The following is a 57671-nucleotide window of genomic DNA, read 5'->3' as shown; positions in this document are numbered from 1 at the left end:
CTCATTTCGATTACCCCTTTCTTGGAAATAAAGCATTCGAGCGTGCATTGATCCGCTTGATGCGCTCTACTTGGGACAACTATCAATTATTTATGCCAGAAAAGTTTTATCTTTTATCGGAGGAACAACAACGATTATTGGCAGAGGTACTTCCTTTATTTCAACAATGGCAAGCACGATTACCTTATGATCTAAGAATCAATAATAATAGTTTGGATGCATTTATTATTGAACTAAGTGGCATTTTACGTCTCGACAAATCTCGTTTTCATATCTATATTGTCACTAACTCAGATGTTCGCTATTTGATTTATCGCGAGGCTTTAGAAAAAGTAACTACCTGTATCCTTCATGTAGAACCCACTATCTATAATCAACTTACCGAAGAGTTGAAAACACTCGCAACAAAAGAAAATACCAAGATCTTGTGTGAACGTACACTTTATACACCAGATGCTATCCCTTTTTCCGGTATCATTCCTGTTTCTGTTGATACCATTGAAAAAGCGATCGTCTTAGCTGTAAAGTGATATTTCAAGCCTTGATTTAAGATGTCCGCTATTGCCTATTTATTTCAATAACAAGTCTTGCCCAATATCTCAAGACATAAAAAAGAACTTCACAAAAATCAATCGATTTTTGTGAAGTTTGGTCTATTTTTCGAATTATTTACTTCAACTGCTCCATTGGATTTAGAGGAAATGAGAACAGTTTTTCCCTTACTTATTGTGTTTCTACTGAACCAATTTCTTTATTCAAGAAATACGAAATGACTGTTCGGATAACCACCAATGCCGCCAATTGAAATATATCCTGCAATGTCGGTTTGATGATGGACTCAATGATCCCAGCTGAAATCAGGATTTCCAGACTTAAGAGAATATAGCCACCCAACATCTTCTTGATCGCATTATTTTGAAAGATTCGGTCTTCTTTCGCCATTTTTTTATCCAATGAGAAAAAGATAAAATCTTTCAATGCCAACCACGCCCCCCATAAAAGAAGCCCGATCGCAAATAGATCGATCAGCAGTACTAACCACTCCAAATAAGGAGCCAATCCATCGATCATCTCAGCTTTCATCTTTCATCCCCGCCTTCGCTCGTTGTTGTTCCTCGATCTCTAAATTCAAGAAATACGAAATGATCGTACGGATCAAAATAATCAAAGCAAGTTTTAAAATATCTGTCCAAGTTGGTTTGATGACAGATTCAATGATATCTGCCACCACTAAAACTTCTAAACTTAATAAAATATAACTAGCCAACAATTTGCGAATCTCTGCATTTCGGCTATTTCGCTGTCCATAATCTTTCTTCAAAGTCCGCCAATCAAACAACGTTTTTAATACTAAAAAAACACCGACCACTAATATAATGATCGAAGCAAGATTTAAAATCATCATCAGCCAATCCAAGCAAACCATCAACGTTGAATCAAGCATATCCTCAACCACCCTTCTCCTTTATGTTACTAACAGAAAGCATCGCCGTCCAATTATATGAAAAAAAGAATAAACAACCCTTCGGTCATCTATTCTTCATCCTCTAAACATTCAAACAACATAGCTCTAAAACGCAGAAGATTTTTTCTACGTGATTTATCACCGAACTACTCGTCCATAGCAAAACTCTCGTCTTTGAATGCTGAATGACTGCTTCAAGTCATTCGTTCTTAAGTTCATTTTAGCATAGTTTTTATGTCAAAAAATAGTCTTTATCTAAAACTCTTTGAGGGACTCCCTCAATTTTACGTGGTTCAAGAAATAAAACATCCATGTTGTACAAAGAGATGTAATTTTGTATCTCCAATAACTCCTTTAAAGTAAAATAAGCGCATGTATTGACGAAAACTAGTAATTTCTTTTTAGAGAGATATTTGTATACTTGCAATATCTCCAACATTTTCTCAAAGATGGTATCACTGTGCGTTTCAATTTTTATACCAAGTGCTTTAAACAGTTCCAGTACCGTGATTTCATCACTTTCCAAGTCCAATTCATGATCTAATAACTCGTAGTCGATCAATTCGCTGATCGTAGTGGTCAATTTGTCGATCATGGATTTTACTTCACCTTTTTCATTCAACTGTTGCTCCAGATCTGCATAGATCAATTTTAAAACTGGTGCTGAATTTACATCGAATCCTAATATATCCGTCACGACCATTATTTCTGTTGCTTTCAATTTTTGATACTGGTCGTTGAATAATTTCAACTCTCCTTCTTCATATCTATAAAGACATTTAGTGAGATTGGCAAATACTGCTACATCTTCAATAACGAAGAATGTGCCTTTTTCAATTTTTACTGGTTGATCCAGTATTGGAAAATTAAGATTCATCATCTGCATCCTCCCCAAGAAACACCACACGCTGATCAGAATTAGCTGTACTAACATCCCTCACGCCATTCAAATAAACCATTCGTGCAAATTGTTTTTCCGTAACCGTCAATAACGTGATCAATCCCTTTTTAGGATTATTGGTTCTTAATCGTCCCAACATTGCTTTGTTAGCAGTATCATTCAGCAACAACTTACTGTATACGGAGAACTGGTGCATAATAAACCCTTCACTTAACAAAAATTTTCTAAATCTTCGATACGCTTTACGGTCGTCACTGGTATCAGTGGGCATGTCAAACATCAATATCATTCTCATATAGCGATAGCTCATATCCTGAATTGAGGAACTCCTTTCAGATCATTGTTTAACACCTTGACTACCTTGTTAGTATAATCAGCCACGATGTTGGTCAAAAACATTTCTTTCTTACCATACAGATACTTTTCCGAGAACAAATCAAACAATCTTCTTTTGATAATCGGAAATTCTTTTTCTCGATACGCAAATACGATTTGATCCACTAAAGGGCGAAACGGTTCCATCAAATCACTTGCGAGATTAAAATCATTGAACTGATTGGCATGCTTCAAGCCAAATTGTGTCATACAACCATTCTTAACGATTTCTCTTGCAAATAGGCTCATTAGTAGGGTATAGCCGTAGTTTAAGCTAGCATTTAATTCTGTAGTGGACTCCCGCGAAAACTTAGTACCAAACAATGTTTGAAAATAGATTCTCGCTGAATGTCCTTCCCGATTTGTGGGATCAAATATTTCTAATCCATTTTTTAAAGTTGATAAAGCTTCCGCTTTTTCATGAAAGCCATTTGCTTGCAAAAGGTTATACTGGTTTTGGATTTTTTGCGCAATGATGTCTGTCCAAACAATTCCTTTTAACTCTGGCGTCCATTGAATTTGCTTTGGCAGTTGCAAACTACTGTCATGTCTTCCATAAAATGGCAGCAGTTTCGCCGTTGGTAGTCGTTTATCATCACAGAAGATCACTAAGATTTTTTCATCCATCAGGCGTTTTACCAACATCGTCGTCAATGTGATATCGGTTGTTTCTAACACTAAAATATCGATTTCCGAAAGATGGATCTTCTCGATCTTTTGCGCAGTTTTAAAAATCAAATGATTATTCGTATAGGTCAACTTCGAATGCGTATTGATGATTACTGTTCGCCATCCCATAGAGTCGCCATCCTTGTCCTAGTTTCGCGTAGTCCAGTAATTGATTGATAGATAATCGTTGCCTTCCAAATGTCAGTTAAACTTCTGTATCCTATCTTTTTGAATTCTGTTCCAAAAAATTTAAAATCTGTAGGTGCTCCTATAGTATCTAACTGTAATAAATTAATAAAAGACTGAGCAATTGCTGACATATCCTTTTCTTGATTTTTTTCATATAACTCCATTAGTCCTTCGCCTTTATTTAAACTCCTAGGTGGATAGATGTTTTTTTGTGCAAAAGTGATTACTTCGTTCAATACACTTAAAAATTCCTTTTTGTGCGCATTTACGTAATCAAAACTTTCTTTATGGGCGATTTCATCATACCGTTGTGCGTGATAAAGTAGTGTCACTGAATGATTGGACAATACCAACGATTTTCAATTATGAGATTCTTGATTACTGGCAACCATTCTTCGCCGTCCATTTTCTAATTCATACAATGTATACTTGGGCAATTTGATAAATTTGGTAACATTTGAGTATCCTTTATTACTTAAAAATCCAATTGGATCTTGTTCAAATAAGGACTGCTCCATGATAGTGATTCCTTCGATCGCTTTTGCTTTTTTGCGTGCCTTTCCTTTTTCATAAATAAACGCAACTGAATAAGCCACCATTGGACTGCCAAATCCACCATATTTCGAAACATCCCAACCATTTTTCCTTTGGATCAGTTTATCTGGTTTTCCTTTCGGATTTACCGTTTCTTTGTAAAAACCACCTGTTTGTACTTCAACTTTTTTGACGATATTGACTTGATGTGAGTTGATGACCTTTTTGATCTGGGGAATATGTCTTGCTTTATCCCAGAAAATCTCGCCATTTTCATCACAAGAGTATTCTTCTTTTTCAAAAAATCTTAGAATATTCGAGTAAAATTCTTTTTTCGCCGTTGCTTTATTTTCTGTCGCCAAATTGAATTTAGTATAATTTCCATACACAAATTCAGGTTCAAGTTTTGGATATTTTTTGAGTAACGCAATTGCTACTACCCCATTCAAATATGCATCGTGTGCATGGTGATGGTTGTTGATTTCTCGCACTTTATGGATGCCAAAAGTTTTTCGAAACTGACTAACTAAGGATGATTTTAAGGTGATGATCCGAATACCTTTATCCTTGCTTTCTTCTGGTTGATTGAAGTATTGATCCAAAATAACAGCAACATGCTTAGTGATCTGTCTCGTTTCCACTAATTGCCGTTGAATAAATCGCGCCTTGTCTTCAGGTGTCAACTTCAGTTTAGTCAAATAAACGAATTTTCTTTCACTGATCAAGTTGGCTCTCAACAATTTTTCCCAGTATCTTCTCATGTCAATAACAACTTTTTCGCCTGGAACGTCATCCATTTTCAGACGATTTTCTTTAGACGATACCAATACTTTATTATCGATCGAGTTATCCACGATAAAACTTCTCGGAATGATGTGATCGATATCGTATTCCGAAAGTCGATCAATATCTAAGGCTTCTCCTGTATACATATCTTTACCGTTTTGCAAATAGTAAAGATATAAACGGTCTTTTTGAAGTGCCTGATTGTCTACGGGTTGCTCCTTTAATAGAGGGCTATCAAAGTTTTTTAATGCTTCTTCCAATGCTTTCAAGCGTGGTTTTGAACGATTAGTTCGTTGGTTCTCTCGAGCCATCTCAACTACGATATTTTTTGGATTGTAGCCAATGATTTCAATCAATTCTTCAACGATCTTAAGTGTTTGCCAGATACCTTTTTTGATTGATGGGCTGCCTGGGAGCGCCTCGACTACTTCTAGTAATGACTGATTACCTGCCAAAGCCAGTTCATTTGCTAATTCTTCTTTGAACGATAGACTGTCATCATTGATCAATTGCATAAAGTTGCGATTACGATTGTAAGGAAAATCATCATCATCGATCAGATAATCAAGGATCGTTTTATTCGTTTTCTTGTCTCTAATCCCATTGATCAATCGTTCAGACAAACGTCCCCAACCAGTGTAATGTTTCTTTACTAATTTTTTAAAGAATCCATCCCCCAAGACACTCTGATATTTTTTCAGTTGTGTTCGGATCATTTCACGATCTTCAAAAATAGTGAGTATCTTCACAACATCTTCGAACATTGCGTTCATTTCAGGCTGTTCTAGCAACTCTGCTACTCTTTCTGTATTGGGTTTTGCTAGATCCAAAAAATCATGGTATGTCGCATACGAAGAATTGAATGCTTTATAAACCCCTAAAATTTTTGCATCTTCGATATTGTAGTTAGCAGAAAGAAACTGCTGTAGTTTCTTCACCGTTACTTTTCGTTGTTTTTGAAAAAGTTCTTTAAAGATTTCTCGTTTTTCTTTACTTGAAAATTGGTGTTTTATCCCTCGTTCATCCTTATAGGCTACCTTGGTTAGCTCATTGAATATGGTGTATTTTTGGTAAAGCATACTATGTTTAGGCAACACTTTTTCTGTTGGAAGGTACGTATCATAATTGATCATTCGTTGGATGAATTTCATTGCTGAAGCACTGTAATCAATCACTTATGTTGCGTTCCATGGCGTTACTTTCTCAGGTGTTTTTCTTTCCAACCACACAAATGAACTGGTTTCTTCACATTGTGCCAAAGGACCTACATAGTAAGGAATGCGGAAAGTCAGCAAATGAATCATTTTATCACGTGCTTCTTCTAAAAACGGGTAGTATGGCTTTTGGCGTTCAATGATTGCCTTGAGTTCGGTTAAGTGTACTTGATGAGGAATGACACCATTCGCAGTCGTTCGTTGTTTCAATAAAAAATTTTCCTGATCGACTTTTTCCATGAAACACTCGCTACCTGCGACACCATTCAATTCTTTTTTGAGAAATTTATAAAAGTCCTCTTGCGTTGTTTTTCCATCAATATAACCAGCGTAACCGTTTTTTGAACTATCTTTGAAAAAAATTGCTGTTTTTTCAGGAAGGTTGGCCTTCACGAACTGTTTTAGTTCTTCTAAGTCTTTTTTATGGCTGTCATACCGCTCGATCATTCCCAATGATAATTTTGCTTTTGAGTTCTGTTTTTTCGTTGAGAGGATGTCTGAAAGTAAAATAGCGTCATACACCTTTTTTGCCTGAAGAAATACATCACGAAATTCTTCGCCACTTTTTTCTAAGAGACTTTCAAGCTCTTCTTCATAACTTTCTTTCGATAGTTGGATTTTAGCCTCTTCATCCAAGTCAAAAACTTGTTTGAAATTTCCTTGATTCCCCACGACCAATTTTAAGAATTGAGCAAAGCATCCATTCGTCTTTTCCGTAGGATAGTACTGAAGAATTTTCTCTACTTTTTTAGTTTTAGAAATTTTTTCCGTCAGAATCGCAGCAATGCCTTCGTAGAAAGCACTGGCTTGTTCAAATTGTTCATTATAGATCTCAAGAAAATCTTTAAATGTTTCTTCCACAGAAGTATTTTCTGTATCCAATTCTCCTTCAAATAAAAAATGGCCACGGTATTTGATGATATGTGCTAAAGCAAGATACACCAATCGGATGTCTGCTTTTTCCGTTGAATCAGCTAATTTCTGACGCAAGTGATAAATTGTTGGGTACGTTTGATAATACGATTTTTCTTCTGCCATTGTGGGGAAGATCGGAAAACGAGTATACTGTTTGTCCTCTGGCTTCAAAAAGCTTTCGTCCAATCGTACAAAAAAATTGGTATCTATTTTCAAGATTTCTTCTACAAAGATTTTTTGCAATTCCAATATACGGTATCTTCTGCGCAACAATCTTCGGCGTGTTGTCCGTTTACTTCTTCTAGCCTCAGCTGTTTGCCCTTCATCAAACAAACGTGCACCCCAAAAATTCTTTTTCACCTTTTTCTTCTCGGTATTTCCATGGATAGACATTTTTTTTTGCCATCAAGCGATACTCATCTGTGATGACCGCCCAACCTACTGAATTCGTTCCAATGTCTAATCCTATCGTATAATCTTTTGCCATTCACTCTTCACCCTCTCATTTCTGATCAAAACTGCAAAAATTCTGATTGTCCACTCTTGGAAGAATCCGCTCCTATATTTTTATTTCTATATAAATTTTTGTGTTCTACCACTTGTAACCGCTCTAAATTTTGGTATAATAAAATTGTTGGTAGCATTCAAATCAACATAGCAAGTTAAAATAAGGCATTGTCCGTATCCAGCTTTGAAAGCAAGCACTGTTCTCGGTGCTTTTTTATTTTGTTCACCAATCATGACTTTTCAGATAATTTTATATTTATACTATAACACAAACAAATTTTATAATATTTGTTTTTTTGCATTCAATAGACGAAATATCAAAGGCCACGTACCTTTACCGTAATTAAACAACTTATGTTTTTTAATCTCTTTCCCTCCTTCTTTTTATTTAAAAAACACCTGAGTTAAATAACGAATTGATGCTTTCGATATACCTCTTCTTTACTGATCCTCTCTCCTATCCTGATAGATTTTCTTCCCATAAAAAATGATTTTCCTTCTACACACTTTTTTTATTAAATTCAGACACAATGAACAATCTGTCAAAATCACCTAATTTCTCTTACCCTATCATTTGGCAATTTCTCCAAAAGAAACTATCCTTTTAGTTAGATAGACGTGACAAAAATTCAAAGGAGGATTTTCTTATGAGCAAAAAATTGATCAAAATCAGTGTTGGATTAGGTTTATTGGCGTTAGGTGCTGTATATCTAGGAAAGAAAACTGGATTGCTCGAAGACGACAGCCATCTATACGATGAATACGAATCAATCTAACAAATCGAAGAAAGTCGTTAGTCCGTTCACTTGTAAAATACTGGAGGAATCACAATGAGAAAAAGTAAAGCAATTATGATTGGCGCAGGTATCGCCAATATGGCAGCTGCGGTTTATTTGATTCAAGAAGGCAAATGGAATGGTGATCAGATTACATTTTATTCTTTAGATGATCATGGTTCAAATGATGGTGCTCCAACAGATACTGTCACAGATGAATACTGGAATAAAAATCATCCCTTAGAAAATCAAAAAGGTTATGTCGCTCGTGGTGGACGAATGTTGAATTATCGAACTTATGTGGATCTGATGGATTTATTAAATCGCATTCCTTCTGCAACGGAACCAGGCATGACTGCGGCAGAAGATACTAGAGATTTTGATGCAAAACATCGGACATTTGACAAAGCACGTTTGATGGAAGGTGGAAAAGGAATCATTGATGGCGGAAAACTTGGTTTCAATAACAAAGACCGTTTGTTATTAACAAAATTGATCGCTATGCCTGATTCAGAAGAAGAAAAATTGGACAATGTGACAATCGAAGAATATTTCAAAGATGACCCCCATTTCTTTGAAACAAACTTCTGGTTCATGTGGGAAACAACATTTGCTTTCCGTACTCGTAGCTCTGCTCAAGAACTCCGTCGCTACATGCACCAAATGATCTATGAATTTACTCAAATCGAGCATCTGGTCGGCGTAAACCGGACTCGTTATAACCAATATGAAAGCATCATGTTGCCACTCATCAATTATTTAAAAGCTCAAGGATGTCAAATCATTTTAAATCGTCGCGTAATCGATTGGAAATTCAAAGAAACACCTATGCAAGATGAAATTACCGTTACAGGATTGAAAATGATCAATACCCTTACTGATGAAGAGGAATATGTAGCAGTTGATAGTGATACAGCTGTTCTTTTCACAAACGGTTCAATCACTGACTCCGCAACACTAGGTGACTATGAAATCCCCGCTGTTGAAAATATGGATTACGGTGCAGCTTCTAGCTTATGGAAAAAAGCAAGCGAACGTTTTTATAATGTAGGAAATCCCGATAAATTTTTCGCAGATCGTGATGCAAGTGAATGGGTCAGCTTCACTTTGACAACAAAAGATCATTTATTATTGAACGAAATCACTCGAATCACTACGCAAGTTCCAGGAAATGCGTTGAATTCCTTTATCTCTACCACACCGATCACACCATTAGGTCAAAAAGACGTCAATATGTCAATCGTTGTGCATCATCAACCACATTTCACTTCACAAAAACCAAATGAAACTGTCATTTGGGGATACTTCTTATACCCAAGACGCCGTGGAGAATTTGTGGATAAACAATATATCAAGATGAATGGGAAAGAAATGTTGGAAGAATTGATCGGCCAACTATCCAAAGTCGATCCTGGTCCAGAAAATATTCGCACAAAAGAAAAAGAAATCTTTGCTAGTGTCGTCAACAATATCCCAGTATATATGCCATACGCATCTGCTTTATTCAACAATCGAGCAAAAAGCGACCGTCCAAAAGTCATTCCACAACATTCAACAAACTTAGCATTCACTGGTGAATTCGTTGAACAACCTTATCAAATGATCTTTACGGAACAAAGCGCTGTCCGTTCCGGAGAAATAGCAGCCTTCCACTTTGCCGGAATCCCAATGTCCCGTTTAGTCAAAACCCCACGTTACGACAAAGACATTCCAACGCTTATGCGTGCGGCAAAGAAAATGTTTGACTAAAGGTTGTGAAAAGAGCGTTTTGCCCCGAGCACTAGTAAAAAAAAATGAAAAATTGCTCCTCATATTTTGCATTTTTTTTGAGCTAGGGCTGAGGAGGTACTCTTTGAACACCGTCTATTCGGGTTATGAAAAACATGTTTTACTAAATCGTGAAAACCTAGTGATTCAACTCCCCTCTTTTTGAATCTTTTAACTAATAGCGTACTTCTAGCCCTGATTTTTATAGACTGTTATGCAAAGAAGCGAACCTATTCTCTCCAGAGTATGCTCGCTTCTTTCATTTTGTTGATTTGTTCTACTATCTATAATTGCTATATTATTGGAACAAAATACATTTATTCTCTCAGTTACTTTGGAACTCGCTCTTTTTTCTTATATCGCGCAAAACTGTATAGCCCAAGGATCACACCAAAGCTAGCAATGATTCCTCCTGAAATAACAAAATAGGAAAGAACGGTTTGAATATAGCTAGCCATCAATATCTGAACAGCTGGTGATCTAAATTCCAGATTTTGCGACAAATGACTCATGTAAAGAGCACCAGCAACTAGGAGTAGCACACCGCCTACTCCCCCCAGTTGCAAAGAAGTATATCGTATGAAGCGGCTTATATTTTTTCTTGATAAAAGAATGATAATGAGTTGGCAGACAAGAAAGATACTGAGCATGATCAGAAAAAGAAAATCACTTTTCTCCATCTTCTCGATCATATTATGAATAAAGTAAAAGAGATAATAACTTCCTGCTGTTCGCTGAAATTGATTCACCAAGGTCACTTTCATTGTTTCGATCTTATTTTTTTCTGTCTCATCCAACGTCAATTGATGCTCTTGTATGTATGATTGAAGCACACTGTCTATTTTTTCTGTTACCTCCGTTGTTTCACTTACCTTACGTTTGCTCCCTGTATATGTATCATGGATGAATACTTTGATCGACTGTTCGATAAACGTTTGTGGGATCGAAGTAGCGATGACTTTTGCATATTCACTTTCTTCCAAATTATCTTCTTGAAAATTTTGACTGATTTCATTTGCAACAAGTTGACTGTACTCTGTTTTTTTCGTTTGTTCGAGCAAAAAAGACTGATTAAAAAAAGTTCCTTTGACAATTCCTAAAGAAATCGTTCCTAATAAAGAAACCGTACAAATCAGTAATAAAACACCTAACCTGATACGGGATGTTTTCTCTTCTTCCATCGATTCCCTCCTTTTATGGATATGTATTTGATCATAAACGTTATTTTAATGAAATGAATACGTCTATTTTACTATTATACTAACATTAATTTGTTATCTCAATCATAACAAAGTTATTTTAATTGTCACTTTCTATTTTGAACAAGCATTTTATTATCAATATGATCAAGCCTCCTTTAGAATGAAAGTAGATTACATCTAGAAATAATGATTGGTTGCTACCTGTTCTTGATGAGAGGAGATTTTTTTATGAAAGCCGTTACTTGGCAAGGCAAACAAAAAATGGAGATTCGAAATGTTGAGGATCCCAAAATTTTAGAACCAACCGATGCGATTATCCGTATCACCGCTACAGCAATTTGCGGCTCCGATCTGCATCTTTATCATCATGGTGAAGCTGTTTTGGAAAAAGGTTATGTCGTAGGTCATGAACCGATGGGTATCGTCGAAGAAGTTGGTTCTGCTGTTACCAAGTTGAAAAAAGGGCAGCGTGTGGTCATACCCTTTAACATTAGTTGTGGGCATTGCCACTTTTGTCTGAACGAGATGGAAAGTCAGTGCGACCGCTCGAACTCTGATCAACTGTATGGTGGGTTATTTGGTTTTGGTAGTCTGAATGGCAACCATTGGGGTGGACAAGCAGAATATCTTAGAGTACCTTTTGCAGATACCACTTCTTTTATCGTACCAGACAACGACCTAGCAGATGAAAAAGTTCTTTTCTTATCTGATATTCTTCCTACAGCTTATTGGAGTGTCCAAAATGCGGGCGTGAAACAAGGCGATACAGTGATCGTCTTAGGATCAGGCCCTGTCGGATTATTTGCACAAAAATTCGCAACGATAGCAGGCACTTCTCGCGTGATCGCAGTGGACCCTGTGCAACATCGAATCGATAAAGCCGGAAGATACAACAATGTAGAAACATTTCTCTTAGAGGATGTTCAAAATGCAGGTACTGACCTCTATGAATTAACAAAAGGTGGTGCGGATGTCATTATAGACTGTGTGGGAATGGATGGATTAGAACCGGTCAACGAAAAGGCGAAAAATCTAGTTAGCTTACAAAGCGGAACGATTTCACCGATTCAGATTGCTGCAAAAGCAGCGAAAAAATTTGGAACTGTCCAAATCACAGGCGTTTACATGACTCCTGCTTCATCGTATCCTTTACAAGAATTTTTTATGCGAGATATCACTGTGAAACACGGTCAAGCACCAGTCGTTCACTTGATGCCAAAAATCTACGAGATGATTGCTGATAACCTGTTTGACCCAGCACAAATCATCACACATGCAATGCCATTGACAGATGCTGCATGCGCATATGAAATCTTTGACAAAAAAGAAGATAAAAATATCAAAGTTGTTTTGAAACCTTAGTTTTAATCAATAGTTAGGTGAGTTAAATGCCAGAAATCAAGCGAAATACGCACGAAATAGATATTGGAAAAGAAGAAGACATCGAGATACGCGGTCAACGATTCCGTCTTTATTTTCAAAATCGTTATACTTTGCTTTCACTCGCAGTCGATTTTTTGACAGGGATCTTCTATATTTTTGGAAGTGTTGCTCTTCTGACAAAGATACCCGATCGTTACAGCACCTACTGCTATCTTGCAGGAGCGGTCTTTTTGACAGCTCGCCCTGTCTTAAAAATCATCCGTAATGTCTTTATCTACGATGAAAAGAAGAAAGAAAAACTTCAGCAAAATAAAACCTAAGTTTTTATTAGAGAGAAAAGTTATGTGTCACACCTATCCAAAATGGATAGCTATCGTTCTCTTGTTTCAAAAAAGCACTTCTTCTTCTATAAACAAGCAGCCGTCTAATCTCGAAAGAGGCTAGGGCAGAAGTATTTAACTCCGAGAAATAATCCGAAATTCACGAAAATTTCTTTTCAAATCTTTGTGAATTTCGGATTATCTCCGAAGGATTTGTTTCTGCTCCTACCGTTTATTCGTTTTTAAAGAATGAAATAAAAGTGTTTCTTACTTTTGTTCCACGCTCTACGCGTTTTTTCAGGCTGAACATTTCGTCAGATCCATTTTTACAACTTCTCTAGTCTTCGGCAGTATTGATTTGATACATACGCACTGGTATTCCTTCGTTATCTTGGACCATCGATAAAAATTCCCAATCATATCTTTCATAAAAATCAGTGTGATCCGTCACGAGATACAACCGTTCGGTCCCCATATTTTTCATGTCTTTTTTCGCTAACATTAAAATTTCTTGTGCAATTCCTTGATTTCGATATTCTTTTTCTACAAATAAAGCACACAGATTAGGCATCAAATCAGGACGATCATGAAAATCATTGTCGATGATCCCTGCACCAGCGATGATTTCTTCATCTTCATTTAACACGATATACCACTGAGGAACTGGTTGTACTTGTGAGATAGTTTCATCAATACTTTCTTCATATACTGAATAAGGTAGATGCCATTTAGAAGCAAACCATTCCGCTGTCTGCTTCTTCCATTCGGGTCGTTCCCTTAACTTTAATAGTTGGTATCCTTTCATTTATCTCCCACTCCCATTCACATTTGCACTATTATAGCATGGTTATTCGTGAACACCCTCCTTTTTGCTTTTTTCTACTAAACAGCAAAGAAGATGAGATAAAAGTAAAGATTACTTTTATCTCATCTTCATATAAACTGAATTATCGTTATGCTCGATAATCAACTATTAAGCGCTTAATTCTTCTTTTCTTTTTTCTTGGATCGTCGCTACTTTAACGAACGGTAGATAGATCAAGACTGACAATAGCAAGTTGACTGCGGCTAAGATACCGCCAGAAATACTTTTCGTTGCTAAGACCCCGCCAATGATTGGTGGTGTTACCCATGGTGGCATAACTGTAGCTGCTGGAACTAGACCAGTAGAAGTAGCAAAGTAAGCTACAGATACTAAAACCATTGGTGTCAAGATGAACGGAATGAACATGATCGGGTTCAATACGATCGGCAAACCAAACATTGTTGGTTCATTGATGTTGAAGATACCTGGTGCGATCGACAAGTTCGTCACGACCATGTATGGTTTGTTTCTGCGGCCAACTAAGTAAATCGCTAATAGAAGACCTAAAGTAGCTCCTGTACCACCTAAGTTAACAAAGCTGTCAAAGAAAGGTTTGTTAACGATGAATGGTGCGCTGTGTCCTGCGGCAATTGCATTCACATTTGCTTCAATTGCTGGTGCGTTGATTGTTTGCATCAATGGATCGACCATATTTGCACCATGTAAACCAAAGAACCATAAGAATGGTGTAATGAAAGCTAAAAGTAGTGCAGATGGGTAAGAGTTTGCTAATCCCATGAATGGTTCTTGAACAAGTGTATAGAATGCACCAACGATATCAGCCACACCGAATGCAGCAAAGATTGCAGCAATCAATGCAAAGAATGAGATCGTGATCATTGCTGGTAATAGTGAAGCAAAAGCTTTCGCAACTGCTGGTGGTACACCATCAGGCATTTTGATGATCAATTTTTCATTTCCACTTAAACGAACAAAGATTTCTGTTGAAATAATCCCAACAATAATAGCAATAAATAAACCATTTGAGCTCATGCCCAAAGCTCCGCCTAGAGCGAAGAATGATCCTAAAGAAATAACGCCGGCAGATACGCCGTCTTTACGATACCCGTTTGCTAAATGATAAGCGAGTAAGAAAGCAATCAAAACAGAAAGGATCGCAAAAGTTCCGTTCCAAGCTGATGTTCCGAATCCTTTCCAAGCTTCTCCACCAAAGATTGAATTCATCAATTCTTGGAATCCTGGAATCGGTAAGTTATTGATCATTACCGCCAAAGCACCCAAGATCATTAATGGCATACTAACCATAAATGAGTCACGAATCGCAACTAAATGTCGCTGTGCCCCAATTTTAGATGCGACAGGTATAAAATGTTTCTCCATAAATGCAACAAATTTATCCATGTTTCTTTCCTCTTTTCTATTTTACCATTTCGATTTATACGCCTAAGCGACGGTATAGATCGATAATTTCTTTTGCTAAATCAGTAAAAGCAATCGAAGTCATCAGGTGATCTTGACTATGAACAGTCAATAATGTTACTTCCACATGATTCCCTTGAGCTTCTTGTGTCAGCATTTCTGTTTGAGAATGATGCGCTTGTACTAATGATTCTTCTGCATCTTTGATTTTTGCATCGGCTAATTCAAAATTGCCTTTTTTCGCAGCGGCAATCGCTTCCATTGCATCGCTTTTTGCATTTCCGCCAAACATGATCAATCCCATGATGGCTTCAAGATTTTTTTGATCCTCCATTGTGATTCCTCCAATCCTTCTTATTTATTGATTAATGATTCTGCTTGTTCCAATACTTTTGCACCATTCATCATTCCATAATCTTGCATATTGATAACATCCAAAGGAATACCTTTAGGTGCAAGTTTTTCAGCAAATTGATTTTGCATGAATCGTACTTGTGGGCCTAATAATAAAACGTCTACATTTTTTGATTCTAATTGATTATCTGCATCGGATGCTGATACAGCAAAGATATCCGCTTCGACCCCTTTTTTTTCAGCTGCTTTTTGCATTTTTGTTACGAGTAGACTAGTACTCATTCCTGCTGAACATACTAACATAATTGTTTTCTTTTCCATGTGGAACACTTCCCTTTCTTGTTTCTTACACTTTTATATAAAGCAAGTATCGTGCCAACTTTTAAAGCGCTTCACCCTTGATATAATAGCGTTTTCAACATTTTAGAGTGTATGTCCACATCAGTTTTTCGTTTACACACTAAAAATAGTGTGCAAAAATAAGAGATTTAGCCTCTTTTTTCGCTAATCTCCTAACACTATCTATCAATGTTTTTCAGCTACGTGTGTGTTCTAGTAATATTTTTCTTTCAATCTTCATAAAATCAGTACTCTATGATAGTACTCCGGAAAAAAATATCGCTAATTCATACAGCACTTTAAATGAAATAAACTACGCCTCGACGTTTTTTAAATCCCAATTCATAAGCACGACAAAAAGAAGTTGGGACAGAAGTGTTTAACTCCGAGAAATAAGAAGAAATTCACGAAAATTGCTTTTCAAATTTTTTGTGAATTTCGGCTTATTTAAGAAGGAGTTGCTTCTGCTCCCACCGTTTATTCGTTTTTAAAGCATGAGACAAAAGTGTTGCTTACTTTTGTTCCACGCTCAAACTGATTACTTTAGTCTTGTTGTAAAATCGTTTCGATTTTATCCTCTTCTTCTGATGAAAAATGGAGATTGTCCATCATTCGAACACTTTCTTGTAATTGACTCAGACGACTTGCTCCCACAAGCACGCTCGTCACTGACTCTTGCCTTAAATTCCAAGCTAATGCCATCTGCGCAAGAGACTGATTTCTTGTCTCAGCTAATTCTTGCAACAAAGTGATTTTATGCAAAGTAGGCGTTACTTGATCTTCTGAAAGAAATGGGATCTCTTTGCGATGCGCACGAGAATCTTCAGGAATCCCATTCAAGTAACGTTTTGTCAGCAGACCTTGAGCTAATGGACTAAAAGTGATTGCCCCAAGGCCATTTTCTTCAAGTACAGGGGCTAGATCATCCTCTAGCAATTCTCTTGAAAACATGTTATAACGCATTTGGTGGATGATGAAAGGCGCCTCTTTTTTTCGAAGAATCTTTGTCATTTTCTGCGTATCTTCTCCATTATAGTTAGAGATCCCAACATACAGCGCTTTTCCTTGGCGAACCAGTTGCATCAATGCTTCTGCAGTCTCTTCCAAAGGTGTTTCAGGATCTGGACGATGGTGGTAAAAGATGTCCACGTAATCAAGCCCCATTCGTTGTAAGCTTTGATCACAACTTGCAATGATGGATTTACGTGAGCCCCACTCACCGTAAGGACCTTCCCACATATGGTACCCTGCTTTACTTGATATGATCATTTCATCACGGTAAGCAGTAAAGTCTTCTTTGAAGATCCGACCAAAGTTCTTTTCTGCAGCTCCAGCCGGTCCACCATAATTATTTGCTAAATCAAAATGAGTGATCCCCATATCGAATGCGCCTCTTAAAATCTCACGTTGATTACTGATTGGATCATGGTCCCCAAAATTTTGCCATAGTCCTAAGGACAATAGTGGCAACTTCAATCCAGATTTTCCCGTTCTTCGATACGTCATTTTTTCGTAACGATCCTGTTTTGCTACATACATTGCTATCTCTCCTTTATCTTTTTAGCATAGCTACTTAAAAAAGCGCTATCATTTTATTTGTTCATCGGTTTTCGATTTACCAATGGCACCTCTGTCAAACAGCGCTCATCACTCTCCTATATAGACTGAGTGATTCTAGTTCAACTGTTACAGTTAATTATACCCTTTGGAACCAAGCATTACTAATTTTTACAGCAACTATCATCTTGTATGCTTGCTATCTGCTGAAAACTTTTTCCACACCCTGACTTTCTAGCAACACTCCATTAGTCACTATATATAGTAGTATTCTTTAAAAAAATTTCAGAATTTAAGTAGGTAAAACTTGATCGGTGCTTTTCAAATGAAGAAGCAGATTTATAATAGAAATTAGTGACTTTGATTCCTTCCCCTCCTGTATCTCATTTTTTCCGTTTAAAAAAACGATAGAGTTCATGAGAATGCTTCATCTTTTTATAGCGTTTAGGCTGTTTAAGATAGAAACGTTGATGGTAGTTTTCAGCAGGCCAAAAAGTTTTCGCCTTGCGAATCTCAGTAATGATTGGTTGATTGAATTGTCCTGATTGGCTCAATCGTCTTTTTGATTCTTTTGCTTCGACCCGTTGTTTTTCATTTTCAACAAAAATAATCGAACGATATTGTTTGCCACGATCCTGAAATTGTCCAAACGCATCTGTTGGATCTGAAATTTGCCAGTAGATGTCCAGTAATTCAGTATAGCTGATCTTTCGTGTATCAAACAGGATTTCCACCGCTTCAACATGTCCCGTGTAGCCTCCGCTGACCTGATCATAACTAGGATGTTCAACCTCTCCACCCGTATAGCCCGACAAAACAGAAAGGATTCCTTCTTTCGTTTCAAAAGGTTCGACCATACACCAAAAACAACCTCCAGCAAAGATGGCTCTTTCTTGATACGTTGAATCTGTGAGCTGGTGTTTAGAAAAATCATAGATCGTTTCTTTGTCTTGTTCGCCCGTAATTTCCGCATAAAAATCCATGACATCAGGGGTTAAGTTTCTACGAATGGCTAAAGGACGCAAATCAGCCTCTAGTTTTTCTACTTCTTGTTTGACAGAAGCCTTCTCCCCCAGCCGTTCTTTTATCTGTCGAAGTAGCTTCTTTTCCCATTCCCGCGTGTTAGGGTTCAAGATCAAATTATAAATAGTTGCAATTACTTCTTCATCCAACATCATTCACTCCCCATTTCTGTTATATGCTTTATCGCTTTTTTGAAATGATTTTATTGAAATTTAGCATAAAGAACAAGTTTACGCGAATAGTTGGTTTCTATTGGGATTATTGAAAAAGACTTTGGCGATATCCACTCAGGAAATATCATCAAAGTCTTTTTATAATAGAATGAATGTCTTATCTAGATAAACGTGCGCCATTCCCACTTTGGGCAACTTGATTGATTTCTGTTTCTGAAACTAAATTCAAATCTCCAATGATCGTCAACTTCAAGACACTGGCAGCTAAAGCAAATTGGATCATTTTTGCTTCATCAAATCCGCTAACAAGTCCATGGATCAAGCCAGCACCAAATGCATCGCCGGCTGCTACACCTTCCATGACATGCATGTTATAAGTCGTAGTTTCGTAAAATTTGCCTTCTGACAACAGTAGTGCCGTCCATTGGCTATCTTCTACTGAATAGATGTTTCTCAAAATACTCGCAACTTTCTTACAGTTTGGGAATTTTTTTGTCACTTGCACCATCGCTTTTTTAAAGGTTTCTTTTTGATCGATACCTCGGGAATCATCACCATCGAACGCTTTGATACCTAAAGTTGCTTCAAAATCTTCATCATGTGCAATACAAACAGTGACAAATTCCATGATTTTAAAAATCGTTGCTTGCGCTTGTTCTGGCTCCCATATCTTACGGCGATAGTTCAAATCAGAAATAATCTCAATCCCATGTTCTTTACAATATTGACAAGCTTCCAAGACGATTTGTTCCAACTCTTTAGAAATTGCCGGAGTAATCCCTGAGAAGTAAAAGTAATCGACATTTTTAAAAATTGTTGGCCAGTCAAATTCCGTTGCTTTGACCTGCGCAAACGAGCTATAAGCCCGATCATAGACAACATTCGTTGAACGGATACTTGCACCTTTTTCAAAGAAATAGATCCCTAACCGGTCACCACCTCGCAAACATTTTGCTGTATTTACTCCATATTTTCTCAACGTATTTATAGCGCTCTCCCCTAAAAGATTTTCAGGAAATTTAGATAAGTATTCTACTTTATTACCTAACAACGCTAAGGAAACGGCTACATTTGCTTCCGCTCCACCGTATGTTGCTTCAAAATTTTGTGTTTGCAGAATTCGTTCATTAGTTGGCGGTTTCAGCCGTAACATCATTTCCCCAAAAGTTAATATTTTCATCTTTCATCCACCTTTTCGCTTTTATAAGTTATACCTTACGAATGCTCTTCAATTTATCGGCATATTGTGTGGCTACTTCAGTCACTTTTTCGAAATCGCCTGTAGCAGCTGGTGCTAGTAGGTTGCCGCCAACGCCTACAGCAACAACACCTGCAACAAACCAATCCTGCATATTTGCAAGGCTGACTCCACCAGTTGGCATGATATTCAAGTGAGGGAGTGGCGCTTTGAATGCTTTGACAATGCTAGGACCAAAAGTACTTCCTGGAAATAGTTTGACGATATCTGCACCATAAGTGAGTGCTGTTTTCATCTCTGTAATGGTCATACACCCTGGTAAATATGGGATTTGGTATAAGTTACAAATTTTAGCCGTTTCTTTGTCAAAACAAGGGCTAACAATGAATTCCGCTCCCGCTATGATAGCTAATCGTGCGGTTACTGCATCAAGTACAGTACCTGCACCAATAACGATCGTGGGATCTTTTTTATAATTTGCAGCTAATTCTGCAATCGCATGATCAGCATTCGGAACTGTGAACGTCAATTCGATCCCAGTGATTCCACCTTTAACAATCGCATTGCTTGCCTTGATTGCTTCTTCCACAGTTTCCCCACGGACAACTGCAATCACTCCGGCATTTTCTAATTTATTTAAAATAACTGTTTTTTTCATAATTTTCTCTTCTTTCTATTTACGCATGCGTATGGACATTTGGAAAATGTTTTTCCGTTGTATGCAATTTCTGTGTGATTTTTTTATGATTAAAGAATGCAAGACCTAAAGTGACAATACCTAAGATGATTGCTCCTGTAACACCAATGTTGACCGTTAATTGATAAACGATCCATGAAAATGGACTAGCTGCAAAATCGATAGAGGCAACCGCACTTGTTCCTTTTGGTATCAGTGATGCATTCACAACTTGCACTGCTTTTGTAAAAATTGGTGCGAGTGAAGTGGCAAACCAAACCCCACTTACTAAAGTCAAGATACCAGTTAATAAAGATCGCAAGACATTTCCCTTTGTATAAGGTAAGACCAATGGGAAGATATAAATCAACCCCGATAAAGAAGCTAAGGGTAAAAATTTATTGCCAGGAATAATAACAGATAAGAATAAAATGATTGGTACCAATAACAACGAACAAACTAATGTCACAGGATGTCCAATGACTAAAGCAGGTGTCATCCCAATGTTTAGTTGACGTCCACCTTTCAATTTGGAGCTGATCAATTCTTGCGAGCGTTTAGATATCGGATTCAATCCTTCAATAAATTGACCTGTGATTTTAGGGATCAACACCATGACTGCCGACATCGTAATACCTAAACTCAACATTTCTGCAATTGAGTATTGCGCAATTACTCCTAATAAAATCCCTACAATCACACCAAGAAAAAGTGGTTCTCCCACAATCCCAAATTTTTCTTGCAACTTTTTCGCATCTAAGTCTACTTTATTCAAACCAGGAATTTTTTCTATTATCCAGTTTGTAATGATTGCAAATGGAATAAAACCTATACAAAATGCTTGCGGAATCGAAATCCCTTTCATTTTATCACCGTAAAAATGTTCAACTTGATTTTGTGACCGATCAGCCCCAACAAGTGTAATAGCTACTGCGATGACTACACTAAAAAGACCCCATAAAAAACTATTCGTTGCAATCGAGACAATTGAGCCAATAAAAGCAAAATGCCAATAATTCCACAAATCAATATTGACTGTATTCGTCGTCTTTGTTAGTAACATGACGACGTTTACAAGCAACCCCAAAGGAATAACAATTGCACCAACTTCTGTTCCATATGCAACTGCAGCAGCTGCTGGCCAACCAATGTCTAACACTTTTAAATTTAATCCGTACAATTCCACCATCCGATTAACAGCTGGTCCTAAGTTATCTGCTAATAATTTAGTCACTACACTCAAACCAACAAAACCGATACCGACCGAAATACCAGAACGTAAAGATTTCGAAACACCTAATCCTAGTAAGATTCCGAATATAGTAAAGATGATTGGCATCATCACACTTGCCCCTAAGCTCATAATATAATTAATAACAATCATAATTTTTCTCCTTAAAAAATAATCTTTATTCACTTATTCACAAATAACTTTTAACACTAAGCCTTAAGCTTCCAAAACAACTCTTGCTACCTTGAAAGATTAAGACTTACTGCTCTATTTTTTATTTATAGTTTTTTGTCTATGGTTGTTTGCCAATATAAGCTAAAATACCACCATCAACGTACAGAATGTGACCGTTAACAAAATTAGAAGCATCTGAAGCAAGGAAGACTGCAGGACCTTGTAAGTCATCTGTGTTTCCCCAACGCGCAGCTGGTGTTTTAGAGATAATAAATTGATCGAATGGATGACGAGAACCATCTGCTTGGAGTTCTCTCAATGGTGCAGTTTGCGGTGTAGCAATATAACCAGGGCCAATTCCGTTACATTGGATATTCGCATCCCCATATTCAGAACAGATGTTACGAGTCAGCATCTTCAATCCACCTTTTGCTGCTGCATATGCACTTACTGTTTCACGTCCTAACTCACTCATCATTGAGCAAATATTGATGATTTTTCCGTGCCCATTTTTGATCATTCCTGGGATGACCGCTTTAGAGACAATAAAAGGCGCATTTAAATCTACATCGATAACTTGTCGGAAATCTTTGGCACTCATTTCTAACATTGGAATTCGTTTGATTATTCCAGCATTATTCACTAAAATATCAATCAAACCAACCTCATCTTCTACTTTCTTGATGAAATCAGTAACTGATTCTTCATCCGTCACATCACAAACATATCCTTTTGCAACGATCCCTTTTTCTTTATACGCAGCAATTCCCTTGTTCACTAATTCTTGTTTGATATCGTTGAACACAATGGTTGCACCTGCTTTTGCAAAAGCCGAAGCGATCGCAAAACCAATTCCATATGAAGCACCAGTGACTAACGCTATCTTCCCTTTTAAGCTAAATGAATCTAACGAAAAACTTTACATAAAAATTCTCTTTTCAAATAATTTCTTATACAGAAATAGCAATAACCCATAAGGAAATCACGTGTTTATTATAGGACTAGGCTCCCCCTTTTGTAACCGCTTTTCATTTAAATAATTTTTATTGTTTTTTTTTTGATTTATTTTTCACATGAAAACAGTATATTTATTAAGTTTCTCCAATCCAAAAAATATATAAAATAACTGACATTATTAAATGCTTATTATTTGTTTCCCATCATAGTAAAAAGCAAATATATCCACAATCTTAAAAAAGAACCGATACTTATTCTTCCCTTAAAAAGATACACGAAATAAAACTTGACTCTACTTAATTTCCGTAGAATCAAAGCTTATAGATGCACTATATTCTTTCGTGCGGAGGGCCTTACAAAAAAGCTGCAAACACAAATTTATTTTTTATCCAATAAAATAGAACCTCCCAAAAATAGCGATCACTACTTTTGGGAGGTCCCATTGACTTTTCAACCTATATTTTTTACAAGTGCACTTGTGTATTTATTCTATTTATTGATAATACACTTCATCTAGAAATAGTCCTTGTGCAGGCACTGTTTCACCCGCTTGCTTTCGTATTTTGTTGTCAAAAATCTCATCGATTTCTGTGACTTGCATTTTGCCTGTTCCAATATCCAGCAAAGTTCCCATGATGATCCGCACCATCTTGTACAAGAAACCATCACCTACAAATGTAAAGTGCAACATTTGTCCTTCTTGTTCGATCGATAGTTCTTGAATCGTCCGAACCGTTGATTTTTTCGTCTTTTTCAATGCCGAAAAACCAATAAAATCATGTGTGCCCTCTAATTTTTGGCAAGCTTCCTTCATTTTAGCAAGATCTAACGTTTGGGGAAAATAAAAACTATGATTGCGTTCGAAAACTGTTGGAATTGTTTCATTCCAGACATAATAGCTATATTTCTTACCTTTTGCGTTGTAGCGTGCATGGAAACGTTCAGGCATTTCTTCGATTTGTTTCACCACGATATCTCTTGGCAGATAGCGATTCAAAAAAGCAAGTATTTCCTGTAGGGCCATCTCCGAGGAAGTTTTAAAGTTTGCTACTTGTCCCCTCGCATGTGTTCCAGCATCTGTTCTGCCAGAACCAATGATTTCGATTGTTTCACCAGTCATCTTTGCTAACGTTGCTTCGATTTTTCCTTGGATCGTTTTATCGTCATCACCTAGCCGTTGCCAACCAGAGTATCGTTTACCATCATATTCGATCGTTAATTTTATGTTTCTCATCTAAATTTATAAGCTCCTTCATGGAATTTTTTATGCCTTAGTCGATTCATCTTATCATTTTGAAACTCAAAATCAAGGTTTTATTTGCAAGATACTTAATATTCCAATCGGCAAATAATTAAAGAAGAAACTAAGACGTTGCCAGAAACCTAATTGATTCAACAGTGGCAACCGATTCACCCCAGGTATCCTAGCTAAACCGTACCCACTAGCAACTAAAAAGCTAATGATCGTCAATCCCAAAAAAAGCTGACTGAATTGCGTATTTCCCATTGTACGATAAATGAGAAAAACAATTAAAGGAAAGAGTAGGAAACCAGCATAACCGATCCCTGAACCTATATTATGGAGCCAAGTTGACAGATTCCATGAGGATTCGTTCGTATCCACACTGAATAATCCAGTAAAAATACAGTCGCATACCCCATAAAAACCAATAGCTGCAGCTAGCATCAAAGCCAATGGCCTTGATACCGCTACAAAAGTCTGATACACAGCAGGGAGCGCTAGAACAAAGAAACAGCCTGAAACAACTGACCAAATCAAAAAAGCTTTTCTAACAGGACTGCCCACATCGCCAAAAAGACTGATCACTGAGGTCATTTGATTTAATTGAGTATAGAAAAAACCTAAAATATATGGTGTCAAAAAATCACTCACGACACCCGCTAATAAGAAATAAAAACCATATCTACGTAAAAATTCCATATTCTCCCTCTTCTCGTATCTAAGAAAAACAATCTCAACCAGTTCATTTAAAGATTGCCTTACTTTACTCTATGGAAATTGTATCTAACTATGGAAAATTAGACAAGTTTCACTATATTCGCTTTTGGTTGTATTTTTTCTTGCACTTATTTCGAAAAAAAGAATATGGGACAAATCTAAAAATCAGTTTTGCTACAGACTCTCGAATAAACGGCTTCCAAAAGTCAGTTTTTTTGAAAATTTCAAAAAAACGGGCGTGAGACAAAAGTAAGAAACACTTTTGTCTCATTCTTTAAAAACGAATAAACGGCGGGAGCAGAAGCAACTCCTTCGGAAATAAGCCGAAATTTTCGGAGTTAAACACTTCTGTCCCAGCCTCATTTTTCTCTCTTATCAACCCTAAACGATTTTTGTCTCAATCTCAATCTAATTCATGGAGTTGTTCAACCTCGTTCTTCTCGGTAATCTTTTGGAGATTTGCCTACGATCTTCTTGAATAGTTTAGAAAAATAAGTCGTGTTATTGTAACCTATCTCAGCAGATATCTCATTGATATTCTGATTGCTGTGGAGGAGCAGCCACTTTGCCTGTTCGATACGCAAATGATTGAGGTAGGCAGAAAAACTTTTTTTCGTTTCTTTCTTGAATAATTGTCCAAGATACATGACATTCAAATGCAAGTTCTCGGAGACATCTTTCAAGGTCAATGGTTCTTTGAACTGTTCATGTAAAATCGAGATCACTCGCTCAATATTCTCACTATATTTCTTTTGTTTTTGTTGAGCTTTGATCAGAGACAGCAATAATTCATGGAGTTCTTGCACTGTTTTAGCCTGATTGATGTACTGTATCCCTTTGAAGTATTCCTCATCTTCTAAACTGATCAATTCTCTTTGGATATCCATGAACAGTAAGAAACTAAAATGTCGGATATCTTCTGGCGTCATGACGGCTGTCTGAAACTGCTCAAAAAAATCGGTCACCATCTGTTGTGCTACGTCCAATTGACCACTTTGAAGTGAGCGGCTAAACGAAGAAAAGTCAATGGCCTGTTCTTCCGCTGCGGCTTGCTCTGCAAAAAAGATTTGTTGGTCCTTCTCCCCATAAAACTGGTGTAGCTGTAGATTATCTTTCGCATGTTGATAGCTTTCAGGGATCTTATCTAAATCTGCTGTTTCATCCCCTATACTGATGAACCACTCTTGATCGGTACACTGATTTTGGATAAAACGACAAAATCTTGAAATCGCTGTTTCATTCAGCAACAGCGTAAATAGAAGCATCTCACCGAAATTTCGTTGTGAATAAAAGGATTCTTGCTGATTTCTCAGCCACTCATAGACTGGTTTTTCCATCGTCCGTGGGAGCTGGGCCAATAAAATACGTCTTTGCTCTCCTCCTATTTTTGCTAACAGCTCTTCTTCGCTCGATTCATCAAGTTCCTCATTGAGCCATTGACTAAAAAGGACTTCTTGATAAATCTCTTGCTGGTTTTTTTGCTCATTTTGTTGATCTAACCGTTGCTTCACTTTTTTAAGGCTGTCACTTAGTTCTGCTTTATTGACTGGCTTCATCAGGTAATTGACCGCACCTAGTTGCATCCCACTCTTTAGATAATCAAATTCCTGATAACCAGAAAGTATCATAAATTCAAATGTATGGTGTTCTTTTTGTGCCGCTTCGATAAATTCAAGACCATTCATCTCAGGCATCGTCACATCTGTTATGACTAAATCGATTTTCTGGTTTTCTAGTATTGATAGTCCTTGCATAGCATTTTCGGCAGTTGCTACCACTTGAAATCCTAGACTTGGCCAGTCAATGATCTTTTTCAGTCCAGTCAAAATCATATATTCATCATCTACTAATAATACTCGATACATCTTTCTTCCCCTTTTCCTTGAATGTGATAGTAACCGTTAGACCTCCTTCTTTATTTTTTGTCAATCTCATTTGATAACTGCTGCCAAAGCTAGCACGCAATCGTTCATTGACATTTTGCAAGCCAATCGACTGGTAAAGTTCGACTTTGGGTTGTGCCAGTCTAGCTTCGATCTCTTCGATGCGTTCTGGTGTGATCCCTTTACCGTTATCTTTGACGACGATCATTACTCGCTGCCCTTCACGAAAGACTTTGACACTCAATGCATTATCGAAACGAGTAAAGTCAATCCCGTGTTTGAAATAATTTTCGATCAAAGGTTGGATCACAAATTTGGGTACTTCGATTTTTTCTAGCTCAGGAGCAAGAGAAAAATGATAGGCAATGCGGTTCGGATAACGCATTTGATATAAATAGACATACTTTTCACAAAAATCCAGCTCTTCTTTTAAGCTGATCGTTTTTTCCTGATTTGTATTGTTCCGTAACAATGCCGAAAATGCGTAAACTACATCAGCTAGTTCTTCGCTTCCTTCACTTAGGGCATACATTCGGATATATTCCAGTGTATTATATAAAAAATGCGGGTTGATCTGCGCTTGTAGTGCACGCATATGCGCATCTTGTTGTTTGATTTCCAATTTGTAGATGTCTTCCACAAACTGATTGATACTATCTAGCATTTCATTGATACCGATTGACAGATCCTTCAATTCATATTCTGTCAAAGTAGTATCGATGCGTGTATCCAGATTTCCTTTCGCAGTTTCATCCATTGCGGACATGACGATATCCACTTGTTGCGAATAACGTTTGAATGTGCGGTACAAAAAGTAAAGTAGGACGCCATCTAAAATGATCACTCCAACCACTAAAGGTGCAAGATTTCTGGCAATTGCCTGCCGAACGGACTGGCGATCCAAAGTAGCTAATACTCGATAATCATCTGGCAATCGCTGATAGCGGACAAAGTTGCGCTGATTTAACTCTTCGATCGGCAATGTAGAATTTTTTTGGAGGCTCTTTAGAATCGTCTGCTCTTGCATCGTCAATACTGTTTTAGGCATACCCTTGTCATGGAAAGTATAGAGCCGATTCGTCGTTCCTGAAATCATATATAGCGACAACCCGTTGAAAGAATTCAGACTTTCCAAGGTAGCGTCCAGTTCTTGTTTATCAAAGCCAATAAAGATACTCCCTACTTCACTCCCACCTTGTGTGATGGACAGTTTAATATAAAATGCATCTGAAAGCTTTGGCGTACCACTGTGAATAGTACCTCCTTTGTTCTCCATTGATGATTCAAAGTATTCAGGCAGTTGGCTAAAGACGACATACAAAGTACTGACTTCTTCATAATTCACATAGATATCCCGTATTTGATTGGGAAAGGATTGAAAATCTGCTATGTTTTGCTGTTGGTCATAGGCATACATCAAATACTGATCGATGGGTTTGGTCAAGTAAGTGGTCGCATTCTCGATTTTTTCTGAATTTCCGAATAACTGATCTTTGATGATTTTACTTAGGGTAGTTTTGTCATTCAGTGTCCGACTTGTGCTTTGCAGTGCTTCATTCGTCATTTGTTCTGCTTGTGCTTGTGTTTGCATCCAAGTATGGACACTAATGATCCCTGTAGCTAACATCGTCAATAAGATCATGACAAGCGCATACTTTCTCAGCAACCGATTCAATAATGTCCCCTTCGCAAATAAGATACGTAGCTTACTCATAGCTTTCCAATTGCGTGTCTAACTTTTCACGCCACTGTTTGGTCACCAAGCCGTTCCAAACGGTGAGCAGTCCGATCAAACCGAAAAGAATCAATCCCTTGTAATTCCAAGTGATCCAGAAAATAATGCCCCCGCCGATCAGTAATTTTAAAAATGCGGGAAAACTAGAAAAACTAGAGACAAAACTTAATTTTAGTAAATTAGGCAGCGAGATTTCATATTCGCTATCTAAGATCAAACTATATTGATACGTTTCATAAGCATAAAGTAAGGCAAAAATAAGTACAAAATCGATCACTAAAAACAAGATTCCCTTGATTTGAACGGATAGATACAAATTATAACCAAGCAAAAGTGCAATGACTAAAAATAAACCAAACAACAGATTTCCTCGCTTAAACGATTGTTTGAAAATTTTCCATCCCCGCTTAAACGTAATTTCTTTATACTCAAACTCGTACGTATAAAATAGTTCATTCACAGCCTTGCATGCTGGACCAATCCCTAGAACGATCCCTCCAAGTACTGTGTATGCCCAAAAATATAACGTCAGTTTCATAACGACCCAGACTCTGATAAATAATGTTTCCAATGCTTTCCCTAACATAACTATCCCCTCCAAGAACGACTTGTATTCCTTTTCATTATACAAGAGCAACGTATAAGTAAACCACACTTTTTCTACGATACCCTAATTTATTTTTCTTTTTATAAACATTTACTTTACTAAAAAATAAGCAGAATCAACCAAAAATCTGAAGTGCAATTTTCGGAAAAATTCTGCTTATCTTTAGGAGCTTAGCACTTTGACTTAGCTTCTTATTTATTTACTTTCTTTTTGAAATGCATCGTATTGTTTTTGCATTTCCGTCAATACTTTGTCATAACCTGCTTTATCTAAAGCATCCATCAATTTAGGTAATGTTTCATCTGGATCAACTGTTCCTGTATTCAAGCCATCCAAATATTGGTTCATGACATTTGAAATGTTACTCATTTCTGTTTTCACGTTATCTGTATTGAAGCTGAATCCTAAGATTGGTGATACTTCTGCATCCGCAATCGATTGATCTCTTTTAGCGATCATTTCATCTGTGATCGTGTCTTGTGTATAAAGGATCTTGTTGTTTCCTGTATTCCAAGCAGACATATGCATATTTGGTTGGTAGCCATCTAGCAATTTGATTTTGTCATTGCCATCTTTCTCCCATGCTTCGCCTTCGATTCCCCATACTAAGCCATTCAACAGTTCTGGATCACTGTTTAGTAATCCCAAGAATTCAACTGCTTTTTCTTTGTTTTTAGAGGTATTAGAAACAACGAAGTTTGCCATTTGTGCTTGTGCTGTTGATTTCAATGGTACAGTGATTGCTTTTGAAACCAATTCTTGTTTTGCTGCATTCGTTAAGATCGTATCACCATAATCGTAAGGTCCTTGTGTTTCTCCACGCATCAACCAAGTATTTCCTTCTAAAGGATAATCTTTGTTGCTTGTTGCAGCATCACTTGGGATCAATTCTTGTTTGTACCAGCTGTGCATCGTACGTAACATTTCGACAAATGATTCATTTTCATATTGATTAATGATTTTTGTTTTATCTCCGTTCAAGTCAACAGCAAACGGTGATACATTTCCTAATGGATAATCGAAATCTCCTTGGACTCTGAACCCTTGTCCAATCGCAAACGCTGATGTGTTTGGTTCTTTTTCGTGGAATTCTTTCAAGACTTTTTCTGCATCTGCATATGTTTCAATTCCATCAATGGATAAATTATATTTATCAAGCAACGATTTATTGAATGTCAATACTTGTTGGGCAAAGACATTCCCGTTAACTGGCATGGCATACAATTTCCCATTGACTAAGTTTCCTTTTATATATGCCTCATCTAAAGAGTCATACGCTTCTTTTGCATATTTTGGTGCTAGATCTGTTAAATCAGTGAATGCTCCTTTTTGAGCGTTCGATACATAGTTATTGGCATAAGCAATATCATAATTTTCAACTGACGAGATGATGACGTTCATTTTTTTCTCGTAATCGCCCCAGCCAATGTAGTTGATATTCACTTTCACACCGATTTTATCTTCAATTCTCTTATTTGCGACATCCATCAATTGATCAAAATTATCTGGTTTGTCCCCAATTTGATACATTTGTAGCGTGGTTGAGTCACTTGCATCGGCCTTATCTTTTGAACCTGATCCGCAAGCTGCCAACGTTCCTACCATCAGTGCGGAAACCCCTGTAAAGGCTAGTTTCTTCCATAACTTCATTTTTCTTCCTCCTAAATAAGTTTTTATTTTTTGTTGCATTATTCTTTTACTCCACCAATCGTTAAACCCTTAACAAAATGTTTCTGGAAGAATGGATAGCTGATTGCGATCGGCAATGTTGAGATAACGACGATAGCCATTCGAGCTGATTCTCCCGGAACAGAAGCAAGTCCGCCTGATAATTGACTTCCTGCTCCTGAATTTTGTGTCAAATATTGAATGTTGCTTTGGATCTTCATCAATAAATACTGTAAAGGAACTAATTTATCATCTTGGATGTAAAGCAAGGCATTAAACCAGTCGTTCCAATACCCTAAGGCTGCGAATAAACTAATGGTCGCAATCCCTGGAATTGCTAAAGGTAAAACAATCTGAACGAAAATCCGTAATTCAGTCGCCCCATCGATCCTAGCTGATTCAATGATCGAATCAGAGACTGAACGTTTGAAGAAGGTACGCATCACAATGATATTGAATGGGCTGACCGCCATCGGTAGAATCAATGCCCAGATGGTATCTTTTAGTTGTAAAAGATTTGTCATGACCAAGTAGTTTGCTACCATCCCTGGTGAAAACAGCATGGTGATCAAACAAAAAACGGTAAAGAAGCGACGGAATGGAAAGTTCGATCGTGAAATCGCATATGCGTATAACGAAGTTGCGGTACTGTTGATCAACGTTCCTAGTACCGTTACGAGAATCGTCACGAACAAGGCTTGGAAAATCTTATCTTGCATTTGCCCGAAAAGATAGGTATAGCCAAATGTACTGAATTTTTCTGGCCAAAAACTATATCCATTTGTGGATAGTGCTGATTCTTCGGTAAAAGAAATGGCAATAACAAACAGAAATGGCAAGATACAAGAAAGAGCAAAAATTGCAATCAATATATTGGAGAAGAAATTCGCTGTTTTATTAAATGAGCGAATTTGGACTCGTTCAACTTTCTTTTTTTTCATTTTTCTCCCCCTTAGAACAATGCAGATTCGCTATCAAAACGACGTGCAATCGTATTTGTGATCATCAATAAGACAAACCCTACAACCGATTGATACAGGCCAGCTGCGGCAGTCATCCCAAAGTCACCTGTAGAGGTCAAGCCATTATAAATATAAGTATCCAACACTTGTGTTACATCATAAAGTGCCCCCGAATTTCTCGGAATATTGTAGAACAAACCAAAGTCTGCACGGAAAATGTTTCCGACAGCTAAGATCGTCAGGATCGTCATTAGCGGTACTAATTGAGGTAGTGTCACATGCTTGATCTGCTGCCATTTGCTTGCGCCATCGACCATCGCTGCTTCATAGTAAGTTGGATCGATCCCCATTACTGAAGCAAAGTAAATGATACTATTATAGCCAATCCCTTTCCATGTTCCAATAAAGACTAAGATGAATGGCCAATACTTCGGTTCGTTATACCAATTGATTGCTTCTCCACCATGTCCTGTGATCCATTGGTTGAAGATCCCTTTATCCGGGCTCAAGAAAGCGTAAACAAAATAGCTGATAATGACCCACGATAAGAAATATGGAAGTAACGACATCGTTTGATAGACTTTTACTAAACGTTTATTTCTCAACTCACTCATGATGATAGCAAATACAACGGAAATCAATAAGTTTAATAGAATAAATGTCACATTATATAGAACGGTGTTTTTAGTAATCAAGAAAGCTTGATCCGAAGAGAATAAAAATTTGAAATTGTCCCAACCGACCCATGGACTCTCTCGTAAACTAGCTAAAAATCCGTCAGCTGAAATATGGAAGTTCTTGAAAGCTACAACATTTGCTAATACGGGGATATAAAAGAAAAAAATCATCCAGAGCATACCCGGGATCGCCATAAAAACTAATGCTTTATATCTCCATAAATTAGCAAAAAAATGATTTAACCCCTTTCTCTTTTTCATCTTAAAACTCCTTTCATGTCATTCACAACGCAATTATAGCGCTTACAAAAACAAGAATAAATAAACAAACTATAGATAAAATGAAACAAATTATAGAGAAGCTGTCGGATAGACGTGTTTCACTCCAGGAAATAAGAAGCAATTTATGGGAATTACTGCTGAACGAATGTTTGCTAAAACTGATGGATGCGACAACATGGCGAAGGTGATGGTAAAAAAACAGAACATCAACGATGGCGCTGATGTCCTGCTTTTCTCACTTTATTTATTCTGTTCTTGCAACTGGAGCAATTCAGCTTCTGTCAGTTCTCGATATTCACCGTTATCTAATGAGTTAGGTAAAGAGAAGCCCCCCATGCGGATTCGTTTTAAATAAGTGACTTCTTTTCCGACTGCTTGGACCATTCTCTTCACTTGATGAAATTTTCCCTCATGTAAAATCAGCCGAATCTTCGATGTTTCTTCTTCACTATCGACAGCATCGATAAACAGTTGCGCTGGCAATGTTTGTTCGTCTTTATCGATAACCAAGCCTCGTGCAAAGCTTTGTTGATCCTCCGCTGTCATGATTCCTTTTACTTCTGCAAAGTATTCTTTCTCCACATGTTTTCGCGGTGATAGTAACCGATGGGCTAACTGGCCATCATTTGTCAGGATCAATAACCCTTCGGTATCTTTATCCAAACGCCCTACAGGAAAAAGATCTTCTCGATAATCCTCATCACTTAATAGATCCATCACTGTTTGCTCATAGTTGTCTTGTGTCGCTGAAATGACACCTGCAGGCTTGTTTAATACATAATAAAAATCTTTTTGATAGACTAGCGGTTCATCCAGATAAGTAATTTGATCGTCAAATTCCTTCACTTGGAATTTATCACTTTTGATGACTTTTTCATTGACTTTTATTTGTCCTTTTTTGATAAGCACTTTTACTTCTTTACGGCTGCCGATGCCGACTTCTGCTAAAAATTTATCTAAACGCATAGACTCACTTCCATTCTTTCATTGAAAAAGAGTTAACGATAATGACACGCATAATCTTTAACTCCTTTGATTGTTTATTTGATTCTTAAACGATGACGTAACCGGATCATGCTTGGTCCTAATAAGCGTTCCGCTAATCGAAGTTTAAGGGCGAGGTAGGCATAGACAAAGCCACCTACTCCTGCAACCAGCAAGATCAACAACAGGGATTGAAACTTGCTTTCTTGGCTCAAGAAGATGCCGAACAACAGTTTTGTGAGCCACGCTACGAGTAACATCATCACTGTCAGGATAAAGATCAGTAAAGTTCTTCGCCAAACGAAACTTGGTTTAAAATGAGCGACTTGGTGGATTTTTTTCAAAATCAACGTACATGACACGGCAAAGCCGATCATCGTTGCAAATAAAGGACCATAGACTTCGAATAGACGAATCATTGGGTACTGCAAGACCAGTTTTACGACAAAGCCGATCGCCAAGTAACGGATAGCAGCCGCATTTTCAAACATTCCTTGTAACATATTGGAAACAAGCATATAAAGCCCTAAGAACAGACCGGCAAAACTTGCTTGGATCAATACATGACTGCCTAATCGATCTGGGGTATAAAACAAAGTATTCAGCGGGTAAGATAAAAGCATTACCCCAAACGTCGCGGGAAACATAAAGAAAGAGAAGAGTTGGAGATTCCCACTCGTTAGTTTGGCCAGTCCTCGGTGGTCTTTCAATGTCACCGCTTCTGTGATCAATGGTAATCCGGTAGATGCAATCGATGTCGCTAATGCGATCACGACCATTGTCAGCTTATCAGGGTTTGCACTAAAGATCGAAAAAAGATCCAACAACTGTGCTTTAGAGTACTCGGTAGTGGCAGACATGATGTTGATAAACGTAAACTGGTCCACTAGTTTGAAAATCGTTACACCAGAACCCACGATGATAAATGGGATCGCTTCTTTGATCGTATCTACCAACAATTCTTTCGTTGCGATATTTACTTGATTATTGCTGTACTGCACACGGGCAGAGGAATAGCGTTGATGTTTTTTCAAAAAATAAAGCAGGACGAGGATACTTGCCACCATACCGATAAATGCGGCAAATGTCGATTGCGTAACTGCAGTGACATAATCCCCCTTCATGACCTTCATGATGATAAACGTCGTGAGTAACAAATAAAAGATCCGCGCCACTTGTTCAACGATTTGTGAGAGCGCATACGGCATCATTTCCTGGTTACCTTGGAAATATCCACGGATCACACTCATACAAGGAAAGACGAGGATCGCAATACTGAGCGAACGCATCGTCGGAATCAGGTCTTCTCCACCGCCAGAAGCATGTGCCAACCAAGGAGAAGCCACATACATAAATACGGAAAATATGATACCTAAGACACCCATCATCTGTAACGCTCGAATAAACAACTTCCGAGAAGTACCATATTCATTCAATGAGTTGTAACGAGCCGTTTGTTTGGCGATTGCAGCCGGTATCCCAGCCGTAGAAATCAGTAAGAACAATGCATAGATATTGTAGCCCATATTGAATAATCCATTGGCAGCTTTCGCATTTTCGCCCATCCAGGCATACCATGGAATAATATACACAGCCCCCAGCAAGCGAGAAATGATATTGCTGGCAGTCATCCAAGCAGAACCTCTTGTCATCTTCTCTTGTGGGGACAAATCTTCAGTTGCTGATTTTCGTTGAGTATTCATCGATTCGATTCCAACTTTCTACAATGCATTACCACTATTTTAATTGCAAAAAGCAAAACTAGCAATCTTTTTTGTATGAATTTCCTGACAGCTTCTTCAACATAGATAGCGTTTTCTTATGTCGTTGCTTTTTTATTTTTATAGGAAGGAGATAAAATGGAACGTCCGAAAAATCATCTTGCAAAATTTTGATAACTCTCGCTGCTTTCCTGAAAATACTTCAACCCTCTCACTTGATTTAGCAGGAGATACAAGTGACTAGTATAGCTCCCTCTCCTGCCGTTTCTCATCTATCTAGAGAAACTCACTTGTTTTTTTGTGGCTACCGTTCGGTATTCGCTACATCCAGTGAATTTTCCTACCTGCCTTTCGTCATTCTAGCAAGTTGCCTTGAATGTGCTATAATGAATCAAGAAATCCAACGAAAATGAAGTGAGGGATGATCCAGTGAACTTCTCTTTAGAAGATGTCCGCAACTTATTATTAAAAGAAAACCTATTAAAAGAATTTGTTTCTGAAAAAGGGTGGCATTTAGACGCCCCTGATCAGTTTACCTTTAGAAAATTAAGCTATGATTCCCGGCAAGTCGATGCCGAGACTTTATTTTTCTGTAAAGGATTAAACTTTAAAGAAGACTATCTAACAAGTGCCGTCTCACAAGGATTGCTGTATTATGTAGCAGAACAACCTTACGAACAGTCGGCAGTCGGCATTATCGTGACCGATATCCGTAAAGCAATGGCGATCCTTTCCATGGCGTTCTATGGCTATCCACAAAATGATCTGCAGGTGATCGGCTATACTGGGACAAAAGGCAAAACCACTGCTGCCTACTTTACTAAAGCGATCCTAGACTATACAACAGCGAATAAAACAGCGTTACTTTCCACGATGAATACAACACTAGATGGAAAAACGTATTTCAAATCTCATTTAACAACGCCGGAATCCTTAGATCTATATCGTATGATGGCCGAAGCTATAAATAATGGGATGACCCATTTGGTGATGGAGGTTTCTTCTCAAGCTTACAAGACACAACGTGTTTATGGACTGACTTTAGATGTAGGGATTTTTTTGAATATTTCACCTGACCATATCAGCCCAATCGAACATCCGACATTTGACGATTATTTTTATTGCAAACGTCAGTTGATCTTAAATTCAAAGCAAGTGATCTTGAACTATGAAAGTGATTATTTTGATTTGCTGAAAGAGACAGCTACTGTCTATGGTATTCCTGCCATTGTTTATGGTCGTTCCACACAAGCAGATTACGAAGTCCAAAGTTTAAACGACGGGAGCCATACCTTCCAAGTAATCAATCATCATGGTAACTTAGCGATCGATATGACTTACACGATCAAATTAGCTGGTGATTTCAATCAAGAGAATGCGACTAGCGCGATCATTGCGGCAGCATTGACTGGTGCCTCTGCCACAGATGCACAACAGGGTCTAAAAGAAGCCCGTGTTCCTGGACGAATGGATCAACTTGTACAAAAAAACGGCGCCCACGTTTATGTAGACTACGCCCATAACTATCTAAGTTTGAAAACCTTGCTCGAATTTGCTAAAAAGGAACATCCTAAAGGGAAAGTCATTGTTGTACTGGGAAGTCCAGGCAATAAAGCCATTTCTCGCCGACATGATTTTGGCAAAGTTCTATCTGAAACAGCAGATATCGTCTTCTTGACCGCAGATGATCCTGCATTTGAAGATCCACAAAAGATCGCAGAAGAAATCAATGAAGCAATCACTAATCCTGATTTAGACGTCCATTATGAAATGGACCGCCCAACGGCAATCAAAAAAGCCCTAGCGAAAAGTACTCCCGCAGATTCAGTTGTCATTGCTGGGAAAGGTGTTGATCCCTATCAAAAGATCAATGGGGTCGATGTTCCGTATGAGGGAGATTACGAGGTCGTCAAACGATTGCTTGAAGAGTAAACAAAAAAGAGGTCGAGACAAAAATCGTTTAGGTTTGAGATATTGGAGAGAAAAGAACGAATAAACGGTCGGAGCAGAAGCAACTCATTCGGAAATAAGTCGAAATTCACAAAAATTTGAAAAGCAATTTTCGTTAATTTCTTCGTATTTCTCGGAGTTAAACACTTCTGTCCCAACCTCTTTTTTGAAATTTCCGAAAAACCTGACTTTTAGACGCCGTTTATTCGATAGTCTGTAGCAAAACTGATTGTTAGATTTGTCTCGACCTCTTTTTTACAAAATTTGTTATTCAGCTGCTGCTAATTCAGCTGCTTTTTCTCTTTCTTCTGTCAACAATTTGTTGTCGTAGAATTTGATGAATGGCAACCAGATAAAGAAAGCAAGGATTGCGCATAGTACAGCTAATACAGCCGCTCTCCAGTCACCGCCACTACCAACGAATGCTCCGATACCAACTGGTGAAGGCCAAGGCATTTGTGCTAACATTGGTTTTACAATCTCAAATTTGATTGCGAAATAAGCAAGTGAAGCAGACGCCATCGGTGCTAGGAAAAATGGAACAGCTAAATATGGGTTATAAACGATTGGCATCCCGAAAATAATCGGTTCGTTGATATTGAAAATACCTGGAACAAGTGAAGCTTTCCCTAACACTTTTAATTGATCGGATTTTGCTAAGAAAGCAATGAAAATGATCAAACCTAATGTCGCTCCTGAACCGCCGACTGTTACATAAGAGTTGTTGAACTCTCCGGCTAGTGGGAAGTTAGCGCCTTGTGCATTCGCTGCCATATTCGCTAACACGATTGGGGTCAAGAAAGAAGTGATGATATTTGCCCCATGGATCCCCACGATCCATAACGCATGGATCAAGAAATAGATGACCATGATCCCTAGCCAAGTATTTGTCAACTGCGTAACAAAACCAAATGGGATCGAGATCATTCTAAAGATATCTGTACCTAATACAATCAAAAGGCCGTTAACGATCATTACAGCAAATGCAATGACAAAAGTAGGAATCAATGCAGTAAATGAACGAGATACACCTGGCGGAACAACATCGGGCATCTTGATGACCCAATTACGTTTGACACACATACAATAAAGTTCAACAGCAATGATCGACATGATGATCGCTGTAAAGATACCTGAAGTGCCTAAACGTTCAACAAATGCACCCATCCGTATACCACTGACTACAGTTTCAGTATCTGTCACACTTGCAAGCAAGCGAACTTTTCCGTCGCTCAAACCCATTTCAGGAATACACATGAAGAAGGCAAAGACAGATAATAGTGCACCTGTCAACGGATTGACATTCAATCCTTGTTCTTCTTTTTCAATCGAAGTCAGTTCATAAGCAAAAACAATAGCAAAATAAATGGATAAGATCCCCATCGTCATTGTGTTAACGATCATATATAAATCACTGACTTTGAAAAAGGTACTATTGAAAAAACCTTCAAGAAACGGAAATGGCAACGGTAAAATATTCAAAACCAAAAACATGGAACCTACGATCGTGAATGGAATAGACGCCATCCCAGCCGCCATAACAGCACGAACGATTTTAAACTGAGCAATTTTCCCCATTGGACCCATTAAGTACTTCTGCAAAAAATTAAACATTAGTTACTCTCCTTTCCTAAATACGCTGCTTGTTCAAATGTTTTGATCCTTTGATACTGACGATCTTTGTTTACTTGGATGCTTTCCAACCGTTTATGACACAGAGCACAAATCAGGCATCCACTCCCTAAAAACACGATCATCCCTAATTTTCCATATAGATTATCGACCATAAACGGAAACATTGAAGTATAAAACGGCGTAAATAATAGACCGCAGAGTATCCCGTTCATAATCCCTTGCCACTTAAAGTACCGTTTTGTTCGTGGCACAGTGTTTTGATGTTGTCGATAGAGCCGGATTTGTTCACCCACAGCAGGTAAAGTCAAACCGATTAGTCCAATCGGAACAATCAGAAAAATACTTTTGCTGACTAATAGAATAATCAACCAGTAAAGATTCATAAAAAAGAAGCCCGCTGTTAGGTAACGAATGATCAGATAACGATTGAAATACATGATTTTCAAACTAAACTGTTTTTTCTCTATTTCCAATTGTTTTTTTTCTGCATCTCCCATCTTACTTACCCCTTTATGAATGTTTTTGATACAGATACGCCATCTCAGTTGCCACTTCCAGTAAGGTCATCGTCGTCATCAAATGATCTTGTGCATGAACCATGATGATCTCCATTTCTATTTTTTGTCCACTGGCGTATTCCTTCAATAAATTCGTTTGCGCTTTGTGCGCCTGTAAAATCTCCTCATTGGCTTTGGTCAGCTGTTCATCTGCCTCTTCAAATTTTCCCTGGCGCATGTCTTTGAACCCTTCATGAATCAGCGTTCTTGCATTTCCGCTATGAAGAATGATATCGAAAGCGGTTACTTGCAATTCTTCACTACTGATAGTTTCAGACATTTTTTCTCCCCCTTACTTGACCATTTGGCTAAATTGATCATTAAAATCGTGAAATGTAGGTGTCTCTAAAATATGGTGCTGTAAATCAGTCCGATCAATAAATCGGACGATTGCTTTGGTCACTACAGTAATCCCTTCGTTTTCAATAAAAGAAGGTGAAACTAAAAATACAAACTGGATGCCTTCATGTTCATCCCAAGTCATACCTCCTGGAATGAGGTCAACTGCGATTTTCGTAGTTGCTCCGATAGGAATCGCAGGATGAGGAACGACGATATTTTCACTAAAGATGATCTGACCCATCTTCTCCCGTCTCTTTATTTGTTCCGTCATTTCAAAAAAGTATTCATTAGCTTCTTCTTGTCCTAAAAGTTGGAGCAATTCTTGGATTACTTCTTCTTTTGTTGGTTGTTGTGCATAGACAGTGAACCATTTTTCCGAAAGCAACTGTTGGTAGTAGTGTTGCTTTTTCTCAGTTGGTAAACTGATACTTTTATTCTTTATACTCTGACAAGGCAGACATTCAGCAATCGTTTCACGAATTTTCTGAATATCTTGGCTATTCAAAAAGACGCTAACATGCAAAACTGGTATTTTGAAAAACATGGTAGATAAATCAATCGAAGAGATAATCATATCAGCTTCTTTTAATACAGCTTCATTGATTTCGTAATATCCTTTTACATTCGTTACGACAATCGTTTCACCAAATTCGGACAACACTCGATTTTTGAGTAGTTGGGCACTGCCGTAGCCAGTTGCACAAATGATCAATGCATGGATTTTATACGTGGACTTGATTTTTTCCAAGGCTGCCATGATATGCAGCGTTAGATATGCCCACTCATCGTCATTGATTTCATAATTGCTTAGTAACGGCATTTGGCTAAAAAGCTGTTTTGTTTGTTCAAAAGATTGCCGATCTTCTTTCATTATTTCTTCTTTCAACGGATTTTCTAGCGTGATTCCTTGTTCTAGTCGGACGAGCATGGGTGCCAAGTGATTCAGCAAGCCATTTTTCAATTGACGGTCTTCATTCAACGGACGATGAAAAAATTGAGCAAATTGATTCAACGTAACGGTTAACTCCGCAAGAAGTTCTTGATCGGTCACCTTTTCCTCTCGATTCGATTTTGCCATCAAATGTAGCGCTAGATAAAACACCTCTTCTTCTGGAAATACTACTTTCATTACTCGTTCGATTCGCTCCATTATATTTTTCGATACCTGAAATTCCAAACGACTCGCAATATCTTCGGTCAGCGGGATTCCTTCGATGTGAAACCCTTCTCTGACACGCTTGATCGCTAATGCTAAATGCAGCGTCAAATTTTGGATGATAAAATCCGATACTTTTAGATTCACTTCTCTTATCTCATCCAAAATGATAATCACTAACTCTTCAATGTTGATTTCTTTAAAAAAGTGACTCGTTCCTAAATATTCTTTGAGTGAATTGGTATAATGGTTCCCAAAAAATATATCCATGATAAAATGACGTTTGTCTTGCTCGTGCCCCTCGATCCACATTCCCTGATGCGGTTTCGAATTGATTCTCAGTGCATAGGGCAGTAATTTTTTCTTGATTTCATGAATATCATTGACTAGACTTGAACGACTGATGAATAATTCATCTTCTAAATCTTCAATGAAGATGGCTTCATCTTCCAACAACAACTTATTCAAAAGATACTTTTGTCGATCTTCTGATTCAAAAAATTCTGTGACTTGCAGATCACTACGAAAAGCGACTTCCCTTTGTTTCAAAAAACGAGAAAATTCCAAGTGATCAAAGATTTCTAGTTGGTAGCCCTGTCCCTGTTTTGCAGATAGTTTTCCGCCATGCTCTTCTACTTCATCTTTGATCACTTTCATGTAATTACGGATCGTTCGATCAGATAAAGACAATTCAGATGCGAGACTCCGACTGGTAACATATTCTCCTTGATGGTCGATCAACTGTCTCAATAACAATTTTTCTATCTGTTTCATCTTTATCCACTCCTAATTAAATATTCTCCTCAATTAGCCCTGCCAAATTTTGGATGCCAGATGGAATGGGTACATAAGCTTGAAATGGAATGCTTACTACTGGTTTATCCACCGTTTTACCTAGTTTAACAAATTTATCCAGAAACATTGTGGTTTGAGGGCTGATCAAGAATAAATCAAAGTCACTGTTCTTGATCATTTTATCACCTTCGGTAGCAGAAACAGCATCTACCATAATGTCTTCGCCTTTGTCTTTAAATAGTTCTGTTGCCTTTGACGCCATCATAGAAGATGACATCCCTGCTGCGCAAATAATCAATGCTTTTTTCATTGTTCTCCACTCCTTATGTTTTATTTTTTCTATCTAAGAGTTTACAGAGTAAGCGCTTGCTTTTCAAAATAAAAACTTCCGTATCATTAAGGAAAGGAATTACATTCTCTTGAACGTACAAAAAAAGCGTGTGACCACAAGTGATCACACACCTTTTAACAATGTTAGTTTATCTCAAAATTGAATTGTAAAGCATACTGCGGCTTCAACGGATCAGTCAAACTATCAAAATCAAAGTTTTGGCCTACTGTACCAGAAAGTGAAAAGGCAAAGGAACTTGTCTTTTTCGGTAAAGTCACTAACTCTGTTTTCTGTGATAGATTTTGACCGTTCTCAATCAAAGGAATCGTAGAATCGTTGTAGTTATTAGACATTAAAAGATCAATATCTGTTAGCTTCTCTGTTTGAGACTGACTCGTCATAGACGCCACTGACACAGTCAGTTCTTCATTAGAGTTGTTTTGGATTTTATATTTTGGTGATACAATTCCACCACTTTCCTTACTTTCAGCAAAAGAAATACGTACGGGGATCGTCACATCAATATACCCTCTTAAATCCTTTTTGATCTTTAACTGACCTGAAAAATCTGTTGTATTCCCAGATTCATCTGTCAACGTAAGAATAAACTTATGCGTTCCTACCTTTAAGTCAGTGAATTCTGCATTGTTTTCATAGACTATTGTCGCTTTTATTGCTTCAGGTAACGTCCAATTATCTGAAGGTTCCCCCTCTAAATAATCTCTAACGTTCGGTTCTGCACTGCCTTCATAGAAGGATAGATTCTCTTTCACTGTTCCTTGTGGTCCTACTGTATCCACAATGCGTGCTGATATCTTCATTGGAGCGGATTTATTTCCTGCCTCATCTTCCAATTGGATATGAGCATCAAGTGCAGTTCCAGGCTTCACACCTGCAATGGATGCTGCTGATCCATCTGCATTGACTAAATGGAATTTTATATTCTTAGGTAACGTCCAGTTGTCGCTCACTGTCGTAAAAAATTGGCGCAGTTCTTCTTTAGTTAGATTACCTTTTCTACGTGCTTCCACATCGATTGTGCCATTTTTTACAGTTCCTGTTGGCGCTTGTGTATCCACTACTTTAAATACTACATATTTCTGATATTTATTTCCAGCTTCGTCATAAATATCTAGGTAAGCCCATTTATTACCAGGTCCACTTCCTGCAATTGGATAAATCCCATAATTATCTGTTGCTTCGATCCGAATATTTTCCGGCAAGCTCCAGTTGTCCTGCAAATCTCCATCAATGAACTTCAACAAATCTGTTCGTGTCCAATCTCCAATTCTGCGGGCTTCAATTTCAACTCCTTGAGTTTTGACTGTAGCTGTTGGCGCTTGCGTATCTACAATCCGTATCCGTACCTCCATCCGAGAAGATTTATTCCCTGCTTCGTCTTCTAGTTGAAGGTTAAAAAGATGGGTCCCTGGTGCCTTACCCGCAACTGTTGTCGCCGTTCCGTTACCATCGACTAAATGAACTTTCAAGTTCTCTGGTAATGTCCAATTGTCGCTCATCGTTGTAAAAAATCTCCGTAATTCCGCTTGGCTAAGTTCTCCACTTCTACGAGCTTCAACGTCGATTGTTCCGTTTTTTACAGTTCCTGTTGGACGTTGGGTATCTACAATACGTAGTACCACTTTCATCCGAGAAGACTTGTTCCCTGCTTCATCCTCCAATCGGACGTTGGAGTTGAAACTAGAGACTATTGTACCAGGTTCAAGTCCCGCAATTGATACATCTGTTCCTCCAGCATTATTGACTAAATATATCTTCATATTCTCAGGCAACGTCCAATTATCACTCATTGTTGTCATGAATCCACGTAACTCTGCTTCGCTAAGATTTCCACTTCTGCGGGCTTCCACGTCGATTGTTCCACTTTTTACAGTTCCTGTTGGCGCTTGCGTGTCTCTAACCGTATACCGAGTAGTGAATGTTTGTGTTGTACCATTCGAATTATGTTTCATAACCACTGTAGCAGTTCCTGTTGCACCAGGTGCCCAACTAGCTGGACCTGTTGCGGAAAACGTGTAGTCATTCGAATTTGACGGCAGTGTCGAAAACCAAGATTTGATCGTATCTTGAGACAAGGCGTTCCTAGTAGCTTCTACAACAACACTGTCTTTAATCACGACAGATGGCCTTGGATTATTCACGTTGATCTCTCCGATAACTGCACCGGAATAATTCACATTTTCGATTTTTTTGGAGAAGTTATTGACCGCTGGCGCGACAGCAGTTGTTCCCATTGTTAAATTTCCTAAGAGACGTAAAGTATCCTTATCATTAGTGGCGACTCCCGTTCTTCTGATCGTCACGTTGAACGTCACTCGATAATTACTGATACTAGGTGTTGATGCTGTAACTGCCAAATAAGACGGCACACCGGACCACCTCAAATTACCCAACGTATATGGATTTGAGTATGTTGGATGATTTCCATAATACATCTGCTGAAAATAATAATCAGGTGTACCACTCAAATTACTAGCGATCCAAGAAATCCAACCGTTTCCTGCCTCTTGCACCATCGTATGTGTATCATAAGAGACTGTGAAACTTTGAGTTGCTCCTACTTCAGCGCCTAAAGTCAATGTTCTATTCGTAGCCGCCTGCATCTTTTTCTCAATATAAGCACTTTTTCCATTATTGACTAAATGATGGCGATACGCGCTAAGGTTAGGTAACGAGTAAGTACTCATCCGCATCGCTTTTGGCAAGACCATCAGCTGTTCCGTTTCTTCCTCTGCGGGCAAAACTGGCGAAGGTGGTTCATTCTCTTCACTACTTTCTTTCCCGTCTTCTGTAGAAGGAGTGGTCGTCTCTACTGTTTCTTCAGATGTTTCCGGTATAGGTGGTTCCGTAGTCTCTACCGTTTCTGGTTGTTTCGGTTGTTCAGATTGTTCCGGTTGTTCTGGATTCGAATCCTCTGTAGTTGGTACTTCAGCAGGTTCCGTATGTACAGGTTCTTCCGCGGTCGCTTCAGTTGTTGGAGGGCTACTTTCGATCGCTGGTAGTTCATTTTGCTCTTGTAAACGCTGAACCAATTCCGTGTCAATTTCAACTGGTGCCTCTTCTGCAAAAATGGTGACTGGAAAAAGACAGTGTTGGAATAATAAGAGCGAAGTGGCTATTGTTCTAAAATTTTTCATTTGCAAATGTTCTGTCCCCCTTTCTAGTTCTAACATCATGAGCCTATCTAAAATCAACGGTTCTCTTATTTTTCATACATCCCCCCAAACGTCATAAAATCCTCACACTAAAATTATCCATGATTCTATCATTATAAAAAAACCTTTTTTTACCGACAGATTGGTAAAATAATACCTTGTGAAGCAAAAAAGATCCGGAAAAAGTATTCATACTTTTTCCGGATCTAAATGGCGGGATATCGTCTTTTTTTTATTTTTTATCCCTTGATTCTGCTAATATAGTTACTTTTTTCTAGCTGTATTGCCGAATTTCTTAGTTTGCTACGATGTTGACCAATTTATTTGGCACCACGATCACTTTACGCACTGTTTTGCCTTCGATATTTTCTTTGATCAACTCATTTTCTAAGGCTAGTTTTTCCAAATCTTCTTTTGCTAGGTCACGAGTAACGTTGGCTTTTGCACGAACTTTTCCATTGACTTGGAAAACTACTTCGATTTCATCTTCCACTAAAGCAGCTTCATCATATGTTGGCCACTTAGCATAAGAAATACCACCTTCATTGCCTAGGATCGCCCATAGTTCTTCTCCCATATGTGGCGCGATTGGTGCAAGCAACTGAACGAAACCTTCAATATATTCGTAAGGAAGAGCATCTACTTTATAGGCTTCATTAACAAAGACCATCAATTGAGAGATTGCCGTGTTGAAATGCAGTGTTTCATAATCTTCCGTTACTTTCTTCACTGTTTGGTTATACACTTTGTCTAATTTGCCATCGTTCAAAGTAGTGATACGATCACGCATTTTGTTGTTTTCGTCTACGATCAAGCGCCAAACACGATCTAAGAATTTACGGCTACCTTCTAAACCATTTTCACTCCAGGCAATCGATGCATCTAATGGACCCATGAACATTTCATACAAACGTAATGTATCCGCACCATATTTAGCTACAACATCGTCAGGATTCACTACGTTCCCACGAGATTTAGACATTTTTTCATTGTTTTCGCCTAGGATCATTCCTTGGTTATATAGTTTTTGGAATGGTTCTTTTGTTGGAACGACACCGATATCATATAAGAATTTATGCCAGAAACGTGCATACAACAAATGAAGTACCGCATGTTCTGCTCCACCGATATAGATATCTACTGGTAACCAACGTTCTAATTTTTCGTAATTGGCTAGTTCTTTTTTGTTATGTGGATCGATATAACGCAAGTAATACCATGAACTGCCTGCCCATTGTGGCATCGTATTGGTTTCACGACGTCCTTTTTTACCTGTTACAGGATCGGTCACATTGACCCATTCATCAATGTTCGCAAGTGGTGACTCCCCTGTTCCACTAGGCTTGATGTTTTCCGTTTTAGGTAAGCGTAAAGGTAGTTCTTCTTCTGGTAAAGCAGTGACTGTTCCATCTTCCCAATGGATGATCGGAATTGGTTCACCCCAGTAACGTTGACGTGAAAACAACCAGTCACGTAAACGATAACTAGTTTCTCTTTTCCCTACGCCATGTTCTTCCAACCACATGTTCATTTTTTCGATTGCTTCTTGTTTGTTCATTCCGTCTACGAAACCAGAATTGATATGCGCACCATCTTCTGTATACGCAGCTTCTGAGATATCTCCGCCCTCAATTACTGGCATGATTTCTAAATCAAATTTTCTAGCAAATTCATAATCACGTTCATCATGCGCAGGTACTGCCATGATTGCGCCTGTACCATAAGAAGCTAACACATAATCTGCGATCCAGATTGGGATTTCTTTCCCGTTGACAGGGTTGATAGCGTACGCTCCAGTAAATACACCCGTCTTTTCTTTCGCTAGATCTGTTCTTTTAAGATCCGATTTTCTAGCTGTTTCTTCAATATAAGCTTCGACTGCTTCTTTTTGTTCAGGTGTCGTGATTTCTCGCACTAAGTCAAGTTCTGGTGCCAATACAGAATAAGTTGCGCCAAATAACGTGTCGGGACGTGTCGTAAAGACCGTATACGTTTTGTCTGTACCCGCTACTTTAAATTCTACGATGGTTCCAACTGAGCGACCGATCCAATTTCTTTGCATTTCTTTGATGCTTTCTGGCCAATCGACTAACTCTAAATCATCTAAAAGGCGATCTGCGTAAGCTGTGATTTTCAACATCCATTGGCGCATTGGTTTACGTACGACATCGTAGCCCCCACGTTCGCTTTTTCCGTCGATAACTTCTTCGTTTGAGATAACTGTTCCAAGCTCTGGCACCCAGTTCACAGCTACTTCTGCTTCATACGCTAAGCCTTTTTCATATAATTTTGTAAAGATCCATTGTGTCCATTTATAATATTCTGGATCAGTTGTATTGACTTCACGGTTCCAGTCATAACTAAACCCTAAAGAATTGATTTGACGTCGGAATGTTTCAATATTTTTTTGGGTAAATTCAGCAGGATCATTCCCAGTATCCAACGCATATTGTTCTGCGGGAAGACCAAACGCATCCCACCCCATTGGATGTAATACATTGAACCCTTGGCTTCGTTTGAAACGAGAAAGGATATCTGTTGCCGTATAGCCTTCTGGATGTCCTACGTGCAAGCCTTGTCCAGATGGATATGGGAACATATCCAATGCATAGAATTTAGGTTTTTCATGATCGTCATGAGTATTGAAGGTATTGTTTTTTGCCCAATATTTTTGCCATTTCTTTTCAACTTCTTTATGGTTATAACTCATTTTCTATCCCCCTGCTCTATTTTTCATCTTATAAAGATGAATACAACGAATGTCTTTGCACGAGCAATCCATTCGCCTGTTTTCTAATCAAAGAAAACAAAAAAATCCTATAAAAAGATTGCTCTTTTTATAGGACGTAAACTACGTGGTACCACCTAACTTTGCCTTTTTGAAAAGGCCTCGAACGTTGTAACGGTCGTCACCGCCTCTGCTTACTTCTATTTTTTCAGCAGATGCAACTCAAAGGCGAGTTCAAAAGCGTCCGTACACATTTCCACCAGCCATGTGCTCTCTAAAACTTTCGTCTTTTTACTACTTCCTTTTCAAACGTTGGTTTATTAAAAGTGTAGGTTCATAGTAACAAATAAATGACATAAGTTCAATTATTATTTGAGTGGTTCAAGCATTTATTTTGCTACGATCAATTGTTGGCCTGGATAAATGAAATTGTTCTTTATATTGTTCCATTCAATCAGTTGGTTCATCGTGATGCCATGACTATCTGCAACTCCCCAGACAGATTCTCCCGCTTTGACCGTATATGTTTTTTGCCCAGTCGTTGGTGCAGATTGAGTAGTCCCTTTTTTGACGATTACTTGTTGCCCTGGGTAAATGAAATTATTCTTGATATTGTTCCATTGGATCAATTGATCCATCGTGATATTGTGCTTATTCGCAACGCCCCAAACAGACTCTCCTGCTTTGACTGTATAAATCGTATCGCCAGTTGATGCAGTACTTGTCGTATTCGAGGTATTCGGCGTGCTTGGCGTTGTTGCTGCTGTAGTTGAAGAAGTGTTCGTGCTAGTTGCAGCACTTCCGCCTTTAACGATCAATTGTTGGCCTGGATAAATAAAATTATTTTTGATGTTGTTCCACTGGATCAGCTGATTCATTGAGATACCATATTTATTGGACACGCTCCAGACGGAATCGCCTGATTTGACCGTATATTTGGTACCAGAAGCTGCCGTGCTCCCTGCATTATTTGAACTACTTGATGCGTTCCCAGTATTCGTCGTAGTGGAAGAAGAGCTTCCCCCATTTGACACAATCAATTGTTGTCCTGGATAAACAAAATTATTCTTGATGTTGTTCCATTCGATCAGTTGATTCATTGAGATACCGTGGTCATTTGCGATCTTCCAAACAGAATCGCCTGATTTGACTGTATATTTTATACCAGAAGTTTGACCAGTACCTGCGGAAATATTACTGTTTCCAGAAGAATTTGTATTATTTCCAGAGTTATTTGTTGAAGAACCAGGCGTTTGACCACCTTTGATCGTTAACTTTTGTCCTGGATAAATAAAATTATTTTTGATATTGTTCCATTCGATCAACTGTAACATACTGATGCCAAATGAATTAGAGATTCCCCAGACAGAGTCACCCGATTTGACTGTATAGGTTGTTGAAGTAGTTCCAGTACTCCCTGTATTGGCGTTACTACCCGTATTTCCAGTATTTGTGTTGCCACCAGTCGTTGCACCACCACCAGCATTACCGCTTGCTGGTGTATCATATTTTGTTAAGCCGTAAGTTAAAATGATATTGTTCAATTTTCCAGCATAACTTGGATCTGTTGCATAGCGTCCAGTCAAGTAAGCTGTTGCATCTGTATATGATTTCGTATTGCTTTTCCAAGTACCTGCATAATAATAGCCATTGCCAAATGAAGTATTACGTAAAACATAGGCGTTATCACTGAATGACTCCGCAAAAGAAGGGTATTGTCGGAATGGTTCTTTCTTGGTCACCCACTGATTGTTCAAGTATTCAAGTGTATCCATATAAACGGTTTGTCCTTGGTAGCTGCCCTTGATACCAAATAAATTATGATACGGTGCTTGGGACAATGCACTACTACCCCAGCCACTTTCAACGACCGCTTGGGCGATCATCACGGAGGCGTATAAATCATTGGCTTGTGCAATTGGTTGAGCATAAGTCGCGATTTCCGTAATAAATGCTGCAGTATTGATTCTTGCACCAAATTGAGTTGGCGTTTGATCAGCATTTACTGGCACTGGTTGTATCAAAGGTGCCGCTACAGAACAGCCTACCATTGCAGTACCGACTAACGCGGCACTACGTTTTACTTTGCGGAATCGCTTGGTCTCTTCTAAACGTCTGCGTTCCTTTCTTGCAATGTTTTCCATCTTCTATCCTCCAAATTCTGTTTACAATTTCTCTACTATTATAACAATTATAACTTCTCTTAAACTTTATTAAAAGTTATTTAAGACTCAATATCCTTATTGTAACCAGACTGTAATTTTTCGTAATTTTTCAATATGTAGGAAAAAATAAAACGTTGGTATGACTAGACTGCGTGTTTTCAGCTAAATGCATCGCTGTCTTTTATGAAAATAAGTATGTCGGTTATGTTACCTGAAAATGTCTAAGTGATTACATTGGCCTATTGCCAAATAGAAATGTTGTTTTTTGCGTATAATATTACCTCACATAACAGATATGAAAGTTTTTTATAAGTCTAAGAATGCTATAATGAATTATTGCTGAAAAGGAGGAAACTTATGAAACAAAAAACAACTTTTCATGTAGTCGGCACTCTTTTTTTATTCCTATTTTTCATATTAGGCTACATTATTAAATATCGGATCAACTTATTATCAGGATTTGATCAAACAATAACTGAAATCATACGTACACCTTATCCTGATTGGAACCACTACCAGCTATTTATCACAACATTCGGAAATGCACTGACTGTGATTGTTGTATTTTTACTTATTCTGGCATTTTTGTGGTGGAAGAAAAAACACATTGAACTGATTTGGTTTGCGACTAATTTTGTCGTGATAGCCGGAATCATCAATCCATTGATCAAATTATTCGTGATGCGGTTACGTCCGACTCTTCCTCACTTAGTTGTTGAACACAGCTACAGCTTTCCTAGTGGGCATTCTGCTGCAAGTATGATTTTATACGGGACACTTTTATTTTTACTCCCTAGCCTGATCAAGAAAAAGGGAATTGCCACATTGCTTCAACTTCTGTTGGCGTTTATTATAGTAAGTGTTGGTGCAAGCCGAATATATCTAGGTGTCCATTTCCCAAGTGATGTTTTAGGTGGATATTTGCTTAGCCTAAGTTGGCTCTTTCTCACTTATCCAACCTATAGAGAAAAAAAGGAACAGATTGAACTGCAAACGATAGATTAACATTAACATTTCAACAACTATTTTTAGATATTTAGAGGGCTATGAGAAGACTTCTCGTAGCCTTTAGAAAGAAGGATTTTTATGGGTTTTCCTTATTCAGATGGAAACAAACGTTACCATTCATGGAACTATGCTTTAAGAAATGAGTTTGGTGGCAAGATTTTTAAAGTACCGATAGACGGTGGTTTCGATTGTCCGAATCGTGATGGTACAGTCGCTCATGGTGGCTGTACTTTTTGTAGTGTTTCTGGTTCAGGGGATATGATCGTCGCTCCAGAAGATCCATTACCTATCCAGTTTCACAAAGAAATCGATATGATGCATAAAAAATGGCCTGGTGTGGAACAATATATCGTTTATTTCCAAAATTTCACCAATACGCACGCTCCTGTCGAAGTGATCCGAGAACGATTTGAACAAGTAATCAATTTACCTGGTGTTGTTGGATTATCCATTGGGACCCGCCCTGATTGTTTGCCAGATGAAGTGGTAGATTATTTAGCAGAGCTAAATCAACGTCTTTATTTGTGGGTGGAATTAGGCTTACAAACAACCTTCGAAGAAACCTCCTCTCTGATCAATCGTGCCCATGACTATCAGACCTATTTAGATGGTGTAGCGAAGTTACGCAAACATGATATTCGTGTCTGCACCCACTTGATCAATGGGTTACCTGGGGAAACATTAGACATGATGCGGGAGAATGTTCGCCGAACGATTTTAGATTCGGATATCCAAGGAATCAAACTTCACTTGATGCACTTGATGCGTAAAACAAAAATGTTGCGTGACTATCATGAAGGACGATTGCAATTGATGAGTCGCCCCGATTATGTCAACGTCATTTGCGATCAATTAGAAATGATCCCTAAAGAAATCATTATCCACCGTTTAACAGGTGACGCACCGTGGGATTCACTGATCGGTCCTATGTGGAGTCTAAAAAAATGGGAAGTCTTGAACGCAATAGATGATGAACTTATTCGTCGTGATAGCTACCAAGGAAAATTCAATATAAGAGAAGGAGTACTCAGCTGATGTTACAGACGGCATTGCACTTTAGCCACTCTTTATTAGAAGAAATCCTCCAACCTGGTGACCACGTCATAGATGCCACCATGGGAAATGGGTATGACACAGTCTTCATGGCTGAAAAAATCGGCAAAACTGGACATGTCTATAGTTTTGATATTCAAAAAGAGGCCTTGCTTTCTACTAAGAGTAAGCTTACCGAACAAGATTTACTCGACCGTACCTCTTTGTTTTTACAAGGTCATGAAACACTAGGTACAGTAGTCGATGAAGCACAACCCATCAAAGCAGGAATCTTTAATCTAGGCTATTTACCAAAAAGCGATAAATCAGTCATCACCCTACCTGAAACTACTCGTACAGCAATGGAAGAAATCCTCAAACGCCTCGTGTCAAGAGGTCGGATGATCCTGGTTGTCTATTACGGTCATGACGGCGGCGAAAAAGAATTAGATATGGTGCAAGACTATTGCCAATCACTACCACAAGAAAAATACAATGTCCTAAAATACCAATTCATCAATCAAAAAAACAACCCCCCGATTTTGTATTGCGTGGAAAAAAAGGTTGTGAAAAGAGCGCTTTGACCTGAGCGATAAGGAGGAAAATCTCGAAATAGCTTTCCATATTTTGAGATTTTTTGACTTATTGCCGAAGGTCAGCTCTTTGAACACCGTGGAAGAGGTTGTGAAAGAAGCGTACAGCTCCGAGCAATAAAAATGAGCAGCACCTTGTCGATAAAAAAACGTACGATGGAAAAATCACCAAAATCTTTCCTCGTACGTTTTTTCTTCTATTTATTCAAACACAAATTGAAATTGAATATATTTTTTTGACATATAACAGATATATAAAAGAATAATAAAAGCATTGATATATAAGCGTTTTTAAAAATTTTTATATTTTTGTATGTCATTCATATATCACTAATTAACTTAATATAAGTCAATTTCTGCCCCTTTTTTGCCCCTAAATGCATAAAAATAACCACCCAAAAGTGGTTGAAGAATAAGCTTTTATTTATAAGTTTCCTGTAGGACTGACTCAAACCTATGACCGTTCGGTTATGTTCTGACCAACTGAGCTAAGAATAACGAAAAACCATCACAACTCCTGCAAACAAAAAGAATGGATATAGATTAGATAATAATGGGTTTCATTCTTTGTTGTGATGACATATTTATTATCTCACATGGTTATTTTTTAGTCTATTTTTACTTTAACTTTTCAGAAAAATGAAAAAAAGACCTTAAATAAGTTTAATTAGCTGATCCCTTTTATGTATCTTTCATGAATTAAATCCATCGTTTCAAATTTAAGTATTTCTTATTCTCGTAAATCAACTAAACAAACTTAATAAAAATATTAAACTAGCTTTTCTATTTATGCAATTACACATATTTAAAGGTTTTATTTTGTATTAATTGTATCGACATTCTATACTTATATTATCAAATAAAAAGGACGTGAAGATAAATGTCAAATTTAGAAAACAAAGAAGAAAAAGTTGTAAACAAAATTGTTTCTGTTGTCAATAAACTGGATAAAGAGTTAGACGAACTTGATACGTTATCTGAAAATCCAGAAAAAAAACATAACCTAAAAAAATGGTTAGTTGAACGAAAGGCTATTCATGAAATTAAAAAAGTTCTTCATGAAGCTGATAAATATGAAAAATATGATGAAAAAGAACTTGATAAAGAATTTAAAGAAATTAATGACTTATTACTCTGATCTATTAAACGACTCACTATGAGTCGTTTTTTTATACAAAGAAACTATCTAGTCGTGTTCCAAATATAAATATTGATTGTAGTATAAAAAGAAGCGTCCGAAAACGCTTCGCTGTTTAAATGCGTAAAAAGATTGGGAAATTGATTCATCAGCTATTACGATTATTATTATAATCTCATCCTGTAAAAAATCAATGCTAAAAAAGCTACTATTTCGAGTAGCTCTGAACGGATGTCATCATAACTTATGGAGGAAATAGACATAAGATTGTGTATAAAAAAATAACCACCCAAAAGTGGCTAAAAAAAGCTTTTATTTACATGAATACTCTTCTAAGTAATTTTAACACAGAACTAACTTAATTACTATATGTACCCTGTAGGACTCGAACCTACGCTCGGACGGTTATAAGCCGTCTGCTCTAACCAACTGAACTAAGGGTACAGGCTATTCCTAGATTTTCCCAAACTACCAACATAATCATAATAAAAAACACCCCACGCATGGAGTGTTTTAGGTACAAACCGAAGTAATGTACCGCTATTTGATAATTAAATTATCCCATATAGAATATAAAATGTAAACAAATTTCGCTTATTTTCTGATAAAATTTTTAAGAGCTACTATTTTATTTTTTGCATCTGTTCCTATTATAGCCGTATACGTACTAAACGGAACATTTAAAAAGAGTGTTTCTCTAATATCGTCAAAGTGTCTTACATATCTATTCAACTCAGTTTTAGTTACATTAATTTTTTTCAATAACATAACCAATAAAATCATAAAATCCATCAAGGTATCAAATGTAATATTTTTTATCCCTGTTACCTTTTCCAAATATCCCTTAAGTTGATTTGAAGTATTAGAATTATTGAATCTACAATCAAAAATTACCGAATTATGCATAGTAGCATTTCTAAGTCCCGTTAAACAAAATACTATGTTTTCTATGACTCTTCCATTTTGATTAAAACCACTATGATGTAAATTTATACTTTCAGCAAAATTAATTCTTAATTCTTTATTTAAGCATCCAATAAAATTACCGAATTCTCCAAAAGTTATTATCTCAAAATATGCCCACAAAGGCAGTGATTTATTGCAGTGAAAAAAGTGTTGCACTGCTGGATGACCATTACCATAGTTATAAGCAATCGTTTCATCTATTTTTTCTCTTAATTTAAGGTTTTTAGCTAAATATTTTTTGTAATCTTTGGATCCTACTTCTTTTGATGCATAGTCTCTAAGCTTATTTTTGTAGATATATTCAATGTCACATTGATCTCCTTTAACTAAAAAATCTATTAACCTATTTTTTAATGATGTTTCTATCTTAATTAACATTGGATAAAAAATTGTTTTCATTTCTAAATCAAAATCGTAAACAGCTTTTACTTCGTCAAATTCTTCGAATTGCTGCATATTTTTTCTCTCTTTTATATACATCGAAGCCTTATAACCATGATAGTATCCCATATTCAATAAGTTTTGTTTATCTCTACTACCATTAATTTTTATATTATGGTTATTTCTCATATGTCTCATTAAGCCATCAATAGATTTTCCCTTTTCGTTCATAAGCTCAATCCTTTTTCCAAATATGAATAGTTGCTAAAACTAGCATATCACAGTTTCAAACTAAATTTGAATCATTATATATATTTAAGCGTTCTGTTTTTTTATAATCGAGTAGAGGTCCGAACGCATAGATTCGCACCCCTCTCACACACCATACAAGCCGTTCGGCATATAGCGGTTCAACTTATATTACAGTATGCACTTTTAGATAGTAATCTAAAGCAAAGGGAATCCCTCTTTGCTTTAGTCGTTCATTGGATAGGGCTCTGTGAATCATTTTCGATAATCCAATAAATCGATAACCTTTTCGACAGTAGGTTAAACCTTTGGTATCCCCAACTGAACCAAGGAACAGATTCTTTTCCTATAGTTCTTCCACTGCTTCCAGATAATGACTCGAATTCTTGATCGAAGTTTAGCATCTATTTCTGCGAGTTTTCTTTTCATTTTCGCTTTACGAAAATAGTTTACCCAACCATAGATGACTTGTTTAAGTTTTACGATTCGCTCGTCAAGAGAAATACTTTTGTTTCTTTTGGTGAGCTGACGCAAATTCCTCTGAAATTTTTGGACAGACTCCTCATGGGGTTTTGGTTGATATTTCTTTGTGTGTTTGTCGAAGTAAAAGCCAAAACCTAAAAATTTTGTTCCATTCGGACGGCTGATTTTACTCTTTTCTGCATTGACAATCAACCCTAATTTCTTTTCGATAAAGGCCGTTACGGACTGTAAAACTCGATGTGCTGCCTTTTCACTCTTGACAAAAATAATGCTATCATCTGCATAGCGAACAAAATGTAGACCTCTTGATTCTAATTCTTTATCTAATTCATTTAACATAATATTACTTAACAGAGGGCTAAGATTCCCACCTTGCGGGGTACCTATAGGTGTGTCTTCATATTTTCCTCTTTTCATTACACCACTTACTAGATACTTTCGAATGAGAGAAATGACATCTCCATCTTCTATTGTACGAGAGATAATTCGCATAAGTTTGTCATGATGGACAGTATCAAAGAATCGTTCTAAGTCAATATCTACTAACCAATCATATCCGTTATTCATATAGTCCACTGTTTGAACAATTGCCATTTCACAACTGCGGTTTGGTCGAAACCCATAACTATACTCACTGAATTGTTTTTCAAATATAGGTATAAGAATCTGACTAATTGCCTGTTGGATAACTCTATCGACAACAGTTGGGATACCTAGTTGACGCATTTTACCATTTCCTTTTGGTATTTCAACACGTAAGACTGGTTGCGGATTGTACTTACGTTGGCGAATTTGAGAACGAAGTTCTTCTTTGTGTTCCCGAAGATAGGATTTTAATTCCTCCACAGTAATTCCATCCACACCGTTTGCTCCTTTATTACGGTAAACTCGTTTATAGGCTTCGTTCATGTTCTGATTACTCAAAATTTGATCTAAAAGTTTCATACTCGTTTCCTCCTTCCTCTCACGTAACGAAAGACATTTCTCTTTTGATTATCTTTTGAGATACGCTCATATTTTCATCATTAACATATTCAGAAATGTATCTTTCGTGCGTTTATGGTACAGAAACACTATAAGTAGTTCAGTCCTTCGTGGAAAAGAATTTCCACTACTATGACTTCGGCTGACTTCTCACGATAAACCTTTTTCGACCGATTTTCTTAATAGGGGACTCCTTAATCGTTCGTGAGATCTCCCAGGGTAAGACAGCTAACTTTCATCTTTTACTCGCCTGATTTACTAGATAAGCTTACGCACATCTTTTGGACTTTAGTTTGTAGTGGAACCTCATCCACTTATCTAGCCTTCGTATCAGATTTCTGTTCGTCGAGCCAAGAGTTTGATACACGCTTCCTTCAGCCACATCCTCACGGATGCCACCTTGCGTTTCTCTAGCGATTGGTCGATGTGTACCCTCGCAGTGGACTTTCACCACCTAGTTAGTTGCCATGCCTGGCGCACAATAAAAAAGCCCATGCTTTCACATGGACTTCTCCTCATTTCTGAGATTTGCTACAAAAAAATTATATAAAACTAAACTTGAAATCACAAGGAGGAAATTTATGTTAAAAAGT

44 protein-coding genes, 1 tRNA gene, 4 pseudogenes and 1 other annotated feature (1 of these 50 running past the window's edge) are annotated in these 57671 nt (G+C 37.6%); of the genes and pseudogenes, 10 read left to right on the top strand and 39 right to left on the bottom strand.

Features of this window, described 5'->3' with window-relative positions:
* Nucleotides 1-530: the final stretch of a DNA-binding protein gene (locus tag DVW83_RS06680; RefSeq protein ID WP_123862975.1), read on the top strand. 892 nt of this gene lie to the left of the window's left edge; only the last 530 of its 1422 coding nucleotides appear in the window; its start codon lies beyond the left edge, outside the window; its stop codon occupies nucleotides 528-530.
* A gap of 193 nt (nucleotides 531-723) precedes the next feature.
* On the opposite strand, the gene DVW83_RS06675 is transcribed toward DVW83_RS06680, so the two are convergent.
* The 6 genes and pseudogenes from DVW83_RS06675 to cas9 all read right to left on the bottom strand — a co-directional run bounded on the left by DVW83_RS06675 (nucleotide 724) and on the right by cas9 (nucleotide 7535).
* Complete coding sequence (locus DVW83_RS06675) at nucleotides 724-1083, bottom strand: DUF1622 domain-containing protein (RefSeq protein WP_104661483.1); 360 nt, start codon at nucleotides 1081-1083, stop codon at nucleotides 724-726.
* Nucleotides 1073-1444 carry a DUF1622 domain-containing protein gene (locus tag DVW83_RS06670; protein ID WP_104661494.1) on the bottom strand — a complete coding sequence of 124 codons (372 nt, stop codon included), beginning with the start codon at nucleotides 1442-1444 and terminating at the stop codon, nucleotides 1073-1075. The genes DVW83_RS06675 and DVW83_RS06670 overlap by 11 nt, the downstream gene beginning before the upstream one ends.
* Nucleotides 1445-1697: 253 nt before the next feature.
* A complete protein-coding gene (gene csn2, locus DVW83_RS06665) occupies nucleotides 1698-2342 on the bottom strand; it encodes a type II-A CRISPR-associated protein Csn2 (RefSeq protein ID WP_123862976.1) in 645 nt (214 codons plus the stop codon).
* A complete protein-coding gene (gene cas2 / locus DVW83_RS06660; RefSeq protein ID WP_005877885.1) occupies nucleotides 2332-2676 on the bottom strand; it encodes a CRISPR-associated endonuclease Cas2 in 345 nt (114 codons plus the stop codon). Before cas2 ends, csn2 begins: the two co-directional genes overlap by 11 nt.
* Nucleotides 2673-3539 (bottom strand): type II CRISPR-associated endonuclease Cas1, encoded by an 867-nt coding sequence (cas1, locus tag DVW83_RS06655; RefSeq protein WP_104661484.1) that lies wholly within the window; start codon nucleotides 3537-3539, stop codon nucleotides 2673-2675. The genes cas2 and cas1 overlap by 4 nt, the downstream gene beginning before the upstream one ends.
* Nucleotides 3521-7535, bottom strand: a pseudogene (gene cas9, locus DVW83_RS06650) (type II CRISPR RNA-guided endonuclease Cas9). The gene cas1 and the pseudogene cas9 overlap by 19 nt, the downstream one beginning before the upstream one ends.
* 667 nt (nucleotides 7536-8202) lie before the next feature.
* On the opposite strand from cas9, the gene DVW83_RS06645 reads away from it, so the two are divergent.
* Together DVW83_RS06645 and DVW83_RS06640 are read left to right on the top strand one after the other, a co-directional pair.
* Entirely contained in the window at nucleotides 8203-8331 is a 129-nt protein-coding gene (locus DVW83_RS06645) for a methanol dehydrogenase (protein ID WP_104661485.1), read from the top strand.
* A gap of 54 nt (nucleotides 8332-8385) precedes the next feature.
* On the top strand, nucleotides 8386-10080 hold the full coding sequence (locus DVW83_RS06640) for an oleate hydratase (RefSeq protein ID WP_104661486.1): 1695 nt from the start codon (nucleotides 8386-8388) through the stop codon (nucleotides 10078-10080).
* Between the two features lie 347 nt (nucleotides 10081-10427).
* Here the strand turns inward: DVW83_RS06640 and DVW83_RS06630 are convergent, their stop codons facing one another.
* A complete protein-coding gene (locus tag DVW83_RS06630) occupies nucleotides 10428-11279 on the bottom strand; it encodes a hypothetical protein (protein WP_104661487.1) in 852 nt (283 codons plus the stop codon).
* A gap of 249 nt (nucleotides 11280-11528) precedes the next feature.
* On the opposite strand from DVW83_RS06630, the gene DVW83_RS06625 reads away from it, so the two are divergent.
* Together DVW83_RS06625 and DVW83_RS06620 are read left to right on the top strand one after the other, a co-directional pair.
* Nucleotides 11529-12662, top strand: coding sequence for an alcohol dehydrogenase catalytic domain-containing protein (locus DVW83_RS06625; RefSeq protein WP_104661488.1), 1134 nt, complete (start codon nucleotides 11529-11531; stop codon nucleotides 12660-12662).
* A gap of 26 nt (nucleotides 12663-12688) precedes the next feature.
* Entirely contained in the window at nucleotides 12689-13003 is a 315-nt protein-coding gene (locus tag DVW83_RS06620; protein ID WP_104661489.1) for a YrhK family protein, read from the top strand.
* Between the two features lie 337 nt (nucleotides 13004-13340).
* On the opposite strand, the gene DVW83_RS06605 is transcribed toward DVW83_RS06620, so the two are convergent.
* The 20 genes and pseudogenes from DVW83_RS06605 to DVW83_RS06510 form a co-directional block, all read right to left on the bottom strand.
* Nucleotides 13341-13808, bottom strand: coding sequence for a GNAT family N-acetyltransferase (locus DVW83_RS06605; protein ID WP_104661491.1), 468 nt, complete (start codon nucleotides 13806-13808; stop codon nucleotides 13341-13343).
* A gap of 168 nt (nucleotides 13809-13976) precedes the next feature.
* Nucleotides 13977-15230: a PTS sugar transporter subunit IIC gene (locus DVW83_RS06600; RefSeq protein ID WP_104661492.1), complete on the bottom strand. Its 1254-nt coding sequence runs from the start codon at nucleotides 15228-15230 to the stop codon at nucleotides 13977-13979.
* Between the two features lie 34 nt (nucleotides 15231-15264).
* Complete coding sequence (locus DVW83_RS06595; RefSeq protein WP_104661493.1) at nucleotides 15265-15582, bottom strand: PTS lactose/cellobiose transporter subunit IIA; 318 nt, start codon at nucleotides 15580-15582, stop codon at nucleotides 15265-15267.
* Nucleotides 15583-15602: 20 nt separating this feature from the next.
* Nucleotides 15603-15923 carry a PTS sugar transporter subunit IIB gene (locus DVW83_RS06590; RefSeq protein WP_137239161.1) on the bottom strand — a complete coding sequence of 107 codons (321 nt, stop codon included), beginning with the start codon at nucleotides 15921-15923 and terminating at the stop codon, nucleotides 15603-15605.
* A gap of 561 nt (nucleotides 15924-16484) precedes the next feature.
* Nucleotides 16485-17480 carry an aldo/keto reductase gene (locus DVW83_RS06585; protein ID WP_104661918.1) on the bottom strand — a complete coding sequence of 332 codons (996 nt, stop codon included), beginning with the start codon at nucleotides 17478-17480 and terminating at the stop codon, nucleotides 16485-16487.
* 401 nt (nucleotides 17481-17881) lie between these two features.
* The gene (msrA, locus tag DVW83_RS06580) at nucleotides 17882-18670 is read right to left on the bottom strand and encodes a peptide-methionine (S)-S-oxide reductase MsrA (RefSeq protein ID WP_174784262.1); all 789 of its coding nucleotides are present in this window, start codon (nucleotides 18668-18670) and stop codon (nucleotides 17882-17884) included.
* A gap of 181 nt (nucleotides 18671-18851) precedes the next feature.
* Nucleotides 18852-19874, bottom strand: coding sequence for a sugar kinase (locus DVW83_RS06575; protein WP_104661916.1), 1023 nt, complete (start codon nucleotides 19872-19874; stop codon nucleotides 18852-18854).
* 28 nt (nucleotides 19875-19902) lie between these two features.
* Nucleotides 19903-20550 (bottom strand): bifunctional 4-hydroxy-2-oxoglutarate aldolase/2-dehydro-3-deoxy-phosphogluconate aldolase, encoded by a 648-nt coding sequence (locus DVW83_RS06570; protein WP_104661915.1) that lies wholly within the window; start codon nucleotides 20548-20550, stop codon nucleotides 19903-19905.
* Between the two features lie 19 nt (nucleotides 20551-20569).
* The gene (locus DVW83_RS06565; RefSeq protein ID WP_104661914.1) at nucleotides 20570-21952 is read right to left on the bottom strand and encodes a PTS galactitol transporter subunit IIC; all 1383 of its coding nucleotides are present in this window, start codon (nucleotides 21950-21952) and stop codon (nucleotides 20570-20572) included.
* Between the two features lie 139 nt (nucleotides 21953-22091).
* Nucleotides 22092-22889, bottom strand: a pseudogene (locus tag DVW83_RS06560) (gluconate 5-dehydrogenase); the annotation flags it as partial.
* Nucleotides 22890-23423: 534 nt separating this feature from the next.
* Nucleotides 23424-24164 carry a tRNA pseudouridine(38-40) synthase TruA gene (gene truA, locus DVW83_RS06555; protein WP_104661912.1) on the bottom strand — a complete coding sequence of 247 codons (741 nt, stop codon included), beginning with the start codon at nucleotides 24162-24164 and terminating at the stop codon, nucleotides 23424-23426.
* A gap of 72 nt (nucleotides 24165-24236) precedes the next feature.
* Nucleotides 24237-24872 (bottom strand): DUF998 domain-containing protein, encoded by a 636-nt coding sequence (locus DVW83_RS06550; RefSeq protein ID WP_137239159.1) that lies wholly within the window; start codon nucleotides 24870-24872, stop codon nucleotides 24237-24239.
* 443 nt (nucleotides 24873-25315) lie between these two features.
* Nucleotides 25316-26755: a response regulator transcription factor gene (locus DVW83_RS06545; RefSeq protein ID WP_104660771.1), complete on the bottom strand. Its 1440-nt coding sequence runs from the start codon at nucleotides 26753-26755 to the stop codon at nucleotides 25316-25318.
* Nucleotides 26730-28487 (bottom strand): sensor histidine kinase, encoded by a 1758-nt coding sequence (locus tag DVW83_RS06540; RefSeq protein WP_137239157.1) that lies wholly within the window; start codon nucleotides 28485-28487, stop codon nucleotides 26730-26732. The genes DVW83_RS06545 and DVW83_RS06540 overlap by 26 nt, the downstream gene beginning before the upstream one ends.
* Entirely contained in the window at nucleotides 28480-29094 is a 615-nt protein-coding gene (locus DVW83_RS06535; RefSeq protein WP_104660769.1) for a YesL family protein, read from the bottom strand. Before DVW83_RS06535 ends, DVW83_RS06540 begins: the two co-directional genes overlap by 8 nt.
* Nucleotides 29095-29310: 216 nt before the next feature.
* Entirely contained in the window at nucleotides 29311-30765 is a 1455-nt protein-coding gene (locus tag DVW83_RS06530; protein ID WP_137239155.1) for an ABC transporter substrate-binding protein, read from the bottom strand.
* 38 nt (nucleotides 30766-30803) lie between these two features.
* Nucleotides 30804-31724, bottom strand: coding sequence for a carbohydrate ABC transporter permease (locus tag DVW83_RS06525; RefSeq protein WP_104660768.1), 921 nt, complete (start codon nucleotides 31722-31724; stop codon nucleotides 30804-30806).
* 11 nt (nucleotides 31725-31735) lie between these two features.
* Entirely contained in the window at nucleotides 31736-32683 is a 948-nt protein-coding gene (locus DVW83_RS06520; RefSeq protein ID WP_005877947.1) for an ABC transporter permease, read from the bottom strand.
* A 261-nt stretch (nucleotides 32684-32944) separates the two neighbouring features.
* Complete coding sequence (locus DVW83_RS06515; RefSeq protein WP_104660767.1) at nucleotides 32945-33670, bottom strand: pseudouridine synthase; 726 nt, start codon at nucleotides 33668-33670, stop codon at nucleotides 32945-32947.
* Between the two features lie 74 nt (nucleotides 33671-33744).
* Nucleotides 33745-35391: a putative polysaccharide biosynthesis protein gene (locus DVW83_RS06510; RefSeq protein ID WP_137239153.1), complete on the bottom strand. Its 1647-nt coding sequence runs from the start codon at nucleotides 35389-35391 to the stop codon at nucleotides 33745-33747.
* 447 nt (nucleotides 35392-35838) lie between these two features.
* On the opposite strand from DVW83_RS06510, the gene DVW83_RS06505 reads away from it, so the two are divergent.
* Complete coding sequence (locus tag DVW83_RS06505) at nucleotides 35839-37341, top strand: UDP-N-acetylmuramoyl-L-alanyl-D-glutamate--L-lysine ligase (RefSeq protein ID WP_104660765.1); 1503 nt, start codon at nucleotides 35839-35841, stop codon at nucleotides 37339-37341.
* Between the two features lie 56 nt (nucleotides 37342-37397).
* Here the strand turns inward: DVW83_RS06505 and DVW83_RS15940 are convergent.
* The 9 genes and pseudogenes from DVW83_RS15940 to DVW83_RS06460 all read right to left on the bottom strand — a co-directional run.
* Nucleotides 37398-37532, bottom strand: a pseudogene (locus DVW83_RS15940) (DUF3788 family protein); the annotation flags it as partial.
* 94 nt (nucleotides 37533-37626) lie between these two features.
* Nucleotides 37627-38973 (bottom strand): PTS cellobiose transporter subunit IIC, encoded by a 1347-nt coding sequence (celB, locus tag DVW83_RS06495; protein ID WP_104660807.1) that lies wholly within the window; start codon nucleotides 38971-38973, stop codon nucleotides 37627-37629.
* Nucleotides 38973-39491, bottom strand: a complete 519-nt coding sequence (locus DVW83_RS06490; protein WP_137239151.1) for a hypothetical protein — start codon at nucleotides 39489-39491, stop codon at nucleotides 38973-38975. The genes celB and DVW83_RS06490 overlap by 1 nt, the downstream gene beginning before the upstream one ends.
* 13 nt (nucleotides 39492-39504) lie before the next feature.
* The gene (locus DVW83_RS06485) at nucleotides 39505-39831 is read right to left on the bottom strand and encodes a PTS cellobiose transporter subunit IIA (protein ID WP_081134143.1); all 327 of its coding nucleotides are present in this window, start codon (nucleotides 39829-39831) and stop codon (nucleotides 39505-39507) included.
* Nucleotides 39832-39843: 12 nt separating this feature from the next.
* Nucleotides 39844-41823, bottom strand: coding sequence for a BglG family transcription antiterminator (locus DVW83_RS06480; protein ID WP_137239149.1), 1980 nt, complete (start codon nucleotides 41821-41823; stop codon nucleotides 39844-39846).
* A 16-nt stretch (nucleotides 41824-41839) separates the two neighbouring features.
* Nucleotides 41840-42154 carry a PTS cellobiose transporter subunit IIB gene (locus tag DVW83_RS06475; protein WP_005877971.1) on the bottom strand — a complete coding sequence of 105 codons (315 nt, stop codon included), beginning with the start codon at nucleotides 42152-42154 and terminating at the stop codon, nucleotides 41840-41842.
* A gap of 164 nt (nucleotides 42155-42318) precedes the next feature.
* On the bottom strand, nucleotides 42319-45333 hold the full coding sequence (locus DVW83_RS06470; protein WP_224784462.1) for a hypothetical protein: 3015 nt from the start codon (nucleotides 45331-45333) through the stop codon (nucleotides 42319-42321).
* Nucleotides 45334-45646: 313 nt separating this feature from the next.
* Entirely contained in the window at nucleotides 45647-48061 is a 2415-nt protein-coding gene (leuS, locus tag DVW83_RS06465; RefSeq protein ID WP_104660810.1) for a leucine--tRNA ligase, read from the bottom strand.
* 127 nt (nucleotides 48062-48188) lie between these two features.
* Nucleotides 48189-48398 (bottom strand) — a binding site (T-box leader).
* A gap of 70 nt (nucleotides 48399-48468) precedes the next feature.
* A complete protein-coding gene (locus DVW83_RS06460) occupies nucleotides 48469-50223 on the bottom strand; it encodes a muramidase family protein (RefSeq protein WP_104660811.1) in 1755 nt (584 codons plus the stop codon).
* A gap of 378 nt (nucleotides 50224-50601) precedes the next feature.
* Here DVW83_RS06460 and DVW83_RS06455 point away from each other — a divergent pair, with 378 nt between their 5' ends.
* The 4 genes from DVW83_RS06455 to DVW83_RS06440 all read left to right on the top strand — a co-directional run bounded on the left by DVW83_RS06455 (nucleotide 50602) and on the right by DVW83_RS06440 (nucleotide 54015).
* Complete coding sequence (locus tag DVW83_RS06455; protein WP_104660812.1) at nucleotides 50602-51249, top strand: phosphatase PAP2 family protein; 648 nt, start codon at nucleotides 50602-50604, stop codon at nucleotides 51247-51249.
* A gap of 81 nt (nucleotides 51250-51330) precedes the next feature.
* On the top strand, nucleotides 51331-52287 hold the full coding sequence (locus DVW83_RS06450) for a TIGR01212 family radical SAM protein (RefSeq protein WP_123862996.1): 957 nt from the start codon (nucleotides 51331-51333) through the stop codon (nucleotides 52285-52287).
* Nucleotides 52287-52868 carry a tRNA (mnm(5)s(2)U34)-methyltransferase gene (locus DVW83_RS06445; protein WP_104660814.1) on the top strand — a complete coding sequence of 194 codons (582 nt, stop codon included), beginning with the start codon at nucleotides 52287-52289 and terminating at the stop codon, nucleotides 52866-52868. Before DVW83_RS06450 ends, DVW83_RS06445 begins: the two co-directional genes overlap by 1 nt.
* An 889-nt stretch (nucleotides 52869-53757) precedes the next feature.
* A complete protein-coding gene (locus DVW83_RS06440; protein WP_002295273.1) occupies nucleotides 53758-54015 on the top strand; it encodes a hypothetical protein in 258 nt (85 codons plus the stop codon).
* 370 nt (nucleotides 54016-54385) lie between these two features.
* Here DVW83_RS06440 and DVW83_RS06435 read toward each other — a convergent pair.
* The 3 genes and pseudogenes from DVW83_RS06435 to ltrA form a co-directional block, all read right to left on the bottom strand.
* Nucleotides 54386-54459 (bottom strand) — tRNA-Ile (locus tag DVW83_RS06435).
* A 150-nt stretch (nucleotides 54460-54609) separates the two neighbouring features.
* Nucleotides 54610-55593: an Abi family protein gene (locus tag DVW83_RS06430; RefSeq protein ID WP_104660815.1), complete on the bottom strand. Its 984-nt coding sequence runs from the start codon at nucleotides 55591-55593 to the stop codon at nucleotides 54610-54612.
* Between the two features lie 184 nt (nucleotides 55594-55777).
* A pseudogene (gene ltrA / locus DVW83_RS06425) lies at nucleotides 55778-57039 on the bottom strand (group II intron reverse transcriptase/maturase).
* Nucleotides 57040-57671: the final 632 nt, after the last annotated feature.

Origin of the sequence: Enterococcus sp. VV15 (assembly GCF_005236045.1) — a bacterium.
GTDB classification, from domain to species: Bacteria; Bacillota; Bacilli; order Lactobacillales; family Enterococcaceae; genus Enterococcus_B; species Enterococcus_B durans.
The sequence above is the reverse complement of the archived record's forward strand: the minus strand, read 5'-3'. Positions and strand labels throughout refer to the sequence as shown.

Bases quoted from the DNA above. Each gene is read 5' to 3' on its own strand.
- DVW83_RS06675 (WP_104661483.1), bottom strand. From the start codon at position 1,083: ATGAAAGCTGAGATGATCGATGGATTGGCTCCTTATTTGGAGTGGTTA.
- DVW83_RS06670 (WP_104661494.1), bottom strand. From the start codon at position 1,444: ATGCTTGATTCAACGTTGATGGTTTGCTTGGATTGGCTGATGATGATT.
- csn2 (WP_123862976.1), bottom strand. From the start codon at position 2,342: ATGAATCTTAATTTTCCAATACTGGATCAACCAGTAAAAATTGAAAAA.
- cas2 (WP_005877885.1), bottom strand. From the start codon at position 2,676: ATGAGCTATCGCTATATGAGAATGATATTGATGTTTGACATGCCCACT.
- cas1 (WP_104661484.1), bottom strand. From the start codon at position 3,539: ATGGGATGGCGAACAGTAATCATCAATACGCATTCGAAGTTGACCTAT.
- DVW83_RS06645 (WP_104661485.1), top strand. From the start codon at position 8,203: ATGAGCAAAAAATTGATCAAAATCAGTGTTGGATTAGGTTTATTGGCG.
- DVW83_RS06640 (WP_104661486.1), top strand. From the start codon at position 8,386: ATGAGAAAAAGTAAAGCAATTATGATTGGCGCAGGTATCGCCAATATG.
- DVW83_RS06630 (WP_104661487.1), bottom strand. From the start codon at position 11,279: ATGGAAGAAGAGAAAACATCCCGTATCAGGTTAGGTGTTTTATTACTG.
- DVW83_RS06625 (WP_104661488.1), top strand. From the start codon at position 11,529: ATGAAAGCCGTTACTTGGCAAGGCAAACAAAAAATGGAGATTCGAAAT.
- DVW83_RS06620 (WP_104661489.1), top strand. From the start codon at position 12,689: ATGCCAGAAATCAAGCGAAATACGCACGAAATAGATATTGGAAAAGAA.
- DVW83_RS06605 (WP_104661491.1), bottom strand. From the start codon at position 13,808: ATGAAAGGATACCAACTATTAAAGTTAAGGGAACGACCCGAATGGAAG.
- DVW83_RS06600 (WP_104661492.1), bottom strand. From the start codon at position 15,230: ATGGATAAATTTGTTGCATTTATGGAGAAACATTTTATACCTGTCGCA.
- DVW83_RS06595 (WP_104661493.1), bottom strand. From the start codon at position 15,582: ATGGAGGATCAAAAAAATCTTGAAGCCATCATGGGATTGATCATGTTT.
- DVW83_RS06590 (WP_137239161.1), bottom strand. From the start codon at position 15,923: ATGGAAAAGAAAACAATTATGTTAGTATGTTCAGCAGGAATGAGTACT.
- DVW83_RS06585 (WP_104661918.1), bottom strand. From the start codon at position 17,480: ATGTATGTAGCAAAACAGGATCGTTACGAAAAAATGACGTATCGAAGA.
- DVW83_RS06575 (WP_104661916.1), bottom strand. From the start codon at position 19,874: ATGAAAATATTAACTTTTGGGGAAATGATGTTACGGCTGAAACCGCCA.
- DVW83_RS06570 (WP_104661915.1), bottom strand. From the start codon at position 20,550: ATGAAAAAAACAGTTATTTTAAATAAATTAGAAAATGCCGGAGTGATT.
- DVW83_RS06565 (WP_104661914.1), bottom strand. From the start codon at position 21,952: ATGATTGTTATTAATTATATTATGAGCTTAGGGGCAAGTGTGATGATG.
- truA (WP_104661912.1), bottom strand. From the start codon at position 24,164: ATGAGAAACATAAAATTAACGATCGAATATGATGGTAAACGATACTCT.
- DVW83_RS06550 (WP_137239159.1), bottom strand. From the start codon at position 24,872: ATGGAATTTTTACGTAGATATGGTTTTTATTTCTTATTAGCGGGTGTC.
- DVW83_RS06545 (WP_104660771.1), bottom strand. From the start codon at position 26,755: ATGTATCGAGTATTATTAGTAGATGATGAATATATGATTTTGACTGGA.
- DVW83_RS06540 (WP_137239157.1), bottom strand. From the start codon at position 28,487: ATGAGTAAGCTACGTATCTTATTTGCGAAGGGGACATTATTGAATCGG.
- DVW83_RS06535 (WP_104660769.1), bottom strand. From the start codon at position 29,094: ATGTTAGGGAAAGCATTGGAAACATTATTTATCAGAGTCTGGGTCGTT.
- DVW83_RS06530 (WP_137239155.1), bottom strand. From the start codon at position 30,765: ATGAAGTTATGGAAGAAACTAGCCTTTACAGGGGTTTCCGCACTGATG.
- DVW83_RS06525 (WP_104660768.1), bottom strand. From the start codon at position 31,724: ATGAAAAAAAAGAAAGTTGAACGAGTCCAAATTCGCTCATTTAATAAA.
- DVW83_RS06520 (WP_005877947.1), bottom strand. From the start codon at position 32,683: ATGAAAAAGAGAAAGGGGTTAAATCATTTTTTTGCTAATTTATGGAGA.
- DVW83_RS06515 (WP_104660767.1), bottom strand. From the start codon at position 33,670: ATGCGTTTAGATAAATTTTTAGCAGAAGTCGGCATCGGCAGCCGTAAA.
- DVW83_RS06510 (WP_137239153.1), bottom strand. From the start codon at position 35,391: ATGAATACTCAACGAAAATCAGCAACTGAAGATTTGTCCCCACAAGAG.
- celB (WP_104660807.1), bottom strand. From the start codon at position 38,973: ATGTTTAATTTTTTGCAGAAGTACTTAATGGGTCCAATGGGGAAAATT.
- DVW83_RS06490 (WP_137239151.1), bottom strand. From the start codon at position 39,491: ATGGGAGATGCAGAAAAAAAACAATTGGAAATAGAGAAAAAACAGTTT.
- DVW83_RS06485 (WP_081134143.1), bottom strand. From the start codon at position 39,831: ATGTCTGAAACTATCAGTAGTGAAGAATTGCAAGTAACCGCTTTCGAT.
- DVW83_RS06480 (WP_137239149.1), bottom strand. From the start codon at position 41,823: ATGAAACAGATAGAAAAATTGTTATTGAGACAGTTGATCGACCATCAA.
- DVW83_RS06475 (WP_005877971.1), bottom strand. From the start codon at position 42,154: ATGAAAAAAGCATTGATTATTTGCGCAGCAGGGATGTCATCTTCTATG.
- DVW83_RS06470 (WP_224784462.1), bottom strand. From the start codon at position 45,333: ATGAAAAATTTTAGAACAATAGCCACTTCGCTCTTATTATTCCAACAC.
- leuS (WP_104660810.1), bottom strand. From the start codon at position 48,061: ATGAGTTATAACCATAAAGAAGTTGAAAAGAAATGGCAAAAATATTGG.
- DVW83_RS06460 (WP_104660811.1), bottom strand. From the start codon at position 50,223: ATGGAAAACATTGCAAGAAAGGAACGCAGACGTTTAGAAGAGACCAAG.
- DVW83_RS06455 (WP_104660812.1), top strand. From the start codon at position 50,602: ATGAAACAAAAAACAACTTTTCATGTAGTCGGCACTCTTTTTTTATTC.
- DVW83_RS06450 (WP_123862996.1), top strand. From the start codon at position 51,331: ATGGGTTTTCCTTATTCAGATGGAAACAAACGTTACCATTCATGGAAC.
- DVW83_RS06445 (WP_104660814.1), top strand. From the start codon at position 52,287: ATGTTACAGACGGCATTGCACTTTAGCCACTCTTTATTAGAAGAAATC.
- DVW83_RS06440 (WP_002295273.1), top strand. From the start codon at position 53,758: ATGTCAAATTTAGAAAACAAAGAAGAAAAAGTTGTAAACAAAATTGTT.
- DVW83_RS06430 (WP_104660815.1), bottom strand. From the start codon at position 55,593: ATGAACGAAAAGGGAAAATCTATTGATGGCTTAATGAGACATATGAGA.